45 protein-coding genes and 1 pseudogene (1 of these 46 running past the window's edge) are annotated in these 57,671 nt (G+C 68.0%); 18 read left to right on the top strand and 28 right to left on the bottom strand.

Going from position 1 to position 57,671, the window contains the following annotated elements:
* A protein-coding gene (locus BV908_RS12055) for a YebC/PmpR family DNA-binding transcriptional regulator (RefSeq protein WP_011805149.1) crosses the window boundary here: on the bottom strand, positions 1-534 show its 5' portion. It extends 186 nt beyond the left edge of the window; 534 of the gene's 720 nt are visible here — the first part of the coding sequence; the start codon lies at positions 532-534; the stop codon falls past the left edge of the window.
* Positions 535-604: 70 nt separating this feature from the next.
* Between BV908_RS12055 and BV908_RS12050 the strand changes: the two genes are divergently transcribed.
* Entirely contained in the window at positions 605-2,113 is a 1,509-nt protein-coding gene (locus tag BV908_RS12050; protein WP_103738261.1) for a helicase HerA-like C-terminal domain-containing protein, read from the top strand.
* A gap of 72 nt (positions 2,114-2,185) precedes the next feature.
* Positions 2,186-2,887 carry a glutathione binding-like protein gene (locus BV908_RS12045; RefSeq protein WP_088886844.1) on the top strand — a complete coding sequence of 234 codons (702 nt, stop codon included), beginning with the start codon at positions 2,186-2,188 and terminating at the stop codon, positions 2,885-2,887.
* A gap of 91 nt (positions 2,888-2,978) precedes the next feature.
* Here the strand turns inward: BV908_RS12045 and BV908_RS12040 are convergent, their stop codons facing one another.
* A complete protein-coding gene (locus BV908_RS12040; RefSeq protein ID WP_103738260.1) occupies positions 2,979-3,683 on the bottom strand; it encodes a YebC/PmpR family DNA-binding transcriptional regulator in 705 nt (234 codons plus the stop codon).
* 267 nt (positions 3,684-3,950) lie between these two features.
* Between BV908_RS12040 and BV908_RS12035 the strand changes: the two genes are divergently transcribed.
* The 3 genes from BV908_RS12035 (at position 3,951) to upp (ending at position 6,702) form a co-directional block, all read left to right on the top strand.
* A complete protein-coding gene (locus BV908_RS12035) occupies positions 3,951-4,793 on the top strand; it encodes an enoyl-CoA hydratase-related protein (protein ID WP_103738259.1) in 843 nt (280 codons plus the stop codon).
* A 170-nt stretch (positions 4,794-4,963) separates the two neighbouring features.
* Positions 4,964-5,950 (top strand): threo-3-hydroxy-L-aspartate ammonia-lyase, encoded by a 987-nt coding sequence (locus BV908_RS12030; RefSeq protein ID WP_088886845.1) that lies wholly within the window; start codon positions 4,964-4,966, stop codon positions 5,948-5,950.
* Between the two features lie 122 nt (positions 5,951-6,072).
* Positions 6,073-6,702 carry a uracil phosphoribosyltransferase gene (gene upp, locus BV908_RS12025; RefSeq protein ID WP_103738258.1) on the top strand — a complete coding sequence of 210 codons (630 nt, stop codon included), beginning with the start codon at positions 6,073-6,075 and terminating at the stop codon, positions 6,700-6,702.
* A gap of 86 nt (positions 6,703-6,788) precedes the next feature.
* On the opposite strand, the gene BV908_RS22910 is transcribed toward upp, so the two are convergent.
* Positions 6,789-9,281, bottom strand: a complete 2,493-nt coding sequence (locus tag BV908_RS22910) for an AI-2E family transporter (protein ID WP_210434022.1) — start codon at positions 9,279-9,281, stop codon at positions 6,789-6,791.
* 281 nt (positions 9,282-9,562) lie between these two features.
* Here BV908_RS22910 and BV908_RS12015 point away from each other — a divergent pair, with 281 nt between their 5' ends.
* From BV908_RS12015 to BV908_RS12000, 4 genes are all read left to right on the top strand, one after another.
* Complete coding sequence (locus BV908_RS12015) at positions 9,563-11,278, top strand: Na/Pi symporter (RefSeq protein ID WP_103738257.1); 1,716 nt, start codon at positions 9,563-9,565, stop codon at positions 11,276-11,278.
* Between the two features lie 291 nt (positions 11,279-11,569).
* Positions 11,570-13,093, top strand: a complete 1,524-nt coding sequence (gene adh / locus BV908_RS12010) for an aldehyde dehydrogenase (protein WP_011805141.1) — start codon at positions 11,570-11,572, stop codon at positions 13,091-13,093.
* 95 nt (positions 13,094-13,188) lie between these two features.
* Positions 13,189-14,220, top strand: a complete 1,032-nt coding sequence (gene adhP, locus BV908_RS12005; protein ID WP_047351213.1) for an alcohol dehydrogenase AdhP — start codon at positions 13,189-13,191, stop codon at positions 14,218-14,220.
* 21 nt (positions 14,221-14,241) lie between these two features.
* Positions 14,242-14,643 (top strand): DUF779 domain-containing protein, encoded by a 402-nt coding sequence (locus BV908_RS12000; RefSeq protein WP_047351214.1) that lies wholly within the window; start codon positions 14,242-14,244, stop codon positions 14,641-14,643.
* A 111-nt stretch (positions 14,644-14,754) separates the two neighbouring features.
* Here BV908_RS12000 and BV908_RS11995 read toward each other — a convergent pair whose 3' ends face one another.
* The 3 genes from BV908_RS11995 to sbcB all read right to left on the bottom strand — a co-directional run bounded on the left by BV908_RS11995 (position 14,755) and on the right by sbcB (position 19,162).
* Positions 14,755-16,758, bottom strand: coding sequence for a sigma-54-dependent Fis family transcriptional regulator (locus BV908_RS11995; protein WP_103738256.1), 2,004 nt, complete (start codon positions 16,756-16,758; stop codon positions 14,755-14,757).
* A gap of 70 nt (positions 16,759-16,828) precedes the next feature.
* Complete coding sequence (locus BV908_RS11990; RefSeq protein WP_103738255.1) at positions 16,829-17,713, bottom strand: NAD-dependent protein deacetylase; 885 nt, start codon at positions 17,711-17,713, stop codon at positions 16,829-16,831.
* A 9-nt stretch (positions 17,714-17,722) separates the two neighbouring features.
* Positions 17,723-19,162, bottom strand: a complete 1,440-nt coding sequence (gene sbcB, locus BV908_RS11985) for an exodeoxyribonuclease I (RefSeq protein ID WP_103738254.1) — start codon at positions 19,160-19,162, stop codon at positions 17,723-17,725.
* 68 nt (positions 19,163-19,230) lie between these two features.
* On the opposite strand from sbcB, the gene BV908_RS11980 reads away from it, so the two are divergent.
* Positions 19,231-20,631, top strand: a complete 1,401-nt coding sequence (locus tag BV908_RS11980) for a lytic murein transglycosylase (protein ID WP_210434021.1) — start codon at positions 19,231-19,233, stop codon at positions 20,629-20,631.
* Positions 20,632-20,723: 92 nt separating this feature from the next.
* Here the strand turns inward: BV908_RS11980 and BV908_RS11975 are convergent, their stop codons facing one another.
* The 4 genes from BV908_RS11975 to BV908_RS11960 are packed head-to-tail and all read right to left on the bottom strand — an operon-like array spanning position 20,724 to position 24,397.
* On the bottom strand, positions 20,724-21,434 hold the full coding sequence (locus BV908_RS11975; RefSeq protein WP_011805099.1) for an ABC transporter ATP-binding protein: 711 nt from the start codon (positions 21,432-21,434) through the stop codon (positions 20,724-20,726).
* 10 nt (positions 21,435-21,444) lie between these two features.
* Positions 21,445-22,644 (bottom strand): ABC transporter permease, encoded by a 1,200-nt coding sequence (locus tag BV908_RS11970; protein ID WP_047351218.1) that lies wholly within the window; start codon positions 22,642-22,644, stop codon positions 21,445-21,447.
* Entirely contained in the window at positions 22,641-23,792 is a 1,152-nt protein-coding gene (locus BV908_RS11965) for an efflux RND transporter periplasmic adaptor subunit (protein ID WP_103738253.1), read from the bottom strand. Before BV908_RS11965 ends, BV908_RS11970 begins: the two co-directional genes overlap by 4 nt.
* Entirely contained in the window at positions 23,789-24,397 is a 609-nt protein-coding gene (locus BV908_RS11960; RefSeq protein WP_103738252.1) for a TetR/AcrR family transcriptional regulator, read from the bottom strand. Before BV908_RS11960 ends, BV908_RS11965 begins: the two co-directional genes overlap by 4 nt.
* 397 nt (positions 24,398-24,794) lie before the next feature.
* On the opposite strand from BV908_RS11960, the pseudogene BV908_RS22755 reads away from it, so the two are divergent.
* Positions 24,795-24,895: pseudogene (locus BV908_RS22755) on the top strand (IS1595 family transposase); the annotation flags it as partial.
* Between the two features lie 150 nt (positions 24,896-25,045).
* Here BV908_RS22755 and BV908_RS11955 read toward each other — a convergent pair.
* Together BV908_RS11955 and phaC are read right to left on the bottom strand one after the other, a co-directional pair.
* Positions 25,046-26,224: an acetyl-CoA C-acetyltransferase gene (locus tag BV908_RS11955; RefSeq protein ID WP_103738251.1), complete on the bottom strand. Its 1,179-nt coding sequence runs from the start codon at positions 26,222-26,224 to the stop codon at positions 25,046-25,048.
* A 141-nt stretch (positions 26,225-26,365) separates the two neighbouring features.
* Positions 26,366-28,084, bottom strand: a complete 1,719-nt coding sequence (gene phaC, locus BV908_RS11950) for a class I poly(R)-hydroxyalkanoic acid synthase (protein WP_103738280.1) — start codon at positions 28,082-28,084, stop codon at positions 26,366-26,368.
* A gap of 153 nt (positions 28,085-28,237) precedes the next feature.
* Between phaC and BV908_RS11945 the strand changes: the two genes are divergently transcribed.
* Entirely contained in the window at positions 28,238-28,528 is a 291-nt protein-coding gene (locus tag BV908_RS11945; RefSeq protein WP_011805318.1) for a hypothetical protein, read from the top strand.
* Here the strand turns inward: BV908_RS11945 and pgeF are convergent.
* Together pgeF and maiA are read right to left on the bottom strand one after the other, a co-directional pair.
* Positions 28,445-29,296 carry a peptidoglycan editing factor PgeF gene (gene pgeF / locus BV908_RS11940; protein ID WP_103738279.1) on the bottom strand — a complete coding sequence of 284 codons (852 nt, stop codon included), beginning with the start codon at positions 29,294-29,296 and terminating at the stop codon, positions 28,445-28,447. The genes BV908_RS11945 and pgeF overlap by 84 nt on opposite strands.
* Positions 29,297-29,301: 5 nt before the next feature.
* Complete coding sequence (gene maiA, locus BV908_RS11935; RefSeq protein ID WP_103738250.1) at positions 29,302-29,970, bottom strand: maleylacetoacetate isomerase; 669 nt, start codon at positions 29,968-29,970, stop codon at positions 29,302-29,304.
* A gap of 118 nt (positions 29,971-30,088) precedes the next feature.
* Between maiA and BV908_RS11930 the strand changes: the two genes are divergently transcribed.
* Both BV908_RS11930 and BV908_RS11925 read left to right on the top strand, forming a co-directional pair.
* On the top strand, positions 30,089-30,784 hold the full coding sequence (locus tag BV908_RS11930; RefSeq protein ID WP_103738249.1) for a fumarylacetoacetate hydrolase family protein: 696 nt from the start codon (positions 30,089-30,091) through the stop codon (positions 30,782-30,784).
* A 70-nt stretch (positions 30,785-30,854) separates the two neighbouring features.
* A complete protein-coding gene (locus BV908_RS11925; protein ID WP_103738248.1) occupies positions 30,855-31,403 on the top strand; it encodes an NUDIX hydrolase in 549 nt (182 codons plus the stop codon).
* Here BV908_RS11925 and BV908_RS11920 read toward each other — a convergent pair.
* From BV908_RS11920 to BV908_RS11880, 9 genes are all read right to left on the bottom strand, one after another.
* A complete protein-coding gene (locus BV908_RS11920; protein ID WP_103738247.1) occupies positions 31,396-32,598 on the bottom strand; it encodes an MFS transporter in 1,203 nt (400 codons plus the stop codon). The genes BV908_RS11925 and BV908_RS11920 overlap by 8 nt on opposite strands.
* A 16-nt stretch (positions 32,599-32,614) precedes the next feature.
* Positions 32,615-35,155 carry a transglycosylase domain-containing protein gene (locus BV908_RS11915; RefSeq protein ID WP_103738246.1) on the bottom strand — a complete coding sequence of 847 codons (2,541 nt, stop codon included), beginning with the start codon at positions 35,153-35,155 and terminating at the stop codon, positions 32,615-32,617.
* Positions 35,156-35,401: 246 nt separating this feature from the next.
* Positions 35,402-36,352, bottom strand: a complete 951-nt coding sequence (locus BV908_RS11910) for a patatin-like phospholipase family protein (protein WP_103738245.1) — start codon at positions 36,350-36,352, stop codon at positions 35,402-35,404.
* A 12-nt stretch (positions 36,353-36,364) separates the two neighbouring features.
* Entirely contained in the window at positions 36,365-38,866 is a 2,502-nt protein-coding gene (gene ligA / locus BV908_RS11905) for an NAD-dependent DNA ligase LigA (protein WP_103738278.1), read from the bottom strand.
* Between the two features lie 11 nt (positions 38,867-38,877).
* Positions 38,878-39,252 carry a hypothetical protein gene (locus tag BV908_RS11900; protein ID WP_103738244.1) on the bottom strand — a complete coding sequence of 125 codons (375 nt, stop codon included), beginning with the start codon at positions 39,250-39,252 and terminating at the stop codon, positions 38,878-38,880.
* A gap of 8 nt (positions 39,253-39,260) precedes the next feature.
* The gene (locus BV908_RS11895; RefSeq protein WP_103738243.1) at positions 39,261-40,403 is read right to left on the bottom strand and encodes a cell division protein FtsZ; all 1,143 of its coding nucleotides are present in this window, start codon (positions 40,401-40,403) and stop codon (positions 39,261-39,263) included.
* A gap of 13 nt (positions 40,404-40,416) precedes the next feature.
* Positions 40,417-43,941: a chromosome segregation protein SMC gene (gene smc / locus BV908_RS11890; protein WP_103738242.1), complete on the bottom strand. Its 3,525-nt coding sequence runs from the start codon at positions 43,939-43,941 to the stop codon at positions 40,417-40,419.
* A gap of 174 nt (positions 43,942-44,115) precedes the next feature.
* Positions 44,116-44,448, bottom strand: a complete 333-nt coding sequence (locus BV908_RS11885; RefSeq protein ID WP_011805330.1) for a YnfA family protein — start codon at positions 44,446-44,448, stop codon at positions 44,116-44,118.
* A gap of 35 nt (positions 44,449-44,483) precedes the next feature.
* Positions 44,484-47,627 (bottom strand): EAL domain-containing protein, encoded by a 3,144-nt coding sequence (locus BV908_RS11880; protein WP_103738241.1) that lies wholly within the window; start codon positions 47,625-47,627, stop codon positions 44,484-44,486.
* Between the two features lie 171 nt (positions 47,628-47,798).
* Here BV908_RS11880 and BV908_RS11875 point away from each other — a divergent pair, with 171 nt between their 5' ends.
* The gene (locus tag BV908_RS11875; RefSeq protein ID WP_281631031.1) at positions 47,799-49,667 is read left to right on the top strand and encodes an ABC transporter ATP-binding protein; all 1,869 of its coding nucleotides are present in this window, start codon (positions 47,799-47,801) and stop codon (positions 49,665-49,667) included.
* A gap of 120 nt (positions 49,668-49,787) precedes the next feature.
* Here the strand turns inward: BV908_RS11875 and mdtD are convergent, their stop codons facing one another.
* Positions 49,788-51,224 (bottom strand): multidrug transporter subunit MdtD, encoded by a 1,437-nt coding sequence (mdtD, locus tag BV908_RS11870; RefSeq protein WP_103738240.1) that lies wholly within the window; start codon positions 51,222-51,224, stop codon positions 49,788-49,790.
* Between the two features lie 303 nt (positions 51,225-51,527).
* On the opposite strand from mdtD, the gene BV908_RS11865 reads away from it, so the two are divergent.
* The gene (locus BV908_RS11865; RefSeq protein ID WP_047351460.1) at positions 51,528-52,106 is read left to right on the top strand and encodes a C40 family peptidase; all 579 of its coding nucleotides are present in this window, start codon (positions 51,528-51,530) and stop codon (positions 52,104-52,106) included.
* 134 nt (positions 52,107-52,240) lie between these two features.
* Positions 52,241-52,720, top strand: a complete 480-nt coding sequence (locus tag BV908_RS11860) for an EVE domain-containing protein (protein ID WP_015913211.1) — start codon at positions 52,241-52,243, stop codon at positions 52,718-52,720.
* 95 nt (positions 52,721-52,815) lie between these two features.
* On the opposite strand, the gene BV908_RS11855 is transcribed toward BV908_RS11860, so the two are convergent.
* Positions 52,816-53,703, bottom strand: a complete 888-nt coding sequence (locus BV908_RS11855; RefSeq protein ID WP_103738239.1) for an NAD(P)-dependent oxidoreductase — start codon at positions 53,701-53,703, stop codon at positions 52,816-52,818.
* A gap of 63 nt (positions 53,704-53,766) precedes the next feature.
* Positions 53,767-54,726: a class I SAM-dependent methyltransferase gene (locus tag BV908_RS11850; RefSeq protein WP_103738238.1), complete on the bottom strand. Its 960-nt coding sequence runs from the start codon at positions 54,724-54,726 to the stop codon at positions 53,767-53,769.
* Positions 54,727-54,849: 123 nt separating this feature from the next.
* Here BV908_RS11850 and BV908_RS11845 point away from each other — a divergent pair, with 123 nt between their 5' ends.
* Complete coding sequence (locus tag BV908_RS11845) at positions 54,850-55,164, top strand: DUF2322 family protein (protein ID WP_103738237.1); 315 nt, start codon at positions 54,850-54,852, stop codon at positions 55,162-55,164.
* A gap of 134 nt (positions 55,165-55,298) precedes the next feature.
* On the opposite strand, the gene lpdA is transcribed toward BV908_RS11845, so the two are convergent.
* Both lpdA and BV908_RS11835 read right to left on the bottom strand, forming a co-directional pair.
* Positions 55,299-57,158, bottom strand: a complete 1,860-nt coding sequence (gene lpdA, locus BV908_RS11840; RefSeq protein WP_103738236.1) for a dihydrolipoyl dehydrogenase — start codon at positions 57,156-57,158, stop codon at positions 55,299-55,301.
* A 16-nt stretch (positions 57,159-57,174) separates the two neighbouring features.
* Positions 57,175-57,671, bottom strand: a 497-nt coding sequence (locus BV908_RS11835) for a 2-oxo acid dehydrogenase subunit E2 (protein WP_210434020.1), incomplete at its 5' end; no start/stop codon positions are given.

The following is a 57,671-nucleotide window of genomic DNA, read 5'->3' as shown; positions in this document are numbered from 1 at the left end:
GCCGGGCGCGGTCAGCACCTCGATGGCACCCTCATCATCGGTGATCACGTCCTCGGCGCCCGCCTCCAGGGCCACTTCCATGACCTTGTCCTCGCTGGTGCCGGGGGCGAAGATGATCTGGCCCACGTTCTTGAACTGAAAGGCCACGGAGCCTTCCGTGCCCATGTTGCCGCCGTACTTGCTGAAGGCGTGGCGTACTTCGGCCACGGTGCGTACGCGGTTGTCGGTCATGGTGTCCACGATGATCGCGGCGCCGCCGATGCCGTAGCCCTCGTAGCGGATTTCCTCGTAACTCACGCCTTCCAGCGTGCCCGAGGCCTTGTCGATGTTGTACTTGATGCGGTCGGCCGGCATGTTGGCGGCCTTGGCCTTGTCGATGGCCAGGCGCAGACGCGGGTTGGCCGAGGGGTCGCCGCCACCCGTGCGCGCCGCGACGGTGATTTCACGAATGATGCGGGTCCAGATCTTTCCGCGCTTTTCATCCTGGCGCCCCTTGCGGTGCTGGATGTTGGCCCATTTACTGTGTCCTGCCACTGCAGCGTCCTTTGATTGATTTAATCTTGCGGCCGCGATTTTACTTTTGACTCACCCCATCACTACCGCCATGTCCGAACCTCTCCTGATTGCACAGCGTGATTCCACGCAATGCCACCTGCTGCCGGGCCTGGCCAACCGGCACGGCCTGATCACCGGCGCCACCGGCACCGGCAAGACCGTGACGCTGCAGACGCTGGCCGAGCAGTTCTCGCGCATCGGCGTGCCGGTGTTCATGGCCGACGTGAAGGGCGATCTCACCGGCATCAGCCAAAAGGGCACCATTGGCGAGAAGCTGGGCAAGACGCTGGCCGACCGCGGCTTGGCCGCGCCCGAGCCCACGGCCTGCCCCACCACGCTGTGGGATGTGTTCGGCACGCAGGGCCACCCCGTGCGCGCCACCATCTCGGACATGGGGCCGCTCTTGCTGGGGCGCATGCTGAACCTGAACGAAACCCAGCTGGGCGTGCTGAACCTGGTGTTCAAGATCGCGGACGACAACGGCCTGCTGCTGCTGGACCTGAAGGACCTGCGCGCCATGCTCACCTACGTGGGCGACAACGCCAAGGAGTTCACCACCGAGTACGGCAACATCTCCACGGCCAGCGTGGGCGCCATCCAGCGCGGGCTGCTGCAGATCGAGACGCAGGGCGGCGACCAGTTCTTTGGCGAGCCCATGCTCAACATCCAGGACTTCATGCAGACCGTGGACGGGCGCGGCGTGGTCAACATCCTGGCGGCCGACAAGCTCATGAATTCCCCGCGCCTGTACGCCACGTTCCTCCTGTGGATGCTGTCGGAGCTGTTCGAACAGCTGCCCGAAATCGGCGACCCGGAAAAGCCCAAGCTGGTGTTCTTCTTCGATGAGGCCCACCTGCTGTTCAACGAAGCGCCCAAGGTGCTTGTGGAACGCATCGAACTGGTGGTGCGCCTGGTGCGCTCCAAGGGGGTCGGCGTGTATTTCGTCACCCAGAACCCGCTGGACATCCCCGACAGCGTGCTGGCCCAACTGGGCAACCGCGTGCAGCACGCGCTGCGCGCCTTCACCCCGCGCGACCAGAAGGCCGTGAAGGCCACGGCCACCACCATGCGCCCCAAGGCGGGCCTGGACATCGAGGCCGCCATCACCGAGCTGGCCGTGGGCGAGGCGCTGGTGAGCTTCCTCGACGCCAAGGGCCGCCCCAGCGAGACCGAGCGCGTGTACGTGCTGCCGCCCGGCAGCCAGATCGGCCCCATCACCGACGTGCAACGCCGCGCACTCATCGGCGGATCGCTCGTCGCGGGCACCTACGAGCAGGCGGTGGACCGCGAATCTGCCTACGAGAAGCTGCGCGGCCGCGCCGAGCAGGCTGCCAGCAATGCCCCCAGTGCCCCCGGCAACGGCACGGCGCAGGGCGACAGCGGCCTCATGGGCGGCCTGAACGACGTGCTGTTCGGCAGCACCGGGCCGCGCGGCGGCAAGCGCGACGGCCTGGTGCAGACCATGGCCAAGTCGGCCGTACGCACCATGGGCACCAGCCTGGGCAAGGAAATACTGCGCGGCGTGCTGGGCGGCATCTTCGGCGGCAGGAAGCGCTGAGGCGTTCCAAGCCAAATTCAGCTCCAGCGCCCGTCTATCAAGCGCTAACAGCTATTATTTAAGGAGCATCCGATGATCGACCTGTACTACTGGACCACGCCCAACGGCCACAAGATCACCCTCTTCCTGGAGGAAAGCGGCCTGCCCTACCGCGTGCACCCGGTGAACATCGGCCGGGGCGAGCAGTTCGCGCCGGACTTCCTGCGCATCGCGCCTAACAACCGCATCCCCGCCATCGTGGACCAGGCGCCCGCGGATGGCGGCGCGCCGCTGTCGGTGTTCGAGTCCGGCGCCATCCTGCTGTACCTGGCCGACAAGACCGGCCGGTTCATCCCGCAGGACCTGCGCGGACGCAACGAGGCGCTGCAATGGCTGTTCTGGCAAATGGGCGGCCTGGGGCCCATGGCCGGGCAGAACCACCACTTCACGCAATACGCGCCCGAGCCGGTGCCCTACGCCATCGACCGCTACGTGAAGGAAACCGCGCGCCTGTACGGTGTGCTGGACAAGCACCTGGCCGACGGGCGCGACTACATCGCAGGGGACTATTCCATTGCCGACATGGCCTGCTACCCCTGGATCGTGCCGCACGAAAGGCAGCGCCAGGACCTGGCGGATTTCCCGCACCTGAGGGCCTGGTTCGAGCGCATCCAGGCACGGCCCGCCACCGGCCGCGCCTACGCGCTGGCACAGACCATCAACACCGCACCCACGGTGGACGAGGCGGCCAAGAAGATCCTCTTCGGCCAGGACGCCGGCACCGTGCGCCGCTAACCAAGCACCGAGGCGCCCATGAAAAAAGCCGCTGTTCAGCGGCTTTTTCGTGGGTGGACGGGGGCCTTGGCGGCACGGTGCATGGCGTGCATCAGTCCACGAGCCCCACGAACACGTTCTGCACGTCGTCGTTGTTCTCGATGCCCGCCAGGAAGGCCTGCACTTCCTCCTGCGCCTCGGGCGAAAGGTTGGCCATGCTCACCGGGTTCTTGGCCTTGTAGCCCAGCTTGACCGACAGCACCTTGAAGCCGAACCCGGGCAAGGCCTTGGCCACCGCATCCAGGTCCGAGGGGTCGGTCAGGAACAGGGTCTGGCCCTCTTCCTCGCCGGGCTCGAAGTCCTGGGCACCGGCCTCGATGGCGGCCAGCTCCGCGTCGGCGCCGGCTTGCTCGGGCTCGCCCTCGATCATGCCCACGTGGTCGAAGTCCCAGGCCACGGCGCTCATCTGCCCCTTGCGAAAGCACACGCGCATCTCGGGCGCCGTGCGGTTCACGTTGTCGGTCAGGCACTCCACCATCACCGGCACCTGGTGCGGGGCAAAGCCCTCGTAGATCACGCGCTCGTAGTTCACCGCGTCGCCCCCCACGCCCGAACCCTTCTTGATGGCACGCTCCAGCGTGTCCTTGGGCATGGACGCCTTGCGCGCCGCCTCGATGGCCAGGCGCAGGCGCGAATTGCCGGCCGGGTCGGCCCCCGCGCGCGCGGCGACGATGATTTCCTTGACCAGCTTCCCAAAAAGCCTGCCCTTGGCATCGGCGACCAGCGCCTTGCCCTTTGCCTTCCATTGCGCGCCCATGGCTGCGATTCCTTTGCTTGGAGCCAACAAAAAATGCGGCCTGCGCCGCAGCGGCAAAGTGTATACCTCGCCGCCAGACGAGCTGGACCGCGACAGACGAGCGCCTGCCGGTGGCGCCGCGCGAGATGGCGCTTCTTTGCTATGCATCAAATAGCTGCCTGCGCTTGCCCTACAAGCGCTGCAGGCCGATTTCGCTCTGCACCCGATGACCGCCGCACCGTCGCGCAAGCGACGCCCCGGCCCGCCGGCCACTCCTACAGTCGCGCCATGAACACCCTCACCTGCTTCACCCTCACCGTCACCGACCACGTGGCCCACTTGGTGCTGAACCGCCCCGAGGCCATGAACACCATGCACCCGCAGTTCTGGCGCGAGCTGGACACCGTGCTGGCCAACCTGCACCGCGGCGGCGAGGCGCGCGCGCTGGTCATCAGCAGCACGGGCAAGCACTTCAGCGCGGGTATGGCGCTGGAGACCTTCGGCGGCGCGATCACGCTGGACGACCGCAGCCCCGAGGGGCGCGCCGCCGTGTTCGACCAGCTGACGGACATGCAGGCCACCTTCACGCGCATCGAAGAGCTGCGCATCCCCGTGATCGCGGCCATCCACGGCGGCTGCATCGGTGGCGCGCTGGACATGGTGGCGGCCGCCTGCATCCGCTATGCCACGCGCGATGCCTTCTTCTGCATCCAGGAGATCAACATCGGCATGGTGGCCGACGTGGGCAGCCTGCAGCGCCTGCCCAAGCTCATGCCGCTGGGCCTGCTGAACGAGCTGGCCTACACCGGCCGCCGCCTGCCGGCCGAGCGCGCGCTGGAATGCGGACTGGTCACGCAGCTGTTCGACTCGCACGAAACGCTGGTGGCCGGCGCCCTGGCCTGCGCGAACGAGATTGCCACCAAGCCGCCGGTGGCCGTCTGGGGCACCAAGCAGGCCGTGCGCTATGCGCGCGACCACGGCGTGCACGACAGCCTGCGCCAGATGGGCTGGCTGCAAGGCGCCATCTGGAGCAACCGCCATGTGGGCGAGGCCGTCTCCGCCATGCAGGCCAAGCGCGCGGGCGACTTCCCGGCGCTGGCGCCGCTCAAGCGCTTCAGCGAACTCGGCTGACGCACGCGCCGCGCGGCCCCGGTTTCAAAGTTGATAGCTGGGCGCGCTTGCTGCAAGGGCGTTGCAGGCCAATCGAGGCATATACCGCCGGGTGTCGGGCTATGATGCGGCAACCCGCCTGCGGCGCGGCACCGCGCCGCGTTTCCATTCGCCAGCGTTCGCCCACAGCCATGCACCTGCCGCGCCCTCCGCTGCCCACCTATGACGACGTTGCCGAAGCGGCCCATCGCCTCAAGGGCATGGCACACCGCACGCCGGTGCTGAGTTCCAGCACGTTGGATGCGCTGCTCGGCGCGCAGGTGTTCTTCAAGTGCGAGAACCTGCAGCGCATGGGCGCGTTCAAGTTCCGCGGCGCGTTCAACGCACTGGTGCAGTTCAGCGACGCGCAGCGCCAGCGCGGCGTGATCGCGTTCTCGTCGGGCAACCATGCGCAGGCCATCGCGCTGTCGGCGCGGCTGCTGGAGATTCCCGCAGTCATCGTCATGCCGGAGGATGCGCCGCTTGCAAAGATAGCCGCCACGCGCGGCTACGGCGCCGAGGTGGTCACCTACAACCGCTTCACCGAAGACCGCGAGGCCATCAGCCGCCGCCTGGCCACCGAGCGCGGCATGACGCTGATTCCGCCCTTCGACCACGCCCACGTGATCGCCGGCCAGGGCACGGTAGCCAAGGAGCTGTTCGAGGACGTGCCGCACCTGGACTACCTGTTCGTGCCGCTGGGCGGCGGCGGCCTGCTGTCGGGCTGCCTGCTGGCAGCGCGCGAACTGGCGCCGCAGTGCAAGGTGGTCGGCGTGGAGCCCGAGACCGGCAACGACGGACAGCAGTCCCTCAACGCAGGCCACGTGGTGCGCATCGACACACCGCAGACGATTGCCGACGGTGCACAGACGCAGGCACTGGGCGCGCTCACCTTCCCCCTCATCCACGCCGGCGTTTCTGACATCGTGACCGCCACCGATGCGCAGCTCATGAGCGCGATGCACTTCTTTGCCGAACGCATGAAGATCGTGGTCGAGCCCACGGGCGCGCTGGGACTGGCGGGCGCGTGCCATGGCGGCGTGCGGCTGCGGGGCAAGCGCGTGGGCGTCGTCATCAGCGGCGGCAACGTGGACATGACCCGCTACGCACAGCTGCTGACCGCGGCGTCGGCAGATTGACCTGAGGCGGATGGGCCGCTGGCCGGCGGTGCGTCGGCGCTGCCCGCGCGCAGGGGCTTGGCGCCAGAGTGCAAAATTCCGGTCTCGATCTTTTTTTCTACCCCAATAAGAGGCACCAGCCCATGAGCAACGTCCACGTCATCGACCACCCCCTGGTACAGCACAAGCTGACCCTGATGCGCAAGAAGGACGCCAGCACCAACAGCTTCCGCCGCCTGCTGGGCGAGCTGTCCACCCTGATGGCTTACGAAGTCACGCGCGACATGCCGCTGCAGGACATCCAGATCGAAACCCCCCTGGAGACCATGACCGGCAAGGTCATCGACGGCAAGAAGCTCGTGCTCGTGTCCATCCTGCGCGCGGGCAACGGCTTCCTGGACGGCATGCTCAACGTGGTGCCGGGCGCGCGCATCGGCCACATCGGCCTGTACCGCGACCCGGACACGCTGCAGCCGGTCGAGTATTACTTCAAGATGCCCTCCGAGATGGCCGAGCGCGACATCATCATCGTGGACCCGATGCTCGCCACCGGCAACTCCGCCGCCGCGGCCGTCGCGCGCCTCAAGCAACTGCAGCCGCGCTCGATCAAGTTCGTGTGCCTGCTGGCTGCACCCGAGGGCGTGGCCACGCTGCAAAAGGCCCACCCCGACGTGCCCATCTACACCGCCGCTATCGACCGCGAGCTCAACGACCACGGCTATATCCTGCCCGGCCTCGGCGATGCGGGTGACCGCATCTTCGGCACCAAGTAACGCGCTGGCGACAGGGCCTGCCCCGGCCCTGGCCGCGCCGGTCGCTCCTACTTCAGACCATTTCGGACGATTTCGGACAACGTCGGCTACTGCGGCACCACCTGACCCACCGTGGCCGATGGCGCGGACTGGCCCGCGGGTAGCGCCGGGCCGCCCGCGGCCTGCGCGTCGCGCCAGCCGGCCATGAGGTCATTGGCCATGGCCTGCAGCAACCGCTTTTCCCGCTCATCGAATGCGCGCGGCGCGGTGTCCATCAGGCACAGCGTACCCAGCGCATGGCCCGCCGCGTCGCGCAGCGGAACGCCCGCGTAAAAGCGCAGACCCTGCTCGCGCAGCGCCGGATTGCCGGCAAAGCGCGCATCCCGCGCAATGTCGAGCACCACCAGCGACCGCTGCCGCGCCACCACATGCCCGCACAGCGACAGGCCGCGCGGCAGGCCCTGGCCCGCCGAGCAGGCCTGCCCCCCGCCGGCCGACAACGGGCCGTGCGCACACAGCGTGACCTGCCGCTCGCGATCCACCAGCGACACCATCGCCAACGGTACGTCGAAGATGTCGGCCGCGCGCTGGGCCGTGTGCTGGCACAGCTGCTGCAGCGCGGGGCTGTCCAGCACGCCGCTGGCCTGCAGGGCGCGCAGGCGCGCCTCGTCGTGCGCGGGAATGGGCGCGGGGGTGTAGGCGCCTTCCACGCTGGCGCCCTGCAGCTGCGCCACCTGGGCCAGGGTTTCCTCCAGCGACAGCGCCAGCGCGTCGGCGCCCAGTTGGGCACTCAGCTCGTCCTGCGGCTGGGACTGCACCCCACCCCACAGCGCCAGCACGATGTGCACATGCGGCCAGCGGCGCTTGAGCCTGCGGCACAGGTGCCGCGCGGCGGCGGTGGGCTCGGGCGCGAGCCACACCACGCAGACCACGCGCACGGCGTCCAGGTCCAGGCCATCCAGATGTTCGGCGCTCATGGCGCCCTCCACGCGCGCCAGCGCCGGGCAATGCTGCAGCGACAGCGCATGCGCCAGCATGCGCGCCGCGAACAGATCCACCTCCCACTTGCCGCCCAGGCACACCACCGGCTCTTGCGCAGCGGCGTCGGGCACCGGGTACTGCTCCTCCAGCTCGTCCAGCAGCGCGTCCATGCCTTCGACCAGGCGCAGGCGGTGCTCGGGCGTGGCCACCTGCGCATGGTCGCCCACGGCCATGCGCAGCACGGGCACGCCCACCTGGCCGTAGAAAGCGGGCACGGCGCCCTTCAGGGCCTCGATGCGGGTGGTGCTCAACTCGATGGCCTCCGCCGCGTCGCCCGCCAGCAGGCGCTGGTAGATGCGCGTGGGCTCGTCCAGCACCGGCCGGCTGCCCAGCAGCACCTCCAGGAAGGCCAACTGCGGCAGGTAGCGGCCGATCACGAGCAGGCACACAGTGAGCGGCGTGGACATGATGAGTCCCACCGGCCCCCACAGCGCCGCCCAGAAGGTGGCCGCCACGATGAGCGACAGCGCCGACAGCCCGGTGCTGGACCCATACAGCCAGGGCTCGATGACGTTGTTGCTCACCAGTTCCAGCAGCACGATGAGGCCGAGCGTCCACAGCACCAGATCCCAGCCCGGGTCCACCGCGAAAGCGAGGGTGAGCGGAAACGCCGCGGCGATGAACGGCCCCAGGTAGGGCACGAAGCGCATCACCGCGGCCAGCGACCCCCACAGCACGGCACCGGGCACGCCGATGAGCCACAGGCCCGCCGCCATGGGAATGCCGTAGGTCACGTTCACCAGCAGTTGCATGGTCAGGTAGCGCGTGATGCGGTCGCCCGCCTCGTCCATGGCATCGGTGGCGCGGTGCAGATTGCCCCCCCACAGGCGCAGCAGGCGGTCGCGCAGGTCTACACGGTCCAGCAGGATGAAGATCACGAACACCAGCACCAGGCCCGCCTGGGTGAGCGGCCCACTGACCGCCGAGAGCGCGGCCATGAGCTGGTTGGCGGGCGACAGCACGGGCGGCTGCACCTGCACCTTTTGCACGGTCGGCGCGCGCGCGACACCCGACAAGGCGGGAGCGGCCGCCTCCACCTCGCGCTGCACGATGTCGAAGGTGCGCTTGGCGCCGTCGAACATGCCGGGCGCGCGCAACTGCTGGCGCAGGCTGCGCAGCTTCTTGCGGATGGTGTTCTGGTAGGAGGGCAGCTGCGCGCTCAGCTCGCGCGCCTCGTTACCCACGAACAGCGCCCCCACGCCCAGCACCATCAGCATGGCCATCACCACCGCGATGACCGAGGGCAGGCGCGGCAGGCCCATGCGCTTGAGCTGCGCCACCAGCGGCTCCAGCACGAAGCTCAGCAGGAACGCCAATGCCAGCGGCACCAGCAGCGTACGGCCGAAATACAGGCCCGCGACCACCAGCGCCGCGATCACCAGGCCGATCATGAACCGCAGGCTGGGCACCGTGGCGTCCATGGCCGTGGCGGTGTGCACGGTGCGCTGCGGCGGATAGCCCGAAGCGGTGGCGCCGCGCGCCGCCCCCATATCCCTGGCCGGCCTGGAATCGGTCGGATCCTGCGGCCCGCTGTTGCCCATGGCGTTGTCCCCTTGCATCGCTTCTCGAAGTCGTGTCCGGCGCGTATTGTCCGCTGCGCGGCCCCGCGGCCCTGTAGGCGGCAGCCGCCACAGACTGCACGCGGGCGGGCGACTGACAGCGCACGCCGTGCACCGCGCCGCCCGCAAAGCGCTCCACCCTACCCGTCAATGACCTAAAATAGCCCAAGCGCGCTTGTAGCAAGCGCGAGCAGCTATCAAAATAAAAGCACCTCTGCCGCACCGCCCCGTCGGCACGCACCTACCGTTCCACCCCTCAACAAAGCCCCCGCGCCGCCGCCTTGACCGCCACCGCCACTCCCCTGATTGCCGCCGGCACCCTGCTGGGCGGCATCGGCCTGTTCCTGCTGGGCATGACCATGCTGACCGACGGGCTCAAGCTGGCGGCCGGGCGCGCGCTGGAGCGCATCCTGGCCGCCTGGACGCGCACGCCGCTGCACGGGCTGGTGACCGGAGTGGCACTCACGGCGCTGGTGCAATCGTCCACCGCCATGACGGTGGCGGCCATCGGTTTCGTCAATGCGGGGTTGCTGGGCTTCAGCTCCGCGCTGTGGGTGGTGTTCGGCTCCAATCTGGGTTCATCGGTCACCGGTTGGCTCGTGGCGTGGCTAGGCTTTGCGGTGAAGGCCGATGCCTTCGCCCTTCCGTTCATCGGCATCGGCATGGCGCTGCAAATCACCGGCAGCGGCACGCGGCGCGGGGCGCTGGGCCAGGCGGTGGCGGGGTTCGGCGTGCTGTTCCTGGGTATCGAACTGCTGCGCCAGGGCTTCACCGGGCTGGGTCCGCAGGCGCTGCCACCGCTGTCCAGCGACCTGCAGGGCCTGGCGCTGGCAGTGCTCATCGGCCTGGGCATGACGGTGGTGCTGCAGGCCTCGTCGGCCACGCTGGCGGTGGTGCTCACGGCCGTGGCGGGCGGCTCGCTGGCGGTGGAAGTGGGCGCGGGCGTGATCATCGGCGCCAACGTGGGCACCACGCTCACGGGCATCCTGGCCGCCATCCACGCCACGTCCAACGCGCGGCGCCTGGCGGCGGCACACGTGCTGTTCAACGTGGTGACGGCCGCGGCGGCCCTGGCGCTGCTGTCGCCCCTGCTCGCGGCCATCCACCACCTGGGCGTATGGCTCACGGGCGAGGGAGACGCAGTGACGCAGTTGGTGATCTTCCACACCGCGTTCAACCTGCTGGGCGTTCTGCTCATGTGGCCGCTGTCGGGGCCGCTCGCGCGCTTTCTGCTGGCACGCTTTCGCTCGGCGGACGAAGACGTGGCCCGTGCGCAGTTCCTGGACCACAACGTGGCCGCCGTGCCCGCGCTGGCCCTGCAGGCGCTGCGCCGCGAGATGGCGCGCGTAGGCCACCTGGCACTGCAGCTGGCGTCGGATGCCACCCGCATGGCGCCCGTCGCCCTGCCCTGGCAACCGGCCGGCGCACAGGCCGCGAGCCAGCTCACGCGCCAGTTGCAGGCGCTGGAGCAGCTGCAGCAGCAGGTGGGCGCGTTTGTGAGCGACGTGAGCCGCCAGCCGCTATCGCGCGACGTGGCCGACCAGATGCCCGAGCTGCTGCGCATTGCGGGCTACTACGACACGCTGGCGCGTGTCATGCACCAGGTGGGCCAGCAGGCGCTGCGCGTCACACACCCCGCAACGGTGTCGCCCACCACGCCCGAAGGCCACCCCCTGGCCGCACTGCCCCTGGCCTTCACCGCGGCGCTGGATTTCTTTGCTGCCGCTGATCCCAAGGCCCACGACCTGGACCAGGTGAACACCGCACACGCCGTGTTCGACGCGGCGTACGAAGCCGCCAAGGCCGCCGTGCTGCGCGCGGGTGCCCAGGGCTTGCTGGAAGTGACGGCCGCGCACGAGTGGACGGGCCTGCTGGGCGACCTGCGCCGCGCCGTGGAACAGGCCCACAAGGCCGCGCAGCATCTGGCGGCCCTGCCGCGTCTCAAACCCACCCCGCCCGCCAACGGCCCCACAGGCGGCACACCCGGCGCCGAGTGATCCGCGGGAGTAGATCAGGCAAAAAGTGCCTGAAACACCCTTGCATACTGCGCTGGAAGCTATATAAAGCATAGCAATCTGAGCACATCCGTACGGCTGCACTCCCAACGGGTGTTCCGTCATGGGCCGACGCACTGTTGCGTTATGGCACACGGCTGCGCCGCTGCGGCACAGCCGCGGCACGTCCCACCGCCCCCTTCCCTCTGTCGCCGTGCTGGCACGGCGCTTGCACTGAGGCACTGCCGCCGCCGCATCGGTGGCATTCCTTCATAAGCACTCAGGAGACACCACATGAACATGGCCGAAATCGCCAGCCTTGGCATCGCCAACCCCTACAAGCAGCAGTACGGCAACTACATCGGCGGGCAGTGGGTGGCGCCCGTGGACGGGCAGTACTTCGAGAACATCTCGCCCATCAACGGCCAGAAGTTCACGGCCGTGCCGCGCTCCAACAGCAAGGACATCGACGCCGCACTGGACGCCGCGCACAAAGCTAAGGCCGCATGGGGCCGCACCTCGACCACCGAGCGCGCCAACATCCTGAACCGCATCGCCGACCGCATGGAGGCCAACCTGCTGCAGATCGCCGTGGCCGAGACCATCGACAACGGCAAGCCGCTGCGCGAGACCATGGCAGCCGACATTCCGCTGGCCATCGACCACTTCCGCTACTTCGCCGGCGCGGTGCGCGCGCAGGAGGGCGGCATCAGCGAGATCGACGCCGACACCATCGCCTACCACTTCCATGAGCCGCTGGGCGTGGTCGGGCAGATCATTCCGTGGAACTTCCCCATCCTGATGGCGGTGTGGAAGCTCGCCCCCGCGCTGGCTGCGGGCAACTGCGTGGTGCTGAAACCCGCGGAGCAGACGCCCGCCTCCATCCTGGTGCTGATGGAGATCATCGGCGACCTGCTGCCGCCGGGCGTGGTCAATGTGGTCAACGGCTTTGGCCTGGAGGCCGGCAAGCCGCTGGCCTCCAGCAACCGCATCGCAAAAATAGCCTTCACCGGCGAGACCACCACGGGCCGGCTGATCATGCAGTACGCCAGCCAGAACATCATCCCCGTGACGCTGGAGCTGGGCGGCAAGAGCCCCAACATCTTCTTCGAGGACGTGATGTCCGCCGACGACGGCTTCTTCGACAAGGCGCTGGAAGGCTTTGCGATGTTCGCGCTGAACCAGGGCGAGGTCTGCACCTGCCCCAGCCGCGCGTTGATCCAGGAATCGATCTACGAGCGCTTCATGGAGCGCGCGCTCAAGCGCGTGGCCGCCATCCAGCAGGGCCACCCGCTGGACAAGAACACCATGATCGGCGCCCAGGCCTCGCAGGAGCAACTGGAAAAGATCCTTTCTTACCTGGACCTGGGCAAGCAGGAAGGCGCCCAGTGCCTCATCGGCGGCGCGCGCAACACCGCCCTGGGCGGCGACCTGGCCGGCGGCTACTACGTGCAGCCCACGGTGTTCAAGGGCCACAACAAGATGCGCATCTTCCAGGAAGAAATCTTCGGCCCCGTGGTCTCGGTGACCACCTTCAAGACCGAAGAAGAGGCGCTGGAGATCGCCAACGACACGCTCTACGGCCTGGGCGCGGGCGTGTGGAGCCGTGATGGCGCGCGCGCCTTCCGCATGGGCAAGGGCATCCAGGCCGGGCGCGTGTGGACCAACTGCTACCACCACTACCCCGCGCACGCCGCGTTTGGCGGCTACAAGCAGTCGGGCATCGGCCGTGAGAACCACAAGATGATGCTGGACCACTACCAGCAGACCAAGAACCTGCTGGTGAGCTACACCCAGCAGCCGCTGGGCTTCTTCTAAGCCCATACAGCGCCCCCACTGGCCGTCCCAGCGGGGGCGGCTGGTGCACGGGGGCTCCCCTTGCGTTCATTTGCACAGAGAAGGAGGTTTATCCCATGCCAGCCAAGACAATGAAAGCCGCCGTGGTCCGCGAGTTCGGCAAGCCGCTGACGATCGAAGAGGTGCCCGTGCCCACCCCCGCCGCCGACCAGATCCTGGTGAAGATCGAGGCCTCGGGCGTGTGCCACACCGACCTGCACGCCGCCGAGGGCGACTGGCCCGTCAAGCCCAATCCGCCCTTCATCCCGGGGCATGAGGGCGTGGGCTTCGTCGCCGCCGTGGGCGCCAACGTCAAGCATGTGAAGGAAGGCGACCGCGTGGGCGTGCCCTGGCTGCACTCGGCCTGCGGCTGTTGCACGCACTGCCTGGGCGGTTGGGAGACGCTGTGCGAGTCGCAGAGCAACACGGGGTATTCGGTCAACGGCGGTTTTGCCGACTACGCGCTGGCCGACCCCAACTACGTGGGCCACCTGCCGAAAGACGTGGGCTTCGTGGACATCGCCCCCGTGCTGTGCGCCGGCGTGACCGTGTACAAAGGCCTGAAGGTGACCGACACCAAGCCCGGCGACTGGGTGGCGATTTCCGGTATTGGCGGCCTGGGCCACATGGCCGTGCAGTACGCCCGCGCCATGGGGCTGAACGTGGCTGCGGTGGACGTGGACGACGACAAGCTCGCGCTGGCCCGCCAGCTGGGCGCCAGCGTGACGGTGAACGCGCGCGACACCGACCCGGCCGCCTTCCTGCAAAAGGAGATCGGCGGCGCGCACGGCGCGCTGGTCACGGCCGTGTCGCCCAAGGCCTTCGAGCAGGCGCTGGGCATGGTGCGGCGTGGCGGCACGGTGTCGCTCAACGGGTTGCCGCCGGGCAACTTCCCTCTGCCCATCTTCGACATGGTGCTGCGCGGCGTGACCGTGCGCGGCTCCATCGTCGGCACGCGTCTGGACCTGCAGGAGTCGCTGGACTTCGCCGCGCGCGGCCAGGTGAAGGCCACGGTGCGCACGGAGAAGCTGGAGAACATCAACGACGTGTTCGCGCGCATGCACAAGGGCCAGATCCAGGGCCGCGTGGTGCTGGACATGGCGGCCTGACGCCGCGGCACAGGTAACGCCATGACCACGCCAGCGCCGCCCGCCACCCGCGTGTCGGCCACGCCCGAGGCCACGGCGCTCATCAAGCGCTTGGTGGCCCAGCACGGGCCGCTGATGTTCCACCAGTCGGGTGGCTGCTGCGACGGCAGCGCGCCCATGTGCTTTGCCCGCGGGGAGTTCCTGCTGGGCGATGCCGACGTGCTGCTGGGCGAGATCGCCGGGCAGCCGTTCTACATGAGCCGCTCGCAGTTCGCGTACTGGGAGCACACGCACCTCCTCATCGATGCGGTGCCGGGCGGCGGGGGCATGTTCTCGCTCGAAGGGCCCACGGGCATGCGCTTTCTCACGCGCTCACGGCTGTACACCGACGAGGAATGGGCCGCCATCGAAGCGCTGGGGCCGCCGCCAACGGGCGGCCAGTGACGCTGTTCTAGAGTTGCTCTTTATTTAATAGCTACTCGCGCTGTATCGGCGGCGTTTTTCAGGTCAATTTCGACTAAATCGCCCGCCCAACCAGCGCAAAGCGCTCCTTTTTCAGGAGCGACACGACTGCGCGCGCAGGTAGCGGTACACCGTGTTGCGCGACACGCCCAGCGCGCGCGCGGCGGCGGAGACATTGCCCGCGTGCGCATCCAGTGCCTGCTGCAGCGCATGGGCCGCCACATCGCCCAGCGGCCGCACGCTGGCCGGGGCCGGGGCCGCGGCACGCGCGCCGTCCGCTGGCGGCACCGCTGGCTGAGAGAACGCCTGCGCCACCACGCGGCCCTGCTGCGCCAGCGCCTCGCATTCCTCCAGGAAGTCCTCCGGCAGGTGCGCGCACGTGATCGCGTCCGCGCCCTCGGCCAACAGCGCCGCCGTGCGCAGCACGTTGGACAGCTGGCGCAGGTTGCCCGGCCAGGCGTGGGCGGCGAACAGCGCCATCACCTCGGGCGCCACCGGTATGGGGCTGTCCGCGTCGGGAGAGTCATGCTGGGCGCGCAGCAACCGCTGCACGATCACCGCCAGGTCCGTGCGCTCGCGCAGCGCAGGCAGTCGCACTACCAGGCCGTTCAGCCGGTAGTACAGGTCGTCTCGAAACTGGCCGTCGGCCATCATGGCGCGCAGGTTGCGGTGCGTGGCACAGACCACGTTCACGTCCACCTCGATTTGCCGCGTGCTGCCCAGAGGCGCCACGCTGCGCTCCTGCAGCACGCGCAGCAGCCGCGCCTGCATGGCGAGCGGCATGTCGCCAATCTCGTCCAGGAACAGCGTGCCGCCGTGCGCCTGCACGATCTTGCCCACGCTGCCCTTGCGCCGCGCGCCGGTGAAGGCGCCCTCTTCGTAGCCGAACAGCTCGGCCTCGATCAACGACTCGGGAATGGACGCGCAGTTCACCGCCACGAAGGGCCCCCGCGCGCGCGGGCCGTCGTTATGGATGGCACGCGCCAGCAGCTCCTTGCCGGTGCCCGTCTCACCCAGGATCATCGTGGGCACGCCACGCCCCAGCAGCCGCGTGACGCGCTCGATCACCTGCGCCAGCTGGGCATCGCCCGTGTCCAGGTAGCGCAGGCTGGACAGGCCCGGGGCCGCAGCAGGCCGCGCGCGCGGCGGCGGGGCCGCGGCCGGGCCGTCCGGGCACACCGGCAGCGTGACGCCGCCGCGTGGCGCAAACTCCACCTGTGCGTGCACCGACACGCCTGCCGGCAGTTGCAGCGCCAGCAGCGTGGGCACCGAGCGGCGCGCATGCTCCAGCAACGCGCCCATCGACAGGCCGAACAGCGAGGTGAAGGTGTGTGCCGCCAGCGCCGGTCCCGACAACCCCAGCTGGAACTGCGCGCTGCGGTTGGCCGCCAGAAAGCGCCCCTGCGGGGTGAACGCCGCCAGCCCTTCCATGAGCGTGCCCAGGAACTCGGCGCGCGCATGAAAGCGCAGGCGCACGGCATCCTCGTACACCTTGCCGAAGAGGTGGTTCTCCACCATCGCGGCGGACATGCGCACCAGCGCCAGCGTGTGGGCGCTGTGGCCGCGGCGGTCGCCGCTCACGTCCAGCGCGCCGAGGATCTGCCCCTGCGGATCCAGGATGGGAGCGCATGAACAGGTGAGGAACTGGTTGGCTTCCAGGTAATGCTGGCGCCCGTTGATCTGCACCGCATCGCCCAGGGCCAACGCCGTACCAATGGCGTTGGTGCCCTTGCTGCGCTCCGACCAGCCCGCACCGGGCTGCAGGGCCACGCGGCTGGCGCGATCCAGGAAGGCATCATCGCCCTCGGCATGCAGGATCACCCCCTGCGCGTCGGTCAGCATCACCATGCTCTGCGTGCCGCGCAGCTGCTGCGCCAGGGTTTCCATGACGGGGCGCGCATGGGCGCACAGGGCCTCGTTGCGTGCCACGGTCCAGGCCAGGGTCTGGCGGTCCAGCAGGTGCAGGTCGGCCTGCTCATGGGGCTGCAGCCCGAACGACTGCGAGCGGGCGTGGGCCTGGGCGACGACGCCTGCCGTGGTCAGCGCCAGCGCGGCACCCGCGGAAGGATGCGCGCCGGGCGTTGCGGTGCGGTGCATGGTGTCTCCTATGCAAGCTATGCGCTGCACGGCACGCGGCCAGGCGGCGCTTTGGGACCGCACGATAGCATCAACGGCCGCTGACGAGCCCAGCAACCGCGGCGGGCACGCTGGCATGGGGCTGCGCCCACGCGTGGGCCAACGCCTGCAGGGCAGTGCCTGCGTCCTGCTCCAGCTTGAGCGCCAGCAGCCCGTCGGCCCGTGTACGCCCCTGGTTGACCGCTGCCACGGGCAGGCCGGCATCGACCGCCGCCTGCACGAACCGGAAGCCCGAATACACCATGAGCGACGAGCCCACGACGAGCACCGCGTGCGAGCGTGCCAGCGCCGCGCGCGCGGCCTCCACACGCTCGCGCGGCACGCTCTCGCCAAAGAACACCACGTCGGGCTTGAGCAGGCCGTTGCCGCAGTGCGCGCAGGAAGGCACATCGAAGCCGCCGAAGTCCCGTCCGTCCAGATCGGCGTCCCCATCGGGCGCGGCGCCGGCCTGCAGCGCCACCCATCCAGGGTTGCGCCGCTCCAGTTCGTGTTGCAACGCGGCACGCGGCGCACGCATGCCGCAGTCCATGCACAGCACGGTGTCGATGCGCCCGTGCAGGTCCAGCGTGCGCTGGCTGCCCGCTGCGCTGTGCAGGCCGTCCACGTTCTGGGTCAACAGCAGTTCGATACGGCCCGCCGCTTCCAGCGCAGCCAGCGCACGGTGCGCAGAACCGGGCTGGGCGCGGCCCATCACCCGCCAGCCCAGCAGGCTGCGCGCCCAGTAGCGCCGGCGCGTGGCTTCATCGCCCATGAAGGCCTGGAAGGTGACGGGCTGGGGGCGCTTCCATTCACCGTTGTGGTCGCGGTAGTCGGGAATGCCCACCTCCGTACTGCAGCCCGCGCCCGTGATGACGAACAGGCGCGGATGGCGGCGCACGAAGTCAAGCAGCGCGTCAACGTTGGCGGCAGCTTGCATCACAGCCCCTCAGTCCATGCCGGGCGCGATGCTCTCGGCGTAGTCGTACACCGCGCTGAGGATGGCCTCGGTGCGTTCGTCATCGGCCTCGGCACCCAGCGTGTCCAGGCGCTCGAACAGCGCGTCGAACGTCAGCCCGCCGCCCTCGCCCTCCACCAGCACGGCCATGCGGTGCGCCTCCCAGCGCTCCTGCTCCTCGGGCGTCAGGGTCTGCGGGAAATTGCGCGCACGGTAGCGCCAGACCAACTCGGCCAGGCGCGCGTCGTCAAAACCCAGGCGCTCGTGCGCCAGCTCTTCGCCGGGCAATGCGCGCAGACGGTTCAGGCGGCGGCGGTCCTCATTGCCCACGAAGCCCCCGTACAGGTCCTGGTCCACATCCAGCGGCCCCTCCGCAGGGCGCTGGAACACCTGGGCCCAGACGGCCGTCAGGTCGGGCAACGCGCGCGCCGCGGCGGCATGCAGCGCGGCCTGTGGCAGGTCGATGCCCCAGCGCTGCGCCATGGCCGGCGTGAGCGTATTGAGGTTGCCCACCACCATCGGCGACTTGTTCAGATGCACGCTCTTGAGCGGCAGGCGCGTCACGCCTTCGGGCAGGTCGGCCGCGCGCGTGAACAGGCGCGTGCGGATCTCGTCAGCGGACAGCCGGGCCAGCTCGGAAGGGTCTTGCGCCAGGTCCCAGGCCAGCAGCTCATTCTTGTTGGTCGGGTGGCTGGCCAGCGGCCACATCACGGCCAGGCAGCCGCGTTCGGCGGGGAACATGCCCGAGACGTGCAGGAACGGCCGCGCCTCCTGCGCCGTGGTGGGCAGGCGCAACTCGGCCGCCACGCGGTCCTTCTTGTGCAGGGACAGCGCGAAGTCGAACAGCCGGGGGTTGTGTGAACGGATGAGCCGCGCCAGCGCGATGGTCGCACGCACGTCCGACAGCGCGTCGTGCGCGGCCTCGTGCGCCAGGCCGTTGGCTTTGGACAGATGCTCCAGGCGGAAGCTGGGCTTGCCGTCCACCTCGGGCCACTCGATCCCCTCGGGACGCAGCGCGTAGGTCAGGCGCACCACATCCAGCAGGTCCCAGCGGCCGCACTGGTTCTGCCACTCGCGCGCATACGGGTCCATGAGATTGCGCCAGAACATGAAGCGCGTGATCTCGTCGTCGAAACGGATGGTGTTGTAGCCCACGCCAATGGTGCCGGGCAGCGCCAGCTCGGCCTCGATGCGGGCGGCGAATTCGCGCTCGGGCAAACCCTTTTCCAGGCACAGCTGGGGCGTGATACCGGTGATCAGGCACGACTGCGGATCCGGCAGATAGTCGTTGGCCGGGCGGCAGTAGATCATCAGCGGCTCGCCGATCTCGTTGAGCTCGGCATCGGTGCGGACGGCGGCAAACTGTGCGGGGCGGTCGCGGCGCGTGTTGGCGCCAAAGGTTTCGTAGTCGTGCCAGAGAAAAGTGTGCATGAGGAAGAAGTTGCAGCCGGAAACAGTGCCAGGGCGAAGTATGCATGGCAGGCCGGCACAATGGCCGCATGCGTTTTCTCTTCATGCCCGACACCCTCGCCCGGCGCCGCGCCGCCGCCTCCGCACTGGGCCTGGCAGCACTGGCGGGGTGCGCCTCCGCTCCGCCAGCGACCCCCGCCGTAGCGGCTCCATCCGCTGCACCCAGCGCCCCTGCGCTCGCGCCGGTCATCCCCCAACTGCCCTCGCCCGCAGCGCCCACCACCCCGGCGCCTGCCCCGGCAGCATCCACCGTGGAACCTGCGAGCACGCCGGTCGCGCCGGCGGCGCCCGACACCACCGCAACCACGCTGGCCGGCTTCCACGCCTGGGTGAGCGCCTTTGCACGCGAGGCGCTGGCCGCCGGCATCCGCCCGCAGACCGTGGCCGCCACCCTGGGCCAGGCGCAGTGGCAACCGCGCGTGGTGGAACTGGACCGCGCCCAGCCCGAATTCACCCGCCCGCCCTGGGCCTACCTGGACAGCGCAGTGTCACCCCAGCGTATTGCGCAGGGACGCGAGCAGCGCCGCCAGTACGCCGACGCGCTGGACGCGGCAGCGCAGCGCTACGGCGTGCCCGCCAGCGTGGTCACGGCCATCTGGGGCATGGAGAGCAACTATGGCCGCAACTTCGGCAGCTTCCGCACCGTGGATGCGCTGGCCACCCTCGCCTACGACGGGCGCCGCAGCGCATGGGCCCAGCGCGAGTTGCTGGCCGCGTTGCGCATCGTGGACCAGGGCGACATCGCGGCCGACGCGCTCATCGGCTCCTGGGCCGGGGCCATGGGGCACACGCAGTTTCTGCCTTCGGTGTTCCTTGCCCATGCGGTGGATGCGGACGGGGACGGGCGGCGCGACATCTGGGGCAGCGTGCCCGACGTGGTGGCGTCCACGGCCAACTTCCTGTCCCATTCGGGCTGGAAGAGCGGTGAGCCGTGGGGCGCCGAAGTGCTGCTGCCGCCCGGCTTCGACTACGCACGCGCCGAACTGAGCGTGCGCCAGGCCAGCAGCGACTGGGCCGCTGAAGGGGTGCGCGGGGTGGGTGACGCGGAGCTGCCGCCGCTGCAGGACGCCTCCGTCCTTACCCCGGCAGGCGCGCGTGGACCCGCCATCCTGGTCGGGCCCAACTTCCGCGCGCTGCTGCGCTACAACAACTCGGTGAACTACGCCCTGGCCGTGGGCCTGCTGGCACGGCAGATCGACGGCGGCGCGGGCCTGGCATCCGCCTGGCCGCGCGAACTGCAGCCTCTGTCGCGCAGCGAAGTACGCGCGCTGCAGGAGGCGCTGAACGCACGCGGCCTGGACACCGGCACGCCCGACGGCGTGGCAGGGCCCGCCACGCGCGCTGGGGTGCGCCGCTACCAGCAAAGTGTGGGCTTGCCCGCCGACGGCTATGCCACGCGCGAACTATTGCAGCGACTGCTGACGCCCTGAGCCGGCGTCACCGCGTTGTTTTACTCCTTTTTTGATAGCTACTAGCGCTTTCTGCATGGGCGCTAGAGCCTGATTTCATCAAGATCGGCGCTTCACTCGAAGCCGCGACCCTCGCCCGCCTCCTCGTGGGTCACGCCGTCGCGTATGTGGTAGATGCGCTTGAAGGTGGGGATGATCTTCTCGTCGTGCGTGACGACGATGATGGCCGTTTCCAGGCGCCGAGCCATGTCGTTCAGGATGCGGATCACCGCCATGGCACGTTGCGAATCCAGCGGCGCCGTGGGCTCGTCGGCCAGGATCACCGGCGGGCGGTTGACCAAGCCGCGGGCGATGGCCACACGCTGCTGCTCCCCGCCCGACAGTTGCGATGGCATGGCCGTGGCCCGGTGCTGCACGTCCAGGGCCGTGAGCAACTCCAGTGCGCGGCGGCGCGCCTCGTCGTTGGGCACGCCGGCCAGCATGGGCAGCAGCGCCACGTTGTCGGTGGCATCCAGAAACTGGATCAGGTACGGCGCCTGGAACACGAAGCCGATCTGGTCACGGCGCAGCGCGCGCAGGTCGGGTACTCGCCAGCCGTCGTCATAGATCACCGTGTCGCCCAGCGTCATGCGGCCCGACGTGGGATCGATCACCGCGCCCAGGCACTTGAGCAGCGTGCTCTTGCCCGAACCGGACGGGCCGATCAGGCCCACCACCTCACCCGGTGCCACGTGCATGTTCACGTCCTTGAGGGCGAGGAACGCCGTGTCGCCGGAGCCGTAGCGCTTGGTCAGGCGCTCGATGTGGATCCCTTTCCTGCTCATTGCTGCGTCCTCACCCTATCGCCTCGGCCGGATCGACCCGCAGCGCCATGCGGATGGCCACCACGCTGGAGAGCACGCAGATCGCCAGCACCGCGATGAACCCCGCCACCGTATCGAACGGCACCAGCAGCACGTATTTGGGAAACAGCGGCGCGGCAAAGGTGGCCGTGATCTTGCCGACGACGAAGCCGATCACGCCGAGCACCAGCGCCTGCTGCAAAATCATCCAGGCGATGGTGCGGTTGCGCGTGCCGATGAGCTTGAGCACGGCAATCTCGCGGATCTTGTCCATCGTCAGCGTGTAGATGAGAAAGGCCACGATGGCCGCACTGACCAGCGCCAGGATCACCAGGAACATGCCGATCTGCTTGGCCGATGTGGCGATGAGCTTGCCCACGAGGATGCCTTCCATCTGCGCCCGGTCGTACACCGTGAGCCGCTTCCAGCGGCGGATGGGCTCGGCCACCTCCTGGGATGTGAAGCCCGGCTGCATGCGCACCAGCACGGCATTCACATAGCTGTTGCTGGTTTGCGAGGCCACCACCGCATCCAGCAGGTCGGGAACGCCGGGGCGGTTGAAGGCCGGGTTGGCCTCGGTGCGGCGGCGCTGCATGAGGATGGCGTCGTTGTCCTTGAGGAACTGCGCCTCCTGCGCATCTTTCAACGGTATGAACACCATTGGGTCGCCGCTGGACGAGACCATGCGCCGCGTGAGGCCCACCACCGTGTAGTGGTTGCGCCGAATCTTCAGCACATCGCCCAAACGCACGCCGGCCGCCACGTCGGCGACGGCCTCGTAATGGCCGCGCGTGATCTGGCGCCCCGCCACCAACTGCGGTGGCCATCCGGGCGCGCCTGGGCCGCTCGCGGTGATGCCCACCACCATGGAGCGCACATCCTTGTCGCCGTGGCCCACCTGCATGGTCAGGTAGGTGATGTTGGCGGCCTGCGCCACGCCCGGCATGGCGCGGATGCCGCGCCACAGGTCGTCGGGCACGCTGGAGGATTCCGCGTAGGGGCCCAGCGTGTCTTTCTGCACCACCCACAGGTCGGCGCCGCTGTTGTCCAGCAGCACCTTACCGTCGTCCACCATGCCGCGGTAGACGCCCGCCATGGTCAGCGTCACGCCGATCAGCAGGCCCAGGCCAATGCCTGTGAAGACGAACTTCCCCCAGGCATGCAGAATGTCACGCCCTGCCAGACTGATCAAGGCGCCACTCCGGCAATGCGCTCGACCACGTGCACGCGGCTGCGCGCCGTGAGCGCCCTCTCGCTGTACACCACGATGGAGTCGCCCACGGCCAGCCCGTCCAGCACCTGCACATGGCCGTCGAGGTCCGCACGGCCCAGGCGTACCTGCGCAAACTGCGGCTTGCCACCGACCAGCTTCCACACGCCGCGCTGCCCGTCCACGAAGCGGATGGCCGCATTGGGGATGGTGGGCGCTTCGGGCAGTGCCGGCAGGCGCACGGTGACCTCGGCCAGTTCACCGACGGGGGGCAGCGGTGTAACCGGTGCATCGAAGACGATCTTGGCCAGCGTCTCCTCTGTCACCGCGTCCGCCAGGGGCTCGACGCGCAGCACGCTGCCGACCAGGTTGTCCCCGCGGCGCGAGCGCAGCACCACCTCGGCCGGCAGCCGGGCCGCCAATCCTTGGGCGGTGATCTGGTCAAAGCGCGTGTCGATCCACAGGCTGGCCGGGTCGATGAGCTTCACCACGGCCTGCCCCGCCACCACGGTCGTGCCAGGGTCGGCATCGCGCGCAGCCACCATCCCGGCCACGGGCGACACCAGCCGCAGGTTGCCACGCTGCGCGCGCAATGCCTGCAAGTCAGCGCGCAGACGGCTCGCATCCTCGCGGGCAGCGGCCAGCGCGGCGTCTGCCACGGCCAGTTCCTGCTGCTTGGTGGCGTAGCTTTCCTCGCTGGTGCCGCGCACCGCCACCAGTTTCCCGTAGCGCTGGTGCTGGGTCTGCGCATAGCTCTGCCTGGCCTCTGCCTGGCGCAGCGCGGCCTCGGCGCTCTTGATGGCCGCCTGCTGTGCGCGCACGCGGTCGTCCAGGTCCACCGGGTCCATTTCGCCCAGCACCTGCCCAGCCTCAACCCTGTCGCCCACCTGCACGTCCAGGCGCTGCACGCGCCCCGCGAAGGTGGGGCCGATCTTGTACAGATACCGCGCCTGCACCGTGCCGATGCCCGAGAGTGCCGGGGCAATGGCGCGCGATTGCACGCTGCCCAGCGTGACCGCCACGGGCGCCAGCGGCCCCGAACGCAGGGCGACATAGACGAACAGCGCCACCAGCGGCGCAATGACGGCGATCAGCGCCAGCGTGCGGCGCTGCAGACGGGGAAACTTCATAGCGCTCTTCCGATGCCGCGGCGGTAAATGGCAAACACGCCCTGCGCATCGCGGCGCATGCGCTGCACGTCGCCCGCGAGCAGCGACTGCATCACCAGCCCCTGCACGGTGCCGATGAACAGCACGGCAGCGGCCTGCGCATCCAGTTGCGGGTCCAGCTCTCCCGCGGCTTTGCCGGCCTCCAGCAGCCCGCGCAGGCGCTCGCCGTAGGCCGTGATCAGGGTCTGCACCATCTGCTTGGGCAGGGTTTGGCCGGGGCGTTGGAGCTCCCCAAAGATGAGGCGTGGCACACCGGGCCGCTCGCACACGAAATGGATGTGCGCCATGAACACAGCCTCCAGCGCCGCCAGGGGAGAGGCTGCCCCATCCGCGGCCGCGTCCACGCGCGCCATGAGACGCTGCGCCACCCACGACATCACCGCCTGCAGGATGGCGTCCTTGGACGCGAAATGCCGAAACAGTGCCCCCTGCGTCACGCCCATATGCTGGGCAATGGCGGTGGTGGTGATGTCGCTGGGGTTCTGCTGGGCCGCCAGGTCGACCACGGCCTCCACTGTGGCGGTGCGCCGTTCGTCGGCGGGCAGGTACTTGGACAGCTCATTCATGCAATCACCAAAAGAAAGTAATTTATTACTATCTTATCGATAAACACGTTCGGCACAAGGCACCTACGCTTCCGGAAGCAGTCAGCACCTCAAACCGCACGCCAGCGCCCTGGCAGGTTGCTCTCGTTTCAATAGCGGCAATAGAGTCACAGTCCTTGGTGCGGTTGCAGGTATGCGTGCTCATCGCCCGCGACCGTATGGGCCAGACACTGGACTTCGTGACGGGAGTCGGCCCGGTGACCAAGGCCCAGTTGCGCGAAGGCCTGTAGTTGGAGCTCTCCGATGATGCGCTGCTGGTCAGTGACGCCAACGCTATGTGCTACCACTTTGCCGCCGAGGCCAGCATTACGCATGAAGCCATGATCTCTCTCAGGGTGCTCACGTTAACGGGGCCGTCCACGTACAGATCGTCAGTGCTATCACAGCCGCCTGCGCCAGTGGCTGTTGCGATTTCACGGCGTGGCCACACGCTGTTTACCCCACTACCTCGGCTGGCGGCACACCCTGGGCACCCATAGCCCGCCTACCCGCAGGCCTTGTTGCAGGCGGCTATCTGCCTTTTTTTACTCAATGGAGACATAGTCATAAAAAAAGGCCGCATGGGCGTCCCCTACGGCCTTCTGAGTCATGACAACGCCGGTGCTCTGCTTAACGCGCCAATGCCATGGACACGCCCATGCCTCCACCAATGCACAGCGCGGCCAGGCCCTTCCTGGCATCGCGGCGCTGCATTTCGTGCAGCAGGGTCACCAACACGCGGCAGCCCGAGGCACCGATGGGGTGACCGATGGCGATGGCGCCGCCATTCACGTTGACCTTGGCGGGATCGATGCCGAGTTCTTTGTTCACCGCGCACGCCTGGGCAGCGAAGGCCTCGTTGAGTTCGAACAGGTCCACATCGCCCACGCTCCAGCCCGCGCGCTGCAATGTCTTGCGGGATGCCGGCACCGGGCCCATGCCCATGGTGGCGGGGTCCAGTCCGCTGGTGCCGTAGGCCGCAATGCGGGCCAGCGGTTGCAGGCCCAGGGCCGCAGCCTTGGTGGAACTCATCACCACCACGGCGGCCGCACCGTCATTGATGCCCGAGGCATTGCCCGCCGTGACCGAGCCGGCCTTGTCGAAAGCGGGGCGCAGGCCAGCCAGAGCTTCGGCACTGGTTTTGCGGTTGAGATATTCGTCTGCCGCGAATATGACGGGGTCGCCCTTCTTCTGCGCAAGTGTCACAGGCACGATCTCGTCCGTGAAGCGCCCTGCGTCCTGGGCGGCGGCGGCCTTTTGCTGGCTGGCCAGGGCCAGCGCATCCTGCATCTCGCGGGTGATGCCGTACTGCCTGGCCACGTTCTCGGCCGTGATGCCCATGTGGTACTGGTTATAGACGTCCCAGAGGCCGTCGACGATCATGGTGTCGACCAGCTTCCAGTCGCCCATGCGCTGGCCTTCGCGCGAGCCATTGAGCACGTGCGGTGCCAGGCTCATGTTCTCCTGGCCGCCGGCCACGACGATCTCGCTGTCGCCCGTCGCCACGGCCTGGGCGGCCAGCATCACGGCCTTGAGACCCGAGCCGCACACGGCGTTGATGGTGAGCGCGGGCGTCTCCTGGGCCAGCCCCGCCTTCATCATGGCCTGGCGGGCCGGGTTCTGGCCGCAGCCGGCCGCAAGCACCTGGCCCATGATGACCTCGCCCACCTGATCGGGAGCGACGCGGGCGCGTGCCAGCGCCTCACGGATGACGATGGCGCCCAGATCGGTCGCGGGGGTCTTGGCCAGTGCGCCGCCAAACTTGCCCACGGGCGTGCGCACGGCGGAAACGATGACGATGTCTTCCATGGTGTGTCCTTTCGGGAGTGGCACCTGCCGGCTGCACGGCCGCAGGCCAGTAGCCATTGTCTGTCGGCCCGGTGTCAGGACTATTGCGTAGTCACCCCGCAGCCCGCCGCAACGCCGCCCCGGGAGCGTGCGGCGCCGGCCTCAGGCCTTTTGCTGCACGTAGCGCCCTGGCGCGGGTTCGATGGCCTTGAACTTCGGCGCCTTTCCATAGGCCTTGGGTGCGGCGATCTGCCGACCGGCGTGGCCGTGCAGCCATGCGCACCAGTCGTCCCACCAACTGCCGGGCAGTTCGGTGGCCCCAGCCAGCCATGCATCCAGCGTGGCGGGCAGTTGCCCATCCTCGCGCAGCCAGTGGCTGCGCTTTTTCTTGGCGGGCGGGTTGATGACCCCCGCGATATGGCCCGACGCGCCCATCACGAAACGCTTGTCCCCCGGCAATACTTGCGTGGAGGCGTAGGCCGCGCCGATCGGCACGATGTGATCCTCGCGCGAGCCGTAGATGTACACAGGCAGTTGGACCTGGGTCAGGTCGAGTGACTCGCCGCACACGGTGAGCCGCCCCGGCCGGATGAGGTTGTTCTCCAGGTAGAAGTTGCGCAGGTACCAGGCGTAGTACGGCCCAGGCAGGTTGGTGCTGTCGCTGTTCCAGTACAGCAGGTCGAAGGGCGGCGGCGTCTCGCCCTTGAGATAGTTGCCCACCACGTAGTTCCACACCAGGTCGTTCGGGCGCAGAAAGCTGAAGGTGGATGCCAGGTCCTGGCCCTTCATGAGCCCGCCCTGCCCCATCTGCAGTTCGCGCATGCGCACGAAGCCTTCGTCGATGAACACATCGAGGATGCCGGTGTCGGCAAAATCGATCAGCGTGGTCAGGAAAGTGCAGCTGGCCACAGGCTCCTCGCCACGCGCCGCCAGCACCGCGAGCGCCGTGGCCAGCATGGTGCCGCCCACGCAAAAGCCCAGGGCGTTGATCTGCTTGGCGCCAGCGATCTGCTGCACGGTGGCGATGGCCGTAAGCACGGCCTCGTCGATGTAGTCGTCCCAGGTCTTGTGCGCCAGCGACGCATCGGGGTTGCGCCAGCTCACCACGAAGGTGCGGTGGCCCTGGGCCACGGCATGGCGGATCAGCGAGTTGTCGGGCTGCAGGTCCAGGATGTAGTACTTGTTGATGCACGGAGGCACCATGAGCAGGGGCCGCTCGTACACCTTGGCGGTGAGCGGCTTGTATTCCAGCAGCTGGAACAGCTCGTTCTCGAACACCACGGCACCCTCGGTGGTGGCCACGTTGCGACCCACTTCGAAGCGGCTCTCGTCGGTCATCGAGATATGCCCCTGGCCCAAGTCGTGCAGCAGGTTGGCCACGCCCTTGGCGATGCTCTCGCCGTGCGTTTCCAGGGCCTTTTGCTGCGCATCCGCGTTGAACACCAGGAAGTTGCTGGGCGCCATGGCGGCCAGCCATTGCTCCACGCTGAAGCGGATGCGTGCGCGGGTCTTGTCGTCGGCCTGCACCGCGTCGGCCAGGCCCATGAGCGCGTGCGCCTGCAACTGGTAGGCCGCGACCGAGAACGCCGACAACGGGTTGTGCGCCCAATTCTCGCCCGCGAACCGGCGGTCGTTGCTGAGGGGTGCATCGTCGTGATGCAGCGCGTGGCTCCACAGCGCCTGCACCTCTTGCAGGTACCGCTGCTGCACCGCAGCCAGCTTGTCGGGCGCGAAGCTCACCGGGCCGGCAGCTGGCATGGACAGCGCGGCGCCCATTTCCTTGGGCTGCAGGACCTGCAGCATCTGACTCCAGCCCTCGCCCACCATCTGCTGAAACTGCCGGGCGCTGTCGGCCCAGCTGGCGTCGAAATTCGTGCTCATGCAGCCTCCATCGCGGCCCAGGCGCGGGCCCCATGTGTCATTGTTGCCCAGCAGGCGGTGCCGCAGAAAACTGCAGCGCATTCGCAGGGCTTTGGGTTTCCGCCGCCGTGGCAAGCCGGCCACAATCGCCGCTTTGCCCTTTCGGAATCGATCATGTACCTGGTGGTTATCGCATGGCTGTATGTCACCGTGTTGATGGCCTTGGCCGAGGCCACGTCCGCCAACGGCACGGCGCTGGGCGCCAGCGTCACCTTCGTGCTGTACGGGCTGCTGCCCATGTCCATCGTGCTCTACATCCTGGGCACGCCCGGGCGAAAGCGCGCGCTGCGCGCCCGGCAGCAGGCCGAGGTGGAAGCCGCCTCAGGCGGCCAGCCAGATGCAGGCGGCCATGCGCCCGCTGCTGCCAAGCCGGGCGGTGTCCCGCCGGTGCGAAAAGAACCGTAACGGATTGGCCACCGTGCACCAGGCGCTGGTGCTGTCGTTGCCGTACAGCGCCGTAACACCGCAGGCGCGCAGGCGGTGGCGTGCCAGCCCGGCCAGGTCCGCCAGCCACTTGCCATCGCTGGCATGCGGGCGAAAGTACACGGCCGCCCGCGGATTCTGCGCACAGAAGGCCTCGCGCACCTCCGCGCCCACCTCGAAGGCCTCGGGGCCGATGCAGGGCCCCAGCCAGGCCATTACGTCATCCGCATCCTCCGTCGCTCCGTTTTCAATAGCTGCTCGCGCTTGCGCTGCCTGCGCTAGGGGCCTGAAACATTCCAAGGTCGATTCCAACACCCCCGCGGCCAGACCGCGCCAGCCCGCATGCGCCGCGGCCACGCGCGTACCCGCGCGGTTGGTGAACAGTACCGGCAGACAATCCGCCGCCATCACGATGCAGGCCACGCCTGCGGCCTGCGTGGTGCAGCCATCGGCGTCCAGCCCGTCGGGCGTGTGCGCGTCCAGCGGCTGCACTGCCGTGCCATGCACCTGGCGCAGGTACACCGCCCGTACCGCGGAACCGCCAGCACCCAGCGCATCCTGCAGCGCAGCCCAGTTGGCCTGCACGGCGGCGGGGTCGTCGCCCACGAAGCGGCCCAGGTTGAAGCTGTCCCAGGGCGGCGCGCTCACGCCGCCGTTGCGCGTGGTACACAGCGCACGTACCCGGGCGGGCACGGGCCAGTCCGGAGCCAGCCAGTCGTGCGGAACTGCGGAGGGAGCGGTCTGTGCCACGGGTTTCAGGCCTCGTGGTCCGGGCAGGCAGACGGCTGCGCGCGCTGGAACGCCGGCAGCGCCATGCATGCGTCGAACGCGGCCATCGTGCGCGGCAGACCGTCCATGTCCACATGGAAGCGCCGGCCGTTGAAGATCTGCGGCACCAGGCAGCAGTCGGCCAGCGTGGGCATATCGCCCCAGCACAGGCGCGAGGGTGCCAGCCCGGCGGCCTGGCGTTCACCGTCCAGCAGCACCAGCTGCCGCTCGAACGCCTCCAGGCCCTTGCGCACCCAGTGGCGGTACCAGGCGTCCTTGGCGGCGTCTTCCACCTGCAGCTGGTGCTTGAGGTACTTGAGCACGCGCAGGTTGTTCAGGGGGTGGATCTCGCAGGCCACCATCTGCGCCAGCGCCCGCACGCGCGCGCGTGCCAGCGCGTCGCCCGGCAGCAGCGCAGGCTCGCGGTGGGTCTCGTCCAGATATTCGATGATCGCCATCGACTGCGTGAGCAGGTGGCCGTCATCGGTCTGCAACGCCGGCACCAGCGTGTCACCCACGCGGTCGGCATAGCCGGGCGCCAAATGCTCTGCCTTGACCAGGTGGACCGGCAGGTAGTCATAGGGCAGGCCCTTGACTTCCAGCGCGATGCGCACGCGAAACGATGCCGAGGAGCGGAAGTAGTTGTAGAGCTTCATGCGGCCGCAGCATAAGCCAAGCCGGCGCCGGGCGTAATGCGGGCCACAGCCCCTGCGCGGCGCCGCGCCGTGGCACACTGCTTCATCCCTTCACACCGCCGCTACCACCGAGAGAACCATGAGCTATGTGATCCCTCCCGCACCGCAGGCCAGCGTGCCCGTCGTGGGCTCTGCCCAGCGCTTTCCCGTGCACCGCATCTACTGCGTGGGCCGCAACTATGCCGAGCATGCCAAGGAAATGGGCTTCACCGGCCGCGAGCCGCCGTTCTTCTTCATGAAGCCCGCCGACGCCGTGCTGCCCGTGAACCCGGGCGAGACCGGCCAGATGCCCTACCCCACGCTGACCAAGGACCTGCACCACGAGATCGAGCTGGTGGTGGCCATCGGCAAGGGCGGCAAGCACATCGCCGCGGCCGACGCGCTGTCGCACATCTGGGGTTACGCCGTGGGCCTGGACATGACGCGCCGCGACCTGCAGGGCGAGATGAAGAAGCAGGGCCGCCCCTGGTGCATCGGCAAGGGCTTCGAGGCCAGCGCGCCCATCGGCCCGATCACGCCCGCGGCGCAGGCGGGCGACGTGCAGCAAGCAGCCATCTGGCTGCAGGTCAACGGCACGGACCGCCAGCGCAGCAGCGTGGGCCAGCTGATCTGGAACATCGCCGAGACCATCGAACACCTGTCCGCCGCATGGGAGCTGCAGCCCGGCGACCTGATCTTCACCGGCACCCCCGAGGGGGTGGGCGCGGTGGTGCGCGGCGACGTGCTGGAAGGCGGCATCGACGGCCTGGGCACGCTGCGCGTGGCCGTGGCCTGATTCACTATCATAAAAATAGCTGCTAGCGCTTTCCCCATAAGCGCTGCAGCCGTTTTTTATTCATACAACGATGAATTTCCGCCGCCCCATCAAGCATTGCCGCGCCTGCGGAACGGCCGTGGTCTACCGCGTGCCCGACGACGGTGACACGCGCGAGCGCGCCGTCTGCCCCAGTTGCAACGTAATCCACTACGAAAACCCGCTGATGGTGGTGGGAACGGTGCCGGTACTGGGGGACCACGTGCTGCTGTGCAAGCGCAACATCGAGCCGCGCCGAGGCAAGTGGACCCTGCCGGCCGGCTTCATGGAACTGGACGAGACCACCGTCGAGGGCGCCGCGCGCGAGACCGACGAGGAAGCGGGCGCGCAAATCCAGATGGGCCCGCTGTTTTCGCTGCTGAACGTGCCGCAGGCGGGTCAGGTGCACCTTTTTTACCTGGCCACGCTGCTCAGCGACCGCTTCGACCCTGGCCACGAGACCATCGAGGCACGCCTGTTCACCGAGGACGAAATCCCCTGGGACGAGATCGCGTTTCGCACCGTCAAGCACACGCTGGAGCAGTTCTTTGCCGACCGTCGCGCGGGGCGCTTCGGCATGCACTGCATCGACATCACCTGAGCAAGCGGCCAGCCCCTGCGCTGCGCCAACCGAGACCCGCAAGGCACAGCGCCGCAAACACACCGCCGGCCCAGAACGTGGCCGCCGGCCCCACGGCATCCCACAGCAACCCGGCGACCGCGCTGGCCACCAGCATGGCCAAACCACTGGCCAGGTGGAACACGCCATAGGCCGTGCCGCGCAGGTCGGCCGGAGTCGCGTCCGCCACCATGGCCGACAGCAGGCCCTGCGTCATGCCCATGTGAATGCCCCATACGGCCACGCCGGCAATCACCAGGGTCCAGTGCTGGGCCGTTGCGAGCAGCACGTCCGACAGGATCAGCACCACCAGGCCCCAGGCCAGCAGCCGCGTGTGGCTCACGCGGTCCGACAGCTTGCCAAATGGATAGGCCGCCGCCGCATACACCAGGTTCATGGCCACCATCACCAGGGGCACGAGTGCCATGGGTATGCCGATGTTCTGGGCGCGCAGCACCAGGAAGGCTTCGCTGAAACGTGCCAGCGTGAACACCGCACCCACGGCCACCACCCACCAATAGGCGGGCCCCAGGCGGCGGATGTTCTCGCGCCGGATGGGGTTGGTGCGGCGCACGCCCCCTTGGGACGCAGGCTCGCGCACGCCCCAGGCCAGCACGGCCACCGACAGCACGCCCGGCACCACCGCCACCCAGAACACGGCGCGAAAGTCGTTGGCCCACAACAGCATCAGGCCCACGGCCAGCAGCGGCCCGACGAAGGCGCCCACCGTGTCCAGTGACTGGCGCAGGCCGAACGCGGCACCGCGAATCTCCGGCGGGGTCACATCGGCCACCAGCGCATCGCGCGGTGCGCCGCGGATGCCTTTGCCCACCCGATCGATCAGGCGCGCCGTCACGATCAAGCCGACGCCCGAAGCCAGCGCAAAGAGCGGCTTGGTGACCGCCCCCAGCCCATAGCCCAGCAACGCCAGCCCCTTGCGCCTGCCAAGATAGTCGCTGAGCGTGCCCGAGAACACCTTGACGATCAGCGCCGTGGCTTCTGCCAGACCTTCGATGAGGCCCACCGCGAAGGCCGACATGCCCAGCGCGCCCACCATGAACATCGGCAACAGGCTGTGGATCATCTCGGACGAGATGTCCATCAGCATGCTCACCAGGCCCAGCGCCCATACGGCGGCGGGGATGCGCGCTGGCGAGGGTTGGAGCGGCGTCTGCATGCCAAGGGGGCCGTGGTCAGCGGGTTTCGACGAAGAACGGCGCGTTGTCCTGCGGCCGGGGTACGACCACGCCACGCTGCACGGGATCGACCACCACGCCAGGAACGACCTGCGGCACGGTGGGGCCGGCACCGGGTGGCGCCGGGGGCGCCGCCGGAGCAGCGGCTGGCGGAACCGGCAACGGTGCATCCGGCTCGGTCACCCACACCGGCGGCTCGGCCGGCGCGGGGCGGGGCGTGACCTCCTGCAGCGGCACAAGGGGCGCATCCGTGATCTCGGGGCGCTCTTCCGGCGGCGGGGCGCTGGCGGCCGGCGCCGGCGTCTGCGGCAGTTCGGGCTGCGGCGCCGGAGCGCCCGCCGGGCCGGCCTGCTCACCCGTGGGACGACCAAACAGGTCATAGACCCAGTTGCGCAGCGTGCCTGCGGCCGAGCCGATCCAGGAGCTTTCCTCCTCATCCACGAAGCGCTCGCGCGCATCGATGACCTTGGCGCGCAGGGCCTGGCGGAACACGTCGCCCACCATGGGCAGCGCACTGTGCGCGCCCTGCCCCCAGTAGTCGCTGCGCAGGGTGATGCGCCCGTCGTTGAAACCCGCCCAGGCCCCCGCGACAAGCTGCGGATGCATCAGGATGAACCAGCCGTCGGTGTTGTCCTGCGTGGTGCCGGTCTTGCCCGCCACGTCCGCCGTGATGCCGTAGCGGCTGCGGATGGCCGCGCCCGTGCCTTTGTCCACCACGCCCCGCAGCGCGTCGCGCAGCTGCTGCGCGGCGGTGACGTCCAGCGCGCGCTCGGGCGATGCAGGCTTGAATTCCTCCAGCAGCTTGCCGTCCTTGTCTTCGATGCGCGTGATGACCCGGGGCGCCAGGTAACGCCCGCCGTTGGCGATGGTGCCGTAGGCGGCGACCATCTCCTTGAGCGTGACCGAGCTCGTGCCCAGCGCCAGCGCGGGCACGGCCTCCAGTTCGGACTCGCGCACGCCCATGGCGCGGGCCAGTTGCACCACGCGCGCCGGCCCCACCTTCTGCATGAGCTGTGCGGTGATGGTGTTCTTGGAGTACGCCAGCCCGTCGCGCAGCGTCATGGGCTCCTCGCTGGGCGGCGTGCGGCCGTCCGTGGGGCGCCAGACCCGCTTGCCACCCAGGGGGATCTCCACCGCGGTGTCCAGCAGCGTGTCGGTCGGCTGCAGTCCCATCGCGAAGGCCGCGCCGTACACGAAGGGCTTGAAGGTGGAGCCCGGCTGGCGGCGTGCGGCCTGCACGTGGTCGAACGGATCGGTCGCGTAGTCGCGGCTGCCCACCCAGGCCAGCACCGCGCCGCTGCGCGGGTCCATGGCCATGAAGCCGGCCTGCACGCGGGTCTTGGACTCGCGCAGCGTGCGCAGGAAGCTGCCGTCGTCCAGCAGCTCGCGCAGTGCCTCCTCGGGCGCGGCACCCGCGGCCACCGCCTTTTCGTACTGGGGCGACTCGCGCACCAGCTGTTGCACCAACGGGCTCTTGGGGCCCCAGGCGCTGCGCGGCGCCCACGCACCGTCGGCCACGCCCTGCAGCGCCCGGCCCTGCTGCTGCACGGCCCGGTTGGCCATCTCCTGCAGCCGCCCGTCGATGGTGGTGCGGATCACCAACCCATCGGAATACAGGCTGTAGCCGTTGCGGTCGGCCCAGTCGATGAGCTGGCGGCGCAGCTGCTGCGCCAGGTGCGGTGCAAGTCCCGCCACCTCGGCCTGCCGCTCGAAGCGGATGCGCAGCGGGCGCTTGATCAGCCGCTCGTATTCCGTCTGCGAGAGCTTGCCCCGCTTGGCCATTTGCGCCAGCACGGTGTTGCGCCGGGCCTGCGCGCGCTCGGGGTTGAGCACCGGGTTGTAGTAGGCCGTGCCCTTGAGCATGCCGATGAGCGTGGCGCTTTCCAGCACGTTGAGCTTGTCGGCCGACTTGTCGAAGTACGTGCGCGCCGCCATCTCGATGCCGTAGGCGTTGTAGAGGAAGGGCACCGTGTTCAGGTAGGTCTCCAGGATCTCGTCCTTGGAGTACAGCCACTCGATCTTCAACGCGGTGATCGCCTCCTTGATCTTGCGCGTGAGCGTGGGCGCGCGGCCGATGTCCTCGGGGTAGAGATTGCGCGCAAGCTGCTGGGTGATGGTGGAGCCGCCCTGCTTGTCGCCGCCCACGGTGCGCACGACGGCCGACAGCGTGCGCCGCCAGTCCAGGCCGAAGTGGTCGTAGAAACGGTGGTCCTCGGTGGCGATGAGCGCATCGACCACGGGCTTGGCGATGGTTTCCAGCGGCACCCATTCGCGGTTCACCCACCGGTACTCGGCGAGCAGCCGCCCGTCGGCGGACACCAGTTGCGCAGGCTGGTCGCTCTTGGCCTTGCGGATGTCGCTGATCCCCGGCGTGAACGGGATCAGCGCCAGCACATACAGCACGCCGGCCAGCGCCAGCGCCGCCAGCAGCCACACCAGGCCATGCGCGGACAGCCAGCGCTCGGGCCGATGCAACAGTTGCGCCAGCGCGGGCCGCAGGCGGGCCCAGCGGGCTCGCAGGGTCGTGGAAAGATCCATGTAATTTATGGGCAAAAATGGCCTGTAGCGCTTGATCAGCAAGCGCTAGCAGCTATGAATTCAGAAGCAATGCGTAGACAGGGGTGCCCGGCCATGCGCGGCAGGCAGAACACGCGCCGCCGCGCCGGTCGCCGCACCAGCCGCGGCGCCTGGCGACGGGCCGGGCCTGCTTTATACCGCCAATCCCGCGCGAGGCTGGGCCGCTGTACGGATGCCGACGACCGCCCGGTGGCCCGCGCCACCGCGTCAGCCCATGAACTGGCGCAACTGCGGCAGGCTGGCATGGGCGGCGCGCCGGCCCTCGGCAATGGCTTCGCTGGCACGGTGAAAGTCCAGCAGGCCCAAATGCGCCAGGCGCGGGGCGATCACCACCTCGGGCGGGTCACCCGCCATGCGGCTGCGGGTGATGCGCATCTGCATGATGTTCACGCTGGTCATGATCACGTCCAGCGCCGATGGCTTGGGGGGCGGCGCCTCGCCGCTGGCGGGCGCCCAGAACTTCAGGCGGCGCATCCAGTCGGTGCTGACCAGCGGTTCGGGCACCGGCTCCGGCCCGGGGACCGGCGCCGCATCCGTGGGCACGGAGGCCTGCGGCTCGCGCACCACCGCCAGCGGATGCATGTGGCGGTGCAGGATGTCGGAATTCAGGTCCACGGCGATGACGATGTCCGCACCCATGGCGCGGGCCAGCGATGCGGGCACGGGGTTGACGAGTCCGCCATCCACCAGCAGCCGCCCGTCGGTGTGGTTCACGGGGGTGAACAGGCCCGGCAGCGCGATGGAAGCGCGCACCGCGTCGGCGATGGAGCCGTGGCGCAGCCAGACTTCGGCACCCGAGTGCAGGTCGGTCGCCACCGCGCCGAAGGGCAGCGGCGAGGCGTCGATGTCGAAATCGGCGAAGTTGCGGCGCCAGAAGGCGATGAGCTTTTCGCCCTTGAGCATGCCGCCCGACAGATTGAAGTCCATGAAGCCGAACACATCGCGCAGGCCCAGGCCCTGCACCCAGTCGGCAAAGCGCTCCAGTTCGCCCCCCGCGTAGGCCGCGCCCACCAGCGCACCGATGGAGGAGCCGCAGATCACGTCCAGCCGCACGCCCTCCTCCCGCAGCGCCTGCAGCACGCCGATGTGCGCCCAGCCGCGCGCCGAGCCGCTGCCCAGCGCAAGGCCTAATCGTGGTGCACGTCGTGTCAGGGCCATAGGTAAGCTCGGCTATGTCGGAATCTCGCCAGTTTCCAAGAAATGAAGAAACTCTTCCTTAGAAATGACTGCTACTCCTTGATCGCTAGCTTTCTTTAACTTGGCCGGCCCTGCATTCTCTCCTGCCACTAAGAGCATAAGATTTTTCGTCACCGAGCTTGCAACATGCAATCCATTATTACTAGCCGTCTCCTCCAATGTGGCTCGCTCTGAGGCCGACAATCCAGTAAAGCATATCTCAGGCCCCTTGGAAGGCCGTTTTTTCTGCACAGAATATACTAGAGACCATCCTTCACGATCTGTGAGTAGAGATATTTGCTCGTCAGTCAGGTCAGTTCTTGATCTAAGAATTCTACGCAGCTTATCCGAAACCCCTGACTTCATATCATTTATCACATTTTTTGAAAATGTAACACCAAGTCGCTTGATTTCTCCAATAGTTTCCGCCCAACCCAACTCCTGAATGCACCGCCATATTTTTTGAGCAACGCCCGCACTCATGTGGCTCGGATAAATATCATCTATCGACTCAATTGAAGATGCCCACGTTTTAAGCGTCTTACTACCCAAGCCCGCAAGATAATCAGGCTTGCCAATTGCCACAGAAGAATCCAGAGATTTAATTGTTGAAATCAAAATTTGAATATCAACCACTTGCGCGGCAGCGGGTGGCTTCTCGCTCGGCTTCACACCCGCATTAATCAACCTTTGGATTACATACCTATTCCTCTCTTGTGTCAGGAAGGAATTGATGGCTTTTGAAACCTCTACTCCAATGTCAGGAATAAGCAGAGGCGTCCACTTGGATGTATTTTTAAAATTATCTAACGAACCGTAAAAATCCGCCAAGGCTTTAGCGGTGGCTTCACCAACATGCAGAATTCCCAAGCTAAATAAAAATTTAGCTAGCGACGGTGTTTTTGAATTTTCTATCGATTTTATTAAATTCGAAGATGACAACTCTCGCAGAGCGCTTCCGCTCCCCAGCTGCAATCCAATAATATCTTCCTTCTTTAAATAATAGAGATCTGATAGATCTTTTATTTTATTTTTTTCAACCAATGCATCGATAATCTCATCACCTAAACCATCAATATCCATAGCACCGCGGCGAGAGAAGTGCTTTATCGCCTCTTTTCTCTGCGCAGGGCAATATAGTCCACCTGTGCAAAGGTAATTCTTCTCCCCCCGCTCCCGTATCACATCGCTCCCGCAAACGGGGCATTTAAGAGGCATGCGGAAATTCTTCACATAGCCGATGCGCTGATCCGCCATCACACCTACCACTTCGGGGATCACATCGCCCGCGCGCCGCACGATGACGGAGTCTCCGACACGCACTCCCTTCTTGCGAATCTCGAACAGGTTGTGCAGCGTGGCATTGGTCACCGTGACGCCGCCCACGAACACCGGCGCGAGTCGCGCCACGGGCGTCAGCTTGCCCGTGCGGCCCACCTGCACGTCGATGCCTTCCACGCGCGTGACCATCTCCTGGGCCGGGTACTTGTGGGCCACGGCCCAGCGCGGCTCGCGCGTCACAAAGCCCAGCTGGCGCTGCAGTGCCAGGCTGTTGACCTTGTAGACCACGCCGTCGATGTCGTAGGGCAGCGCGTCCCGCTCGGCCCCCACACGCTGATGGAATGCTATGAGTTCAGGAGCACCTTGCGCAATCTGCACCTGGGCTGCGACCGGAAAGCCCCATTCCTTGAGCTGCTGCAGCATGCCGAAGTGCGTGCCGAAGTCGGGCCCGCCCTCGGCAGCGGGCGTGACCTCGCCCAGGCCGTAGGCGAAGAACGACAGCGGCCGCTGCGCCGTGATGCCTGAGTCCAACTGGCGCACCGCGCCGGCGGCGGCGTTGCGCGGGTTGACGAAGGTCTTGTCGCCCTTCTCGCGCTGGCGTTCGTTGAGTGCATTGAAGTCCGCGCGGCGCATGTAGACCTCCCCGCGCACCTCCAGCACCGGCGGCACGCCGGCGGGCAGGCTCAGGGGGATCTGGCGGATGGTGCGCACGTTGTGGGTCACGTCCTCGCCCACCTCGCCATCGCCTCGCGTGGCGGCCTGCACCAAGCGCCCGCCCTCGTAGCGCAGGCTCATCGCCAGGCCGTCGAACTTGGGTTCGGCCACGTATTCCACCGGCGGCGCATCGGGCGGCAGCTTCAGTTCGCGGCGCACGCGCGCGTCGAAGGCTTTAGCGCCGCTGGCCTCTGTGTCGGTTTCAGTGCGGATGCTGAGCATGGGCACGCGGTGGCGCACCGGTGTCAGCCCGTCCAGCACCGCGCCCAGCACGCGCTGCGTGGGCGAGTCGGGCGTCACCAGGTCGGGGTAAGCGCCCTCCAGCGCCTGCAGCTGCTGGAACGCGCGGTCATACTCGGCATCGGGCACGCTCGGCGTGTCCTGGACGTAGTACTCGTGCGCCCAGCGGTTCAGCTGCTCGCGAAGCGCTTTGATTTTTGTAGCTACCAGCGCAGACCCCTTGGGCGCGGGAGCCGGAAAAAGGCTGGATTGTTCAGTCATGCCGGAAAGGGTCAGGCCCGGTCCCATTGGGCGAGGTGCAGCAGCACGCCCGACGGGTCCCAGACGTAGGTCACGCACGCGCCGTACGGTTCCTGCTTCGGCGCGGACACGCGGGCCCCAGGAAAGCGGCCCGTGCCGATGAGCTGCGAAACGTCTGCAAAACACTGGGCCGCGTCTTGCACGGAAATGTGCAGCATGCAGTTGTCCGCCCATTCCTTCACGTAGTAGCGCTGCAGGTAGAACCGCGCCCCGCCCAGGTGGAACAGGGCCAAGTCTTCGTCCGACCATTCCAGGGTGCAGCCCAGGGCCGCGTAGAACGCCTTGGACAGCGCGAAGTCCTGCGCCGGGAGGAAAGAGCGCACATCATGGGCGCGCAGGTCGATCATGCCGTTTCCTAGCTGAACAGGCGCCGCGCCAGCGCGGAGCCGGCCGAGAGTTCGCGGCTGTCCAGCTTGTCGTACAGCTGCTCAAGATCGGCGGCGATGGGCTCCATGGTCATGGCAGGCAGCGGCGTGCCGTTCTGGTCGCACAGCACGCCGTCCATGGCCTCGCCGAGCGCGGCCGCCACCTCGCGCAGGCGCGCAAAGGGCTGCTGCGAGCGGTGGACCTGGGCCACGTCCAGGCTCAGCACGATGTCCCGCACGGCGGACTGCTCGGGGTCGTCGGACATGGCGGCCTGCGCGTCGTAGGTCAGCGTGAGCACGGGCGGCAGGCCCGGCCCCTGCGCCGGCAGCACCAGCCGGCCCGGAATGGCGCCGGCGACGAGACCCAGGCGTGCGGCGTTCTGCTGCACGTAGCCGGGGCTCCAGGCCGCGTGGCGCGCCCGCAGCACGAAGGTGAGCTGCGCATCGTGCTCGCTGGCGAACTGGTCCAGCTCGCGCGCGCGGGCCACCTCGTGCAGCATGTCGGGAAAGTCGGGCGCGGCATTGATCGCGTCGGCGAAGCCCTGGGCCTTCATGACGAATTCGGAGAACTCGATCTCGTTGAGCGCACCCAGGCGGTTGGCCAGTTGCACGCCCGCCTGGAACTGCAGGTAGCGCTGGCCCGGCTGAGGCGTTTCCCACTGGCGCGTGGCCTCGTTCAGCCCCTCAATGGCAAACGGCTTGCTGCCCGCGCGGCGCGTGGGCGGCATGGCGGCGAGTGCAGCGTCGCCCGAAACCTGCTGCTCGGCCACGATGGGAGCGATGGCGTCGATCAGCGGATCCAGCCCGCCGCGGCGCTCGGCCGTGGGCACGGGCAGGTCCAGCGCATCACGCAGATCCACGGCGTGGCCGTCAAAGCCGGGCTCGGCCTCGCCTTCGGCGCCGCTCCCGGCAAGCACCGCGCCGGTGAGCCCCGCGCCGGTAAGCACCGCGCCGGTAAGCACCGCGCCATCAAAGGCGGGCTCATGGCGCGCCACCGGCTCCTGCGCGGGATCGGCCTCGGCCGGCCGCGGGCGCTTGGGCGCGTTGCGGTGGGTTGTCCAGGCGTTGTAGGCGACGACGACGATCAGCACGAGCGCGCCGGCGATGATGAGACCAAGTTGGAAGTTGCTCATGGTGAATACGGGGTCAGGCCTCGGCCATGGACAGCGCGGACTCCATGTCCACGGCCACGATGCGCGACACGCCCTGCTCCTGCATGGTGACGCCGATCAGTTGCTCGGCCATCTCCATGGCGATCTTGTTGTGGCTGATGAAGAGGAACTGCGTTCCCTTGGACATGCTGGACACCAGCTTGGCATACCGCTCGGTGTTGGCATCATCCAGCGGTGCGTCCACTTCGTCCAGCAGGCAGAACGGAGCGGGGTTGAGCTGGAAGATGGCGAACACCAGCGCGATCGCGGTGAGTGCTTTCTCGCCGCCCGACAGCAGGTGGATGGTCTGGTTCTTCTTGCCCGGCGGCTGGGCCATGACCTGCACGCCGGAGTCGAGGATCTCGTCACCCGTCATGATGAGCTTGGCCTGGCCGCCGCCGAACAGTTCGGGGAACATGCGGCCGAAGTGCCCGTTGACGGTCTCGAAGGTGCCCGACAGCAGGGTGCGCGTCTCGCCGTCGATCTTGCGGATGGCGTCCTCCAGCGTGGTCATGGCCAGCGTCAGGTCTTCGGTCTGCGCGTCCAGGAAGCCCTTGCGCTCGCGCGCGAGCTGCAACTCCTCCAGCGCGGCCAGGTTCACCGCGCCCAGCGCCGTGATCTCGCGGTGCAGGCGGTCGATCTCGCCCTGCAACCCCGCCATGCGCACGCCACCGTCCTGGATGGAGCGCTCCACCGCCGCCAGGTCGGCCTGCGCGTCCGCCAGCAGCGTGCTGTACTGCTCCAGGCCCAGGCGCGCCGCCTGCTCCTTGAGCTGGAACTCCGTGATGCGTGCGCGCAGGGGCTCCAGCGTGCGCTCGTTCTGCATGCGCAGTTCGTCGCTGGCGCGCAGCCGCGCCGTCAGGTCGTCGTACCGGCTGCGCTGGGCGGCCAGGTCTTTTTCGCGCTCGATCTTCAGGTCCAGCGCCTGCTGCAGGCCGCCCTGGGCGGCGGCATCGGACAGGCGCGAAAGCTCGTCCTGCGCGCGCTGGCGCTCATCGTGCAACGCGCGTGCCTGGGTGGCCGCGGTGTCGATGGTGCGCGCCAGCTCGGCACGCCGGGCCTGCAGGCTGCGCTGGGAGAACTGGGCCTCCTGCGCCTGGCGCTCCAGCGCGCGCTGCTGCTCACGGCATTCGGCCAGGCGGCGCTCGGCCTCGATCACACGGTCGCCCAGCTGAGCGTGGCGCTCCTGGCTGTCGGCCAGTTGCATGTCCAGTTCTTCAAAACGCGCCTCCGCGGTGACGCGGCGCTCCTGCAGGTCGCCCAACTGCGCCTCGACCTCGGACAGATCGGCGCCAATCTGCTCGCTGCGCGCCCGGGTCTGCTCGGCCAGTTGCGACAGGCGCAGGGTCTCGACCTGCAGCTCGTGCGCGCGGCCTTGGGCCTCGCTGGCCTCGCGGCGCGCGGCCACCAGGCGCTGCGCCGCGTCGGCGTACAGGCTCTCGGCACGCACCAGCGCCGTGCGCGCCTCCTCGGCGATCAATGCCTGGGCACGCAGCTCCTTCTCCAGGTGTTCGATCTCCTGCGCCCGGGCCAGCAGGCCGGACTGCTCGGAGTCCTGCGCATAAAAACTCACGCTGTGCGCGCCCACGGCATGGCCCGCTGCCACATAGATGGCCTCGCCCGGCTGCAACTGCGCGCGGCGGTTCAGCGCATCGTCCAGCGTCTGCGCGGTGTAGCAGCCCTGCAGCCAGTCCACGAGCACGGCGTGCAGCCCGGCGTCGTGCACGCGCAGCAGATCCGACAAGCGTGATGAACCAGCGGGGGCTTCGGGCGCGGGCGCAGACGGCGCGCTGTAGAAAGCCAGCCGCGCCGGAGGCGCATCCTGCCCGCCCGCGCCCAGGAAGCCGCGCACCATGTCCAGCCGGCCCACGGGCAGCGCGGCCAGGCGCTCGCGCAGCGCGGCCTCCAGCGCGTTCTCCCAGCCGGGTTCGATGTGGATGCGGCTCCACAGTCCCTGCAGCCCTTCCAACCCGTGCTTGGCCAGCCAGGGCTGGAGCTTGCCGTCCACCTTGACCTTTTCCTGCAAGGCCTTGAGCGCTTCCAGCCGCGCGGACAGGTCGGCCTGCCGGACCGTTTCCTGGTTCACGACCTGCTGGCGCGCGCGGCGGTCCTCGTCGAGCTGGGGCACGCTGTCCTGCAGCTCGGCCAGGCGCGCCTCGGCCATCTCGGCGCCCTCCTCGGCCTGCTGCAACTGCTGGCGCAGGTTGGCCAGGCGCGCCTCGTCGGGCGCAGCCAGGGCATTGCGGTCGGTGCGCAGGCGCTCCAGGCGCGCCTCCAGTTGGCGGCTTTGCTCGTCCAGGCTGCGCTGCTCGGCCGCCAGCACCTGGATCTGCTGCTGCACCTGCGCCACGGCGGCGCGCTGCTCGTCGCTGCGCTGCTGGCTCTGGCGCAGGGCGTCTTCCAGCTCGGGCAGGCGTGTCGCCTGCTCCTCGACCTGTGCGGCCAGGATCTCGGCCTGCTCCTCGGCATTCATGCCGGCGCCTTCGATGCTTTCGACTTCCGCTTCAGCCTCTTCCTTGCGCGCGGACCACTGGGCGATCTGCTCGGCCAGTTGCACCAGGCGCTGCTCCACGCGCTGGCGGCCCTCGACCACGTAGCGGATCTCGGCTTCCAGCTTGCCGACCTCGGCCGTGGCCTCATAGAGGCGCCCCTGTGCCTGGTTGACCTTGTCGCCCGCCTCGTAGTGCGCCTGGCGGATGGTCTCCAGGTCGGCCTCCACATGGCGCAGGTCGGCCATGCGCGACTCCAGGTCGTTCACGGCGGCCAGGCCCTCGGTGCGCACGCGGGCCTGTTCGCTTTCCGCCTCGGCGCGCTTCAGGAACCACAGCTGGTGCTGCTTGAGGGTCACGTCCTGCTGCAGCGCGTTGTAGCGCGCGGCCACCTCGGCCTGCTTTTCCAGCTTGTCGAGGTTGGCATTGAGTTCGCGCAGGATGTCCTCCACCCGCGTGAGGTTCTCCCGCGTGTCGGACAGGCGGTTCTCGGTCTCGCGCCGGCGCTCCTTGTACTTGGACACGCCCGCGGCTTCTTCAAGGAACAGGCGCAGTTCCTCGGGGCGACTTTCGATGATGCGGCTGATCGTGCCCTGGCCGATGATGGCGTAGGCGCGCGGGCCCAGGCCCGTGCCCAGGAACACGTCCTGCACGTCGCGGCGACGCACCGGCTGGTTGTTGATGAAGTAGCTGCTGGTGCCGTCGCGCGTGAGTACGCGCTTGACGGCAATCTCGGTGAACTGGTTCCACTGCCCGCCCGCGCGGTGGTCGCTGTTGTCGAACGTCAGCTCCACGCTGGAACGGCTGGCCGGCTTGCGGCTGGTGGTGCCGTTGAAGATCACGTCCTGCATGCTCTCGCCGCGCAGCTCGCTGGCCTTGCTCTCGCCCAGCACCCAGCGCACGGCGTCCATGATGTTGGACTTGCCGCAACCGTTGGGGCCCACCACGCCCACGAGTTGCCCCGGCAGCATGAAGTTGGTGGGCTCGGCAAACGACTTGAAGCCGGCGAGTTTGATCGAGTTAAGACGCACGGGTCAGGCGTTGGACAGGGCGGTTCGCAGGTGCAGGAAAGACCGGAATCATACCGTGGCGCTCGTGTCGGCCCCATGCCCAGCCGGGCATCGTTCGATTGCAAGCAAAAAAGGCCTCTAGCGCTTACCCAGCAAGCGCCAGCAGCTATTCTTACGAGAGCATCCTACGGCAGCTCAGCCCCCACGCGGGGCGAAGGCAATGATGGCCATGCCGCACAGCGTGACGGCCACGCCCAGCCAGTCCCATGGGCCGGGGCGCACGCCGTCCACCGTCCACAGCCAGACCAGCGCCACGGCCACATACACGCCGCCGTAGGCCGCGTACACACGCCCCGTGGCCGCCGGATGCAGCGTGAGCAGCCAGGCAAACAGCGCCAGGCTGGCGGCCGCCGGCACCAGCAGCCAGGCGCTGCGCCCCTGGCGCAACCACAACCAGGGCAGATAGCAACCGACGATCTCCGCCACGGCAGTGAGCAGGAACAGGGCCAGGGTCTTGAAGGGCAGCATGCGTGAATGCGTGATGGAAAAGAAGGCCGCAGCGATCAGACGCCGGCCCGCTTCAGCACCAAGGCCTCGAACGCCGCGGCCTGCAGCGGTGGGCTGAGCAGATAGCCCTGCCAGGCGTGGCAGCCGTTGCGCTCCAGAAAGGCGCGCTGCGCCTCGGTCTCAACGCCCTCGGCCACCACCCGCAGGCCCAGGCTGGTGCCCAGGGCGACGATCGTGCGTGCGATCACGGCATCGTTGGGGTCGGTGAGCACGTCGCGCACGAAGCTCTTGTCGATCTTCAGTTCGTGCAGGGGCAGGCGCTTGAGGTAGGCCAGCGACGAGTAGCCAGTGCCGAAGTCGTCCAGCGAGAAGCCCACGCCGTAGCCACGCAACTGCACCATCTTGGCGATGGTGTCCTCCACGTCCTGCAGCAGCATGCCCTCGGTCAGTTCCAGCCGCAGGCGGCGCGCGTCGGCGCCCGAGGCGGCCAGCGCCTCCAGCACCTGGGGCACGAAGCTACCCTCGTGGAACTGGCGCGGGCTCACGTTCACCGCGACGGTGAGCTCACCCAGCACGGGGTGCGCGCTCCACTGCGCCAGCTGTGCGCAGGCGCTGCGCATCACCCACTCGCCCACGCGCAGGATCAGTCCGCTTTCTTCCGCCAAGGGAATGAATTCCGCTGGCGAGATGAAGCCCCTGTCCGGGTGGCGCCAGCGTACCAGCGCCTCGGCGCCCGTGATGCGGCCCTGGTCCACCTTGGGCTGGTAGAACAGTTCTAACTGCCCCGCATCCAGTCCGGCGCGCAGGTCCGCCTCCAGCGCCGCGCGTTCGGACACCGCAGCCTGCATCTGTGGATCGAAAAAGCGCAGCGTATCGCGCCCGGCGGCCTTGGCCTCGTACATGGCAAGGTCGCTGCGCTTGAGCAGCTCGTCCGCCGATTCGCGCACCCCGCGGAAGATGGCGATGCCCACGCTGAGCGCCGTGTGGTGCTGCTGACCGTCGATGTCGAAGGGCGCGCGAATGGCCGCCAGGATCGTCTGGCCCATCTCCTCGGCGCGGTTGGCTGCCTCCTGCGGGTCGGCGCCCAGGTCCTTGAGCACCACGACGAACTCGTCGCCGCCGTGGCGCGCCAGGGTTTCGTCCTCGGGCACGCAGTCGCGCAACCGCCGGGCCACCTCGCGCAGCAGGCGGTCACCCATGTCGGGGCCTTGCGTCTCGTTGATGGTCTTGAAGTTGTCCAGGTCCAGCATCATCACCGCGCCGCACAGCTGATGGCGGGCGCTCATGGCCAGCGCCTGCTCCAGGCGGTCCAGCAGCAGGCGGCGGTTGGGCAGGCCGGTGAGCGGATCGTTGTAGGCCAGGTAGCGCACCTCTTCCTCGGCCGCCTTGCGCTGGCTCTGGTCCACCATGGTGACGATGTGCGAGTCACCCAGGATCATGCCGGACAGCTCGACCGCGCGGCGCACGCCCGACTTGGCGGTGATCACGCATTCCACGGTACGGATGGCACCGTCGGGGTTCTCCAGCGCCGCCGTGCATGCGGCGTGCCATGCCTCGCGCGCATGCTCGCGTTGGTGTGCGTCGGGCATTACCAGGCGCCACCAGGTGTCCACGTCGGGCGCCTCGCGTATGTCGTAGCCGCAGATCTGGACATGACGGTCGTTGCGGAACACGATCTTGCCGTCCTGCACCTGGTTCACGCCCACGGGCATGTGGTTCAGGATGTTACGCAGGTGCTCCTCGCTCTGGCGCAGCACCTGCTCCATGTGCTTGCGCTTGCTGATGTCCTGCACCACCGCAAGATGGTGCTCGGGCTGGCCTTCCAGGCGCAGCGGCGAGACCATGAGGTCCACCCACACCTCGCTGCCGTCCTTGCGGCGGTAGCGCTTTTCCATGCGGTATTCGCTCAGCTCACCGGCCAGCATCCGCTGCAATTGCTCCAGGTCCGCGGCCAGGTCGCTGGGCTCGCTGAAGTCCTGAAAGCGCATCTGCTGCAGTTCCTGCGCGCTGTAGCCCAGCAGGTCGCAGAACTTCTGGTTCATGCGCACCAGGCGGCCGGTGCGCGAGTCGGTCTGGGCGATGCCCACCGCGGCCTGGTTGAACACGGCGCGCAGGCGCGCCTCGCTTTCGCGCAAGGCCGTATCGGTCTCCTTGGCATGGTCCAGTGCCTGCGACCGCCGCAGCACCAGCATGGATACCAGCGCGGTGAGCAGTGCGGTCACCAACAGACCGCCAGAGCCCAGCAGCCAGGGCAGGCGCGACTCCTGCGGCGAGAGGAACGGCACGACGGGCTGGAACTGCAGGCTCCAGCGCCTTCCGCCTACGCGCACGCTTTGCTCATATTCCATGGCAGAGGTGCCGACGCGCGTCTCCGATTCAAAGAGGGATTGCGGCGGAGCAGGCACCTCGCTGTTGAAGGGGCCCACGTCCGCCATGCGCAGCGCCAGGCCCTGCATGTTGCCCGCGGTGCGCACGGCATGCACGATGTCGTAGATGCGCAGGCTCACGCCCACCGCCCCCAGGAAGCGCGCCGGCCCCGCCTGTCCGGCCGCCGGCTCGGCAAACACCGGCATGCGGATGATGACGCCCGTGCGGTGCTCGGTTTCCTGGTGCAGCTCGAACGGCGCGGAGGCGACCAGCCCGCCGGTGTCGCGCGCACGGCGCATGGCTTCGAGGTTCGCCGGCTGGGAATGGATCTCCAACCCTTGCACGCCGCTGTTGCCCCCCTGGGGCCAGAGGTAGTCCACCACGAAATAGTCGGGCAATACGGCCTGTGGATGGATGGCGAAATCCCGCGGCAGGTCGCCGTCCAGATGCGGGTCGGAGCGCGCCTGCTCTTCGAAGGCCGCCCGCCGGGGGCCGGGCACGTACCGCGTAAAGTTGATGTTCTTCACGCCGGGGTGGTAATGCTGCAGATCCAGCTCACGCGCCACGCGCTCGAAGTCGGCGCGCCGCAGCTGCGGATTCACCGTCAGCAGGCCGCGCATGCCCTGCAGCAAATCCGCGTGGGATTCCATGCGCCGCTGCAGCGTCTCGGCGAACAGCCGGGCCTCCTGCTCGAAACGCACCCGCGCGATGGCCTGCATGGAGGACTGCTGCTGGTGGTACAGCGCGTAGCTTGCCGCGCAACCGGCCAGCGCCACGGCCGCTCCGGGGAGCCAGTGCCAGGGGAACGAGCGCTGTGCGTGGGATGTCGGCATGCGGGCAGATGGACAGGGAGGACAACGGGTGATAGGACGCCGCCTCGCCGCAGAGCATAGCGGCATTTACCCGTGCGGGGGCAACAGACACCGCCAACGTCTGCTGCGACCGCGCGGCTGCGGCGCCTGCGCAATTCCCCACGCCGGCGTCGCCAGCCGCCGGCCCGTACCATGGCCGCATCAGGAGTGTCCGCCATCGTGTTGTTTCGGTTGTTCGAAAATCGTGTCCCCCCGTACCCTGCGGCCGAGCCGACCGTGCCGCCCGCCGGGTTCCTCGCCTTCGTGTGGGCCAGCACGCGCGGCCTGCGCGGCTATGTCGGGGCCATGGCCGCCCTGTCTGCCGTGGTGGCCATCTACGAGGCGCTGCTGTTTGCCGTGCTGGGACGGGTGGTGGACTGGATCGCCGCCACTGCGCCCGAGCGCTTCTGGGCCGAGCGCGGCACGCTGCTCGCCGGGGTGGCTGCGGTGCTGGTCGCCAGCATTGGCATAGTGGCGCTGCAGACCACCGTGCGCCACCAGGTGCTGGCCATCAACTTCCCGCTGCGCCTGCGTTGGAACTTCCACCGGCTGATGCTGGGCCAAAGCATGGCGTTCTATGCAGACGAGTTCGCGGGCCGCATCACCACCAAGATCATGCAGACCGCGCTGGCCGTGCGCGACATGATCTTTACCACCTGCGACGTGGCGATCGGCATGGGCGTCTACCTGGTCACCATCCTGGCACTGGCGGGCGGCTTTGAATGGCGGCTGCTGCTGCCCTTTCTTGCGTGGGCGCTGTGCTACGCGGCCGCGTGCTGGTACTTCGTGCCACGCCTGGGCCAGGTGAGCAAGGCCCAGGCCGACGCGCGCTCCGTCATGACCGGCCGCGTGACGGACGCTTACACCAACATCGCCACGGTGAAGCTGTTCTCGCACACGCGGCGCGAGGCCGAGTTTGCCCGCGCGGCGATGGACGCGTTCAAGACCACGGGCTACGCACAGATGCGGCTGGTCAGCCGCTTCGAGATCGTGAACCACGCCCTGGTGGTGGGCATGATCCTCGGTGCCTGCGGCACGGCGCTATGGCTGTGGTCACGGGGCGAGGTAGGCGCCGGCGCGGTGGCCGCGGTGACCGCCATGGCACTGCGCGTTTCAGGCCACGCCCACTGGGTGATGTGGGAGATGACCACGCTGTTCGAGAGCGTGGGCACCATCCAGGACGGCATCAACACCCTCACCCGCCCGCGCACGGTGGTGGATGCGCCCGATGCCCGCCCGTTGCAGGTCACGCGTGGCGAGGTGCAGTTTGAGAACGTGCGCTTCGGCTACCGCGACGGCGCGGCAGTGATCGACGGGCTGAACCTCACCATCCGCCCAGGCGAGCGCATCGGGCTGATCGGCCGATCCGGCGCGGGCAAGTCCACGCTGGTCAACCTGCTGCTGCGCTTTCATGACGTGCAGGGCGGACGCATTCTGGTGGACGGGCAGGACATCGCCCACGTCACGCAGGACAGCCTGCGCCAAGCGATCGGCATGGTCACGCAGGACACTTCGCTGCTGCACCGATCAATGCGCGACAACATCCTGTACGGCCGCCCCGATGCCTCCGAGGAAGACATGCGCCTGGCTGCCGAACGCGCCAAGGCCGCGCAATTCATCGACGAGCTGACCGACCTGCAGGGCCGCCGCGGCTACGACGCCCAGGTGGGCGAGCGCGGCGTCAAGCTCTCGGGCGGGCAGCGCCAGCGCGTGGCGATCGCGCGCGTGATGCTCAAGGACGCCCCGATCCTGCTGCTGGACGAGGCCACCAGCGCGCTGGACTCCGAGGTGGAGGCCGCCATCCAGCAGAGCCTGGACGGACTGATGCAGGGCAAGACGGTGATCGCCATCGCGCACCGCCTGTCCACCATCGCCGCCATGGACCGGCTCATCGTGCTGGACGCCGGCCGCATCGTCGAGGAAGGCACGCACGCACAGCTGCTGGCGCAAGGGGGTGTCTATGCGCGGCTGTGGACGCACCAGAGCGGCGGCTTCATGGGACAGGACCCGGACGAGGCCTGAGCGATACAGGATCGGCCGCGCACGATCATGGCAATCGGGATAGAAATAGGCCTCCGAGGCAATACTGGCAAGCGCCAACAGCTCTTATAACAATAGCACAAGAGACCGACGAGTCCCGGTTCAGCTCTGCTCCTCGGGGCCCAGGGGATGGGGGCGCTGCGGCTCGTGCGGCGGCAACTGCAGGAACAGCGCCGTGGCCGCCAGCGTCAGCACACCCATGCAGGCAAACGTGGCGCGGAACGCGTGGAGCGTGTCCTGCGCATCTGCGGCGCCAAAGTAGCCCTGGAAGCTCGCCAGCACCGCCCCGGCAGCCGCCACCCCCATGCCCATGGCCAGCATCTGCACCATGGACAGCAGGCTGTTGCCGCTGCTGGCATGACCCGTGTCCAGGTCCTTGAGCGTGACCGTGTTCATGGCCGAGAACTGCATGGAGTTCACGCCACCAAACGCCGCCAGCTGCACCATCAGCAGCCACGGGGGCTGGCCGGGCGTGATCAGGCAGAAGCTGGCGATGAGCAACGCCAGCGCGCAGGTATTGACCACCAGCACCTCGCGATAGCCCCAGCGCCGCACCATGAAGGTGACCGCAGGTTTCACGGCCATGCTGCCCAGCACCGTGGGCAGCATCATCATGCCCGCCTGCATGGGTGCGTAGCCCAGGCTGACCTGCAGCACCAGCGGGATCATGAAGGGCATGCACGAGCTGCCCAGCCGCGAAAACAGGTTGCCCAGCAGCCCCACACGCAGCGTGCGCACCGCGAACAACCCCGGCACAAACAGCGGCGCATCGCTGCGCAGCGCATGCAGCCAGTAGGCCGCCAGACTGGCCAGGCCAAAGATCATCATCACCAGCGACGACGCGCTGCGCGCACCACCGCCGGCCATGCCCTCCACCGCCAGCGACACGGCCGCCATGCCAAAGGCCAGCAGGCCATAACCCACGGCGTCGAATCCACGCACGGCCAGCACCTCTCCCGCCGCCATGAAGCGCCGCGCGGCCATCAAGCCCACCAGCCCCACGGGCACATTGACCCAGAAGATCCAATGCCAGGAGGCGTACTCCACCATCCAGCCGCCCAGGGTCGGCCCGATCAGCGGCCCCACCAACCCGGGAATCGCCACGAAGCTCATGGCGCGGATGAACTCGTCGCGCGGAAACGCCCGCAGCACCGCCAGCCGCCCCACGGGCAGCAGCAGCGCACCGCCCAGCCCCTGGACCACGCGCGCGCCCACCAGCAGCGGCAGCGTGGACGACAGCGCGCACAACACTGAGCCGAGCACGAACAACGCGATCGCCGACATGAACACCCGCCGCGTGCCGAAACGGTCCGCCAGCCAGCCCGACGCCGGAATCAGCACCGCCATGGCCAGCGAATACGCCACGATCACCGAGTGCATCTGCAGCGGGCTCTCGCCCAGGTCGCGCGCCATGGCCGGCAAGGCCGTGTTGACGATGGTGGCGTCCAGCGTCTGCATGAAAAAGCCCAGGGCGACCAGCCACAGCAGCGGCTGGCGCGAAGTGGGGGAAACAGGTCCACGCGTCATGAAATCGCCCATGGCGGGCTCAGAAAAGAAGGCCAAAGTGTGCCATTGGGGCCCGTTTGCGGACTGATGCGCTGGTCATATCCGTCAAAACGGTGTTGGGCCCTGTCCACCAAACACGAACCGCTATCAAAGTAGAAGCGTTTTCCCGAGATGGTGAGTGGCCGGCATGCGAAAGGCAGTGCACCCCATCACCGGGCAAAACCCAGCAAGACGTTGCCTATCGCCGCGGGCACGTTCATGAAAATCCACGTAAATCAACTATTTACTATCACTTGTCGGCAGATTTCCCGTCATGCCGTGGTACCCTCGCGCCCCATGTTTCGTCGGTTGTGCCTGCTGCTGCTGCTTTGCTCGAATGCCTACGCCGCTCCCTCCCCCGAGGTAGAGCGGGCAGCCGCCACCCCTGCAGCCAGCATTGACCGCAGCCTGCTCGTCCAGTTACAGGACGTTCAGCACAACGTGGCAGACCGCACCTCCTCCCTGATTTCCACCGCCATGGGCTTCATCGGCGTGCCATACCGCCGGGGTGGCAGCAGTGCCGAGACGGGTTTTGATTGCAGCGGCTTCGTGCGCGCCATCTATGAGCAGGCCAAGGGCATGGTGCTTCCACGCCGCGCCAACGAGCAGGCCGCCGCCACCGAAGTCATCGACAAAAAAGACCTGCAGCCCGGCGACCTGGTGTTCTTCAACACCATGCGCCGCGCGTTCAGCCACGTAGGCATCTACGTGGGCGACGGCAAGTTCATCCATGCCCCGCGCTCCGGTGCGCAGGTGCGCGTGGAAGACATGGGCGCTTCCTACTGGCAGCGGCGCTTCAACGGTGCACGGCGTGTGACCACGGACGAAGACACTGCCGCCATGGCCATTTCCGCGCGCGCTCCGGCCGCCAACTGAGACCGGGGCCGGCACCCTGTCCGGCACTGCTGTAGTAATGGCGGTAAGTAGCTACGCACCGGGCCAGCGTTTTCAGTGCCTGCACATGGGGTGACGGTGTGCAAGCCACACAGGTGTCCTGAGTCCTTCCAGCCATGACCACACCCACGACGCGCTTTTGGCTCATGAAATCGGAGCCCGACGAATGCTCCATTGACGATGCATTGGGCGCTCCGGGCGCCACCGTGCCCTGGACCGGCGTGCGCAATTACCAGGCGCGCAACTTCATGCGCGACGAGATGCAGGTGGGGGATGGCGTGCTCTTCTACCACTCAAGCTGCCCTGCACCCGGTATCGCCGGCATTGCACGCATAGCCTCGGGCGTACGCCCCGACCCCACGCAGTTCGACCCTGAATCCCCTTACTACGACCCCAAGTCACCCCTTGAGAAACCCCGGTGGCTGCTGCGGGACGTGCAAGCCGTGCGCAAGACACGGCTCATTGGCCTGGCGGAACTGCGCGCCCATCCCGAATTAGCGTCGATGCGCGTACTGCAGCGAGGCAACCGGTTGTCGATCACGCCGCTGCAGCCGCAGGAGTGGACCTTCATCACGCAGGTGCTCGCGGCAGACTAGCGGGCCGCGCGGGTGTCCCCGTCACGCATCGACAGGCTGGAGGCGGGAGGACTGGAGGCGGGAAGAGGGAATCCCCGCCAGAAGTCCAACCTTCATCAACCCGTCCCCTTGGCGCGCAGCAGCGCTACCAGCTCCGGCACCAGCGCCTGCGGCCCACCCTCGGCAACGGCGGCGGCAAAGGTGTCGTGCACGGCCTGGGCAATGCCATCGGCCGCGCCGCCGTCGTGCGCCATGGCGGTGTAGTAGCCCATGTCCTTGAGCGCGTTGGACATGAAGAAGCGCAGCCCAGAGGGGTCCTGCTGCAGCAGGTAGGGCCGCAGGCGCTCCAGCGCCACGCCGCCGCCGCCGCCCTTGGCGAGAACATCCAGGAACACCTGCGGCGCCACGTCGGCCGCCAGCGCGCACGCGGCAGCCTCCGCGATCAGCGCCACGCTGCCCAGCGACACATAGTTGTGCAGCAGCTTCATGCGGTGGCCGCTGCCCACGGCACCGGTATGCGTGATGTTCTCGGCAAAGCACTGCAGCACCGGGCGCACTTCGTCGAGCAGTGCGGCCTCGCCGCCCACCAGCAGGTTCAGCCGGCCCTCGGCGGCCTCCTTGGGGGTGCGGGTCATCGGCGCATCCAGGAACCGCCCTCCGGCCGCCGCCACGGCGCGGGCGACGGATTCGGTGGACGAGGGAATGGCCGTGGAGCAGTCGATCACCACGGTGCCGGGCTGCAGGGCGGCCAAGGTGCCCTCCTCGCCCAGCAGCACCGCCTCTACCTGGGGCGATCCCGTCACGCACAGGATGAGCACCTGCACCTGTCGCATCAGTTCATGCACCGATGCGGCGCAGGCCACGCCCTGGGCGCGCAGTGCATCCAGGGGCTGGTTGCCAGGGTGCTCCAGCACCGTCAGCGCATAGCCCTTGCGGGCGATATTCATGGCAATGCCGTGGCCCATCAGGCCTACGCCGATCAGTCCGATGCGAGGGGTGTTCATGTGCTGCGTTTCAACCGGTGGGTGGGAAGCGGTGTCCACCGCATTGTGGCGCGCGGAGCCCCTTCAACCCACCGCCGCCGTATCCCGGAAAACCAGTACCTTCAGCGACCGCTCCTCGTCCACATCGGCGAACACCGCCGGGTTGGGAACGCGTTCCACGAACGCCAGCGAAGGCGCCTGGGATCGCATCTGCTCGCAGAGAAACTCCATCCCCAGCTCCGGCGCGTTCAGGCACAGCAGGGCGTGGCCGCGCGGTATCAGCAGTTCCGGCAGGCGCCGCATGAGCCGCGCATAGTCCTTGGTCGCGACGAAGCTGCCCTTCTGGTAGGACGGCGGATCCACGATCACCAGGTCGTACGGCCCGCTGCGCGTGATCTTGCCCCACGAGCTGAAGATGTCATGCGCCAGAAAGCGGGCACCGGCGCCCAACCCGTTGAGCTGGTGGTTCTGCTGCCCGGTGGCTATGGCACCCCGGCTCATGTCCACATTCACCACCTCCGCCGCGCCCGCCTGCAGCGCGGCAACCGAGAACGCACAGGTATAGGCGAACAGGTTGAGCACCCGAGCGCCGCGTCCGGTGCGTGCGCGGTGGTTCGCCACATGCGCGCGCACCCAGCGACGCCCTTCGGCCATGTCCAGGAACAACCCGTGGTTCTGCCCGCGCAGCACCTGGACGCGCAGGCGTGCGCCATCCTCGGTGACCACATGCGGCTCGGGCACCTCGCCCGCCATCAGCCGCGTATCGCTGCGGCCCTCGATGCGCAGCGCCTCACCGCGGTGCTGGAACACCCAGTTCAGCGGCTGCCCTGGCGCCACCTGCTGCCAGCGCGCGCGCAGGGCGCCGTCGATGGTGGCGAGTGCGTCGTCCGTCACCGGGGCGAAGCTGGTGAGCACCAGCACGGGTGGATAGGCATCCAGCGTCCACTGCTCGCTGCCGGGAAACCGCCCGCCACGCCCATGGAAGATGCGGCAGGCCTCAACGGGCGGAGTGAGGGTGGCGATGGCGTCGAGCAGGGCTTGCATGAGGGGTCGGGCGCAAAGAAAAACAGGCATCAACATGCCCTCTAACGCAGATTGTGCCAGCGCTAACAGCTATGGTTTTTACGTTATCGTCACGGTTTCATCCGCTCCGTTCAAGGCTTTTGCATGACCTTCGCTGACAACCTGCGCCAATTGCCCTCCATTGCCCACCTGGCAGCCCTGCAACTGCTGGACGACGCCGGCCAGGTGGTGGCCACCATTCCCAACCAGCCGGGTAAGACGGGCTCACTGACCGTGTACGCCGCGCTGGCCGCCAAGCACGGCGGCATCACCGTCGCCGCGGCGCAGGAAGGCCTGGAACTGTTCGCCGAACACACCGCCGATGCCCGCCAGCATCCCGGCAGCCATCCCAACATCGACCGGCTGCTGCAGGTGGTCGCGACGGGCCAGGGCTACCGCGTGGCACTGGTGCAGGCCTGAGCTGCCATGCACACTCGCCAACCCAGCACCTCATACTCAAAAACGCCTCCAGCCCTTGCACAGCAAGCGCCAGGCGCTATCAAAAGCATAAAAAAGGCAGCCAGAGGCTGCCTTTTTTGCTACGGCCGTGGCCTTTACCTGCGCTGCGGCGGCACGTCCGTGCAACTGCCGTGGGCAATCTCCGCCGCCATGCCGATGCTCTCGCCCAGCGTGGGGTGCGGGTGGATGGTCTTGCCGATGTCCACCGCGTCGGCGCCCATCTCGATGGCCAGGGCGATCTCGCCGATCATGTCGCCCGCATGCGTGCCGACCATGCCGCCGCCCAGGATGCGGCCGTGGCCGTGCGCCTCGGGGCTGTCGTCGAACAGCAGCTTGGTAAAGCCCTCGTCACGGCCGTTGGCGATGGCGCGGCCGCTGGCCGCCCAGGGGAACAGGCCCTTCTTGACCTTGATGCCCTGCGCCTTGGCCTGGTCCTCGGTCAGACCCACCCAGGCCACTTCGGGGTCGGTATAGGCCACGCTCGGGATCACGCGGGCGTTGAAGGCGGCGCTTGCCAGTTCCTTGTTGCCCTGCAGTTCGCCGGCGATGACCTCGGCCGCCACGTGCGCCTCGTGCACCGCCTTGTGCGCCAGCATGGGCTGGCCCACGATGTCGCCGATGGCGAAGATGTGCGGCACGTTGGTGCGCATCTGGATGTCGACGTTGATGAAGCCGCGGTCCGTCACGGCGACGCCAGCCTTGTCGGCGGCGATCTTCTTGCCGTTGGGGGTGCGGCCCACGGCCTGCAGCACCAGGTCGTACACCTGGGGCTCGGGCACCGCGACGCCGTCCTTGGCGGGCGCGAAGCTCACCTTGATGCCCTCGGGCGTGGCCTCGGCGGCCACGGTCTTGGTATTCAGCATCACGTTGTCGAAACGGTGCTGGTTCATCTTCTGCCACACCTTGACCAGGTCGCGGTCGGCGCCCTGCATCAGGCCGTCCAGCATCTCCACCACGTCCAGGCGCGCGCCCAGCGTGCTGTACACCGTGCCCATTTCCAGGCCGATGATGCCGCCGCCCAGGATCAGCATGCGTTTGGGCACGTCCTTGAGCGCCAGCGCGCCGGTGGAATCCACCACGCGCGGATCGTCGGGCATGAACGGCAGGCGCACGGCCTGGCTGCCGGCGGCGATGATGGCGCGCTTGAACGCCACCACCTTCTTGGCGCCGGTCTTGTCCTGGCTGGTGCCGGTGGTTTCCTCCACCTCCAGGTGGTTGGCGCCGACGAAGTGGCCGTAGCCGCGCAGCACGGTCACCTTGCGCATCTTGGCCATCTGCGCCAGCCCGCCGGTCAGCTTGCCGATGACCTTTTCCTTGTGGCCGCGCAGGGTGTCGATGTTGACCTGCGGCGCGCCGAAGTCGATGCCGGCGCTCTTCAGGTGGCTCACCTCGTCCATCACCGCGGCCACGTGCAGCAGCGCCTTGGAGGGAATGCAGCCCACGTTCAGGCACACGCCGCCCAGGGTGGCGTAGCGCTCGACCAGCACCACGTTCAGGCCCAGGTCGGCCGCGCGGAAGGCGGCGCTGTAACCGCCGGGGCCGCCGCCCAGCACCAGCACATCGCACTCCACGTCGGCACTGCCGCCGAAGCTGGCCGCTTCGGTTTTAGGAGCTGCTGGCGCTTGAGCAGCGTGCGCTGGAGCCGGTTTTGACTCAGATGGCGGTGCGCTGGGCGTGCTCGCCGCGGCAGGGGCCGCAGCCGGCGCCGCCGCTCCCTGCGCCACTTCCAGCGTCAGCAGCACGGAACCCTCGGCCACCTTGTCGCCCAGCTTGACCTTGAGCTCCTTGACCACCCCGGCGTGGCTGCTGGGAATCTCCATGGAGGCCTTGTCGGACTCCACGGTGACCAGGCTCTGCTCGGCCCGGATGGTGTCGCCCGGCTGCACCAGCACTTCGATCACGCCCACCTCGGCGAAGTCGCCGATGTCGGGCACCTTGATGTCGATGATTGCCATATGTTGTGCTCCGTCCTTACAGCAGGATGCGGCGGTAGTCCGCCAACACCTGGCCCAGGTAGGCGTTGAAGCGCGCGGCAGAGGCGCCGTCGATCACGCGGTGGTCGTACGACAGGCTCAGCGGCAGCGTAAGGCGCGGCACGAACTGCTGGCCGTCCCACACGGGCTTCATCTGGCTCTTGGACAGGCCGAGGATGGCCACCTCGGGCGCATTGATGATGGGGGTGAAATGCGTGCCGCCAATGCCGCCCAGCGAGCTGATCGACATGCTGCCGCCCTGCATGTCGGCCGCACCCAGCTTGCCGTCGCGGGCCTTCTTGGCCAGCTCGGCCATCTCGGCGCTGATCTGCAGGATGCCCTTCTTGTCGGCATCTTTTAGCACGGGCACCACCAGGCCGTTGGGCGTGTCGGCCGCAAAGCCGATGTGGAAGTACTGCTTGTAGACCAGCGCGTCGCCGTCCAGGCTGGCGTTGAACTCGGGGAACTTCTTCAGCGCCGCGACCACGGCCTTGA

It is taken from the genome of Diaphorobacter sp. LR2014-1 (genome assembly GCF_002916785.1).
In the GTDB taxonomy this organism is placed as follows: domain Bacteria; phylum Pseudomonadota; class Gammaproteobacteria; order Burkholderiales; family Burkholderiaceae_C; genus Diaphorobacter; species Diaphorobacter nitroreducens.
This window is presented reverse-complemented; position numbering and strand designations above follow the sequence as displayed.

Bases quoted from the DNA above. Each gene is read 5' to 3' on its own strand.
- BV908_RS11930 (WP_103738249.1), top strand. From the start codon at position 30,089: ATGAGCTATGTGATCCCTCCCGCACCGCAGGCCAGCGTGCCCGTCGTG.
- BV908_RS11945 (WP_011805318.1), top strand. From the start codon at position 28,238: ATGTACCTGGTGGTTATCGCATGGCTGTATGTCACCGTGTTGATGGCC.
- BV908_RS11915 (WP_103738246.1), bottom strand. From the start codon at position 35,155: ATGGATCTTTCCACGACCCTGCGAGCCCGCTGGGCCCGCCTGCGGCCC.
- BV908_RS22910 (WP_210434022.1), bottom strand. From the start codon at position 9,281: ATGCAAGGGGACAACGCCATGGGCAACAGCGGGCCGCAGGATCCGACC.
- BV908_RS11920 (WP_103738247.1), bottom strand. From the start codon at position 32,598: ATGCAGACGCCGCTCCAACCCTCGCCAGCGCGCATCCCCGCCGCCGTA.
- BV908_RS11895 (WP_103738243.1), bottom strand. From the start codon at position 40,403: ATGAGCAACTTCCAACTTGGTCTCATCATCGCCGGCGCGCTCGTGCTG.
- BV908_RS12030 (WP_088886845.1), top strand. From the start codon at position 4,964: ATGCACCTGCCGCGCCCTCCGCTGCCCACCTATGACGACGTTGCCGAA.
- BV908_RS11865 (WP_047351460.1), top strand. From the start codon at position 51,528: ATGTTTCGTCGGTTGTGCCTGCTGCTGCTGCTTTGCTCGAATGCCTAC.
- BV908_RS11885 (WP_011805330.1), bottom strand. From the start codon at position 44,448: ATGCTGCCCTTCAAGACCCTGGCCCTGTTCCTGCTCACTGCCGTGGCG.
- BV908_RS11925 (WP_103738248.1), top strand. From the start codon at position 30,855: ATGAATTTCCGCCGCCCCATCAAGCATTGCCGCGCCTGCGGAACGGCC.
- BV908_RS11875 (WP_281631031.1), top strand. From the start codon at position 47,799: ATGGCCGCATCAGGAGTGTCCGCCATCGTGTTGTTTCGGTTGTTCGAA.
- BV908_RS11990 (WP_103738255.1), bottom strand. From the start codon at position 17,713: ATGCAAGCTGCCGCCAACGTTGACGCGCTGCTTGACTTCGTGCGCCGC.
- phaC (WP_103738280.1), bottom strand. From the start codon at position 28,084: ATGAGCACGAATTTCGACGCCAGCTGGGCCGACAGCGCCCGGCAGTTT.
- BV908_RS12045 (WP_088886844.1), top strand. From the start codon at position 2,186: ATGATCGACCTGTACTACTGGACCACGCCCAACGGCCACAAGATCACC.
- BV908_RS11960 (WP_103738252.1), bottom strand. From the start codon at position 24,397: ATGAATGAGCTGTCCAAGTACCTGCCCGCCGACGAACGGCGCACCGCC.
- ligA (WP_103738278.1), bottom strand. From the start codon at position 38,866: ATGACTGAACAATCCAGCCTTTTTCCGGCTCCCGCGCCCAAGGGGTCT.
- BV908_RS11980 (WP_210434021.1), top strand. From the start codon at position 19,231: ATGCGTTTTCTCTTCATGCCCGACACCCTCGCCCGGCGCCGCGCCGCC.
- maiA (WP_103738250.1), bottom strand. From the start codon at position 29,970: ATGAAGCTCTACAACTACTTCCGCTCCTCGGCATCGTTTCGCGTGCGC.
- adhP (WP_047351213.1), top strand. From the start codon at position 13,189: ATGCCAGCCAAGACAATGAAAGCCGCCGTGGTCCGCGAGTTCGGCAAG.
- BV908_RS11910 (WP_103738245.1), bottom strand. From the start codon at position 36,352: ATGGCCCTGACACGACGTGCACCACGATTAGGCCTTGCGCTGGGCAGC.
- lpdA (WP_103738236.1), bottom strand. From the start codon at position 57,158: ATGGCAATCATCGACATCAAGGTGCCCGACATCGGCGACTTCGCCGAG.
- sbcB (WP_103738254.1), bottom strand. From the start codon at position 19,162: ATGCACACTTTTCTCTGGCACGACTACGAAACCTTTGGCGCCAACACG.
- BV908_RS12000 (WP_047351214.1), top strand. From the start codon at position 14,242: ATGACCACGCCAGCGCCGCCCGCCACCCGCGTGTCGGCCACGCCCGAG.
- BV908_RS12050 (WP_103738261.1), top strand. From the start codon at position 605: ATGTCCGAACCTCTCCTGATTGCACAGCGTGATTCCACGCAATGCCAC.
- BV908_RS11855 (WP_103738239.1), bottom strand. From the start codon at position 53,703: ATGAACACCCCTCGCATCGGACTGATCGGCGTAGGCCTGATGGGCCAC.
- BV908_RS11850 (WP_103738238.1), bottom strand. From the start codon at position 54,726: ATGCAAGCCCTGCTCGACGCCATCGCCACCCTCACTCCGCCCGTTGAG.
- BV908_RS12035 (WP_103738259.1), top strand. From the start codon at position 3,951: ATGAACACCCTCACCTGCTTCACCCTCACCGTCACCGACCACGTGGCC.
- BV908_RS11880 (WP_103738241.1), bottom strand. From the start codon at position 47,627: ATGCCGACATCCCACGCACAGCGCTCGTTCCCCTGGCACTGGCTCCCC.
- upp (WP_103738258.1), top strand. From the start codon at position 6,073: ATGAGCAACGTCCACGTCATCGACCACCCCCTGGTACAGCACAAGCTG.
- BV908_RS11975 (WP_011805099.1), bottom strand. From the start codon at position 21,434: ATGAGCAGGAAAGGGATCCACATCGAGCGCCTGACCAAGCGCTACGGC.
- adh (WP_011805141.1), top strand. From the start codon at position 11,570: ATGAACATGGCCGAAATCGCCAGCCTTGGCATCGCCAACCCCTACAAG.
- BV908_RS11845 (WP_103738237.1), top strand. From the start codon at position 54,850: ATGACCTTCGCTGACAACCTGCGCCAATTGCCCTCCATTGCCCACCTG.
- BV908_RS11965 (WP_103738253.1), bottom strand. From the start codon at position 23,792: ATGAAGTTTCCCCGTCTGCAGCGCCGCACGCTGGCGCTGATCGCCGTC.
- BV908_RS12040 (WP_103738260.1), bottom strand. From the start codon at position 3,683: ATGGGCGCGCAATGGAAGGCAAAGGGCAAGGCGCTGGTCGCCGATGCC.
- mdtD (WP_103738240.1), bottom strand. From the start codon at position 51,224: ATGGGCGATTTCATGACGCGTGGACCTGTTTCCCCCACTTCGCGCCAG.
- BV908_RS11995 (WP_103738256.1), bottom strand. From the start codon at position 16,758: ATGCACCGCACCGCAACGCCCGGCGCGCATCCTTCCGCGGGTGCCGCG.
- BV908_RS11955 (WP_103738251.1), bottom strand. From the start codon at position 26,224: ATGGAAGACATCGTCATCGTTTCCGCCGTGCGCACGCCCGTGGGCAAG.
- BV908_RS11860 (WP_015913211.1), top strand. From the start codon at position 52,241: ATGACCACACCCACGACGCGCTTTTGGCTCATGAAATCGGAGCCCGAC.
- BV908_RS11900 (WP_103738244.1), bottom strand. From the start codon at position 39,252: ATGATCGACCTGCGCGCCCATGATGTGCGCTCTTTCCTCCCGGCGCAG.